General features: G+C 50.3%; 51 protein-coding genes and 3 tRNA genes (2 of these 54 only partly in view). 5 read left to right on the top strand and 49 right to left on the bottom strand.

The genetic code is table 11. The features are described 5' to 3' along the window. The 4 genes from hcp to secG all read right to left on the bottom strand — a co-directional run. Positions 1-17, bottom strand: partial view of a hydroxylamine reductase gene (gene hcp / locus DXD12_RS01505; protein ID WP_182457001.1) — the start only. 1576 nt of this gene lie to the left of the window's left edge; 17 of the gene's 1593 nt are visible here — the first part of the coding sequence; it begins with the start codon at positions 15-17; its stop codon lies off the left edge, out of view. 285 nt (positions 18-302) lie between these two features. Next, positions 303-767 (bottom strand): SsrA-binding protein SmpB, encoded by a 465-nt coding sequence (gene smpB, locus DXD12_RS01500; protein ID WP_022358767.1) that lies wholly within the window; start codon positions 765-767, stop codon positions 303-305. 49 nt (positions 768-816) lie between these two features. Beyond that, the gene (gene rnr / locus DXD12_RS01495; RefSeq protein WP_118637502.1) at positions 817-2922 is read right to left on the bottom strand and encodes a ribonuclease R; all 2106 of its coding nucleotides are present in this window, start codon (positions 2920-2922) and stop codon (positions 817-819) included. Positions 2923-3643: 721 nt separating this feature from the next. Then, positions 3644-3880, bottom strand: a complete 237-nt coding sequence (gene secG / locus DXD12_RS01490) for a preprotein translocase subunit SecG (protein WP_107000428.1) — start codon at positions 3878-3880, stop codon at positions 3644-3646. Positions 3881-4130: 250 nt separating this feature from the next. Here secG and DXD12_RS01485 point away from each other — a divergent pair, with 250 nt between their 5' ends. Further along, positions 4131-5846 carry a CvpA family protein gene (locus tag DXD12_RS01485; protein WP_243105323.1) on the top strand — a complete coding sequence of 572 codons (1716 nt, stop codon included), beginning with the start codon at positions 4131-4133 and terminating at the stop codon, positions 5844-5846. Positions 5847-5853: 7 nt separating this feature from the next. Further along, on the top strand, positions 5854-6864 hold the full coding sequence (locus DXD12_RS01480; RefSeq protein ID WP_118637104.1) for a nucleoid-associated protein: 1011 nt from the start codon (positions 5854-5856) through the stop codon (positions 6862-6864). A 67-nt stretch (positions 6865-6931) separates the two neighbouring features. Here the strand turns inward: DXD12_RS01480 and DXD12_RS01475 are convergent, their stop codons facing one another. The 43 genes from DXD12_RS01475 to DXD12_RS01265 all read right to left on the bottom strand — a co-directional run bounded on the left by DXD12_RS01475 (position 6932) and on the right by DXD12_RS01265 (position 51461). Then, positions 6932-7660 (bottom strand): histidine phosphatase family protein, encoded by a 729-nt coding sequence (locus DXD12_RS01475; RefSeq protein ID WP_118524054.1) that lies wholly within the window; start codon positions 7658-7660, stop codon positions 6932-6934. Between the two features lie 85 nt (positions 7661-7745). Further along, positions 7746-8558: a hypothetical protein gene (locus tag DXD12_RS01470; protein WP_118637102.1), complete on the bottom strand. Its 813-nt coding sequence runs from the start codon at positions 8556-8558 to the stop codon at positions 7746-7748. Next, positions 8555-9775, bottom strand: coding sequence for a DUF5716 family protein (locus DXD12_RS01465; RefSeq protein ID WP_118637100.1), 1221 nt, complete (start codon positions 9773-9775; stop codon positions 8555-8557). The genes DXD12_RS01470 and DXD12_RS01465 overlap by 4 nt, the downstream gene beginning before the upstream one ends. A 27-nt stretch (positions 9776-9802) precedes the next feature. Next, positions 9803-13381: a DUF5717 family protein gene (locus DXD12_RS01460; RefSeq protein WP_118637500.1), complete on the bottom strand. Its 3579-nt coding sequence runs from the start codon at positions 13379-13381 to the stop codon at positions 9803-9805. Positions 13382-13637: 256 nt separating this feature from the next. Continuing rightward, on the bottom strand, positions 13638-18521 hold the full coding sequence (locus DXD12_RS01455) for a prepilin-type N-terminal cleavage/methylation domain-containing protein (RefSeq protein ID WP_118637098.1): 4884 nt from the start codon (positions 18519-18521) through the stop codon (positions 13638-13640). 81 nt (positions 18522-18602) lie between these two features. Then, positions 18603-19274: a type II secretion system protein gene (locus DXD12_RS01450; protein ID WP_117795685.1), complete on the bottom strand. Its 672-nt coding sequence runs from the start codon at positions 19272-19274 to the stop codon at positions 18603-18605. Positions 19275-19285: 11 nt separating this feature from the next. Then, complete coding sequence (locus DXD12_RS01445) at positions 19286-19711, bottom strand: hypothetical protein (protein WP_147341923.1); 426 nt, start codon at positions 19709-19711, stop codon at positions 19286-19288. Then, positions 19701-20564: a hypothetical protein gene (locus DXD12_RS01440; RefSeq protein ID WP_117795689.1), complete on the bottom strand. Its 864-nt coding sequence runs from the start codon at positions 20562-20564 to the stop codon at positions 19701-19703. The genes DXD12_RS01445 and DXD12_RS01440 overlap by 11 nt, the downstream gene beginning before the upstream one ends. 3 nt (positions 20565-20567) lie before the next feature. Next, positions 20568-21263, bottom strand: coding sequence for a hypothetical protein (locus tag DXD12_RS01435; RefSeq protein WP_118472854.1), 696 nt, complete (start codon positions 21261-21263; stop codon positions 20568-20570). Continuing rightward, positions 21260-21889 (bottom strand): hypothetical protein, encoded by a 630-nt coding sequence (locus DXD12_RS01430; protein WP_118637096.1) that lies wholly within the window; start codon positions 21887-21889, stop codon positions 21260-21262. Before DXD12_RS01430 ends, DXD12_RS01435 begins: the two co-directional genes overlap by 4 nt. Positions 21890-21901: 12 nt before the next feature. Further along, positions 21902-22963, bottom strand: a complete 1062-nt coding sequence (locus DXD12_RS01425; protein ID WP_182457000.1) for a pilus assembly protein PilM — start codon at positions 22961-22963, stop codon at positions 21902-21904. A 13-nt stretch (positions 22964-22976) separates the two neighbouring features. Beyond that, complete coding sequence (locus DXD12_RS01420; RefSeq protein ID WP_107000047.1) at positions 22977-23753, bottom strand: A24 family peptidase; 777 nt, start codon at positions 23751-23753, stop codon at positions 22977-22979. A 118-nt stretch (positions 23754-23871) separates the two neighbouring features. Beyond that, on the bottom strand, positions 23872-24405 hold the full coding sequence (locus tag DXD12_RS01415) for a type II secretion system protein (protein WP_118637092.1): 534 nt from the start codon (positions 24403-24405) through the stop codon (positions 23872-23874). Between the two features lie 403 nt (positions 24406-24808). Continuing rightward, positions 24809-25228: a prepilin-type N-terminal cleavage/methylation domain-containing protein gene (locus DXD12_RS01410; RefSeq protein WP_118637090.1), complete on the bottom strand. Its 420-nt coding sequence runs from the start codon at positions 25226-25228 to the stop codon at positions 24809-24811. Between the two features lie 107 nt (positions 25229-25335). Then, positions 25336-26559: a type II secretion system F family protein gene (locus DXD12_RS01405; protein WP_118637088.1), complete on the bottom strand. Its 1224-nt coding sequence runs from the start codon at positions 26557-26559 to the stop codon at positions 25336-25338. A gap of 345 nt (positions 26560-26904) precedes the next feature. After that, positions 26905-27339, bottom strand: coding sequence for a Fe-S cluster assembly sulfur transfer protein SufU (gene sufU, locus DXD12_RS01400; RefSeq protein WP_107000051.1), 435 nt, complete (start codon positions 27337-27339; stop codon positions 26905-26907). After that, complete coding sequence (locus DXD12_RS01395) at positions 27329-28540, bottom strand: SufS family cysteine desulfurase (RefSeq protein ID WP_107000052.1); 1212 nt, start codon at positions 28538-28540, stop codon at positions 27329-27331. Before DXD12_RS01395 ends, sufU begins: the two co-directional genes overlap by 11 nt. A gap of 79 nt (positions 28541-28619) precedes the next feature. Next, positions 28620-29762 (bottom strand): SufD family Fe-S cluster assembly protein, encoded by a 1143-nt coding sequence (locus tag DXD12_RS01390; protein WP_118637086.1) that lies wholly within the window; start codon positions 29760-29762, stop codon positions 28620-28622. A gap of 91 nt (positions 29763-29853) precedes the next feature. Next, positions 29854-31260 carry a Fe-S cluster assembly protein SufB gene (gene sufB / locus DXD12_RS01385; protein WP_118490616.1) on the bottom strand — a complete coding sequence of 469 codons (1407 nt, stop codon included), beginning with the start codon at positions 31258-31260 and terminating at the stop codon, positions 29854-29856. 99 nt (positions 31261-31359) lie between these two features. After that, positions 31360-32130, bottom strand: coding sequence for a Fe-S cluster assembly ATPase SufC (gene sufC, locus DXD12_RS01380; protein WP_107000429.1), 771 nt, complete (start codon positions 32128-32130; stop codon positions 31360-31362). 259 nt (positions 32131-32389) lie between these two features. Then, positions 32390-32839, bottom strand: coding sequence for a SpoVA/SpoVAEb family sporulation membrane protein (locus tag DXD12_RS01375; RefSeq protein WP_118637084.1), 450 nt, complete (start codon positions 32837-32839; stop codon positions 32390-32392). 15 nt (positions 32840-32854) lie between these two features. Further along, complete coding sequence (locus DXD12_RS15495; RefSeq protein ID WP_243105118.1) at positions 32855-33418, bottom strand: stage V sporulation protein AB; 564 nt, start codon at positions 33416-33418, stop codon at positions 32855-32857. Beyond that, on the bottom strand, positions 33408-34043 hold the full coding sequence (locus tag DXD12_RS01360; RefSeq protein WP_118637082.1) for a stage V sporulation protein AA: 636 nt from the start codon (positions 34041-34043) through the stop codon (positions 33408-33410). The genes DXD12_RS15495 and DXD12_RS01360 overlap by 11 nt, the downstream gene beginning before the upstream one ends. Beyond that, complete coding sequence (locus tag DXD12_RS01355) at positions 34040-34252, bottom strand: hypothetical protein (RefSeq protein ID WP_022358678.1); 213 nt, start codon at positions 34250-34252, stop codon at positions 34040-34042. Before DXD12_RS01355 ends, DXD12_RS01360 begins: the two co-directional genes overlap by 4 nt. A 121-nt stretch (positions 34253-34373) precedes the next feature. Next, the gene (locus DXD12_RS01350) at positions 34374-35096 is read right to left on the bottom strand and encodes a SigB/SigF/SigG family RNA polymerase sigma factor (protein WP_118468787.1); all 723 of its coding nucleotides are present in this window, start codon (positions 35094-35096) and stop codon (positions 34374-34376) included. Continuing rightward, positions 35089-35547 (bottom strand): anti-sigma F factor, encoded by a 459-nt coding sequence (gene spoIIAB / locus DXD12_RS01345; RefSeq protein ID WP_118637498.1) that lies wholly within the window; start codon positions 35545-35547, stop codon positions 35089-35091. Before spoIIAB ends, DXD12_RS01350 begins: the two co-directional genes overlap by 8 nt. A 142-nt stretch (positions 35548-35689) precedes the next feature. Further along, positions 35690-36037, bottom strand: a complete 348-nt coding sequence (locus tag DXD12_RS01340; protein ID WP_022358681.1) for an anti-sigma factor antagonist — start codon at positions 36035-36037, stop codon at positions 35690-35692. A gap of 247 nt (positions 36038-36284) precedes the next feature. Then, complete coding sequence (locus tag DXD12_RS01335) at positions 36285-37706, bottom strand: tetratricopeptide repeat protein (protein ID WP_233430161.1); 1422 nt, start codon at positions 37704-37706, stop codon at positions 36285-36287. Between the two features lie 6 nt (positions 37707-37712). Beyond that, positions 37713-37868, bottom strand: a complete 156-nt coding sequence (locus DXD12_RS15180; RefSeq protein WP_022358683.1) for a hypothetical protein — start codon at positions 37866-37868, stop codon at positions 37713-37715. A 54-nt stretch (positions 37869-37922) separates the two neighbouring features. Then, positions 37923-39266, bottom strand: a complete 1344-nt coding sequence (locus DXD12_RS01330; protein ID WP_118637080.1) for a Mur ligase family protein — start codon at positions 39264-39266, stop codon at positions 37923-37925. Positions 39267-39503: 237 nt separating this feature from the next. Continuing rightward, positions 39504-39576 (bottom strand) — tRNA-Thr (locus tag DXD12_RS01325). Positions 39577-39621: 45 nt separating this feature from the next. After that, positions 39622-39693 (bottom strand) — tRNA-Glu (locus tag DXD12_RS01320). Between the two features lie 18 nt (positions 39694-39711). Beyond that, a tRNA-Pro gene (locus tag DXD12_RS01315) sits at positions 39712-39785 on the bottom strand. 130 nt (positions 39786-39915) lie between these two features. Beyond that, complete coding sequence (locus tag DXD12_RS01310) at positions 39916-40251, bottom strand: metal-sensing transcriptional repressor (RefSeq protein ID WP_022358560.1); 336 nt, start codon at positions 40249-40251, stop codon at positions 39916-39918. A gap of 73 nt (positions 40252-40324) precedes the next feature. Next, positions 40325-42997: a heavy metal translocating P-type ATPase gene (locus DXD12_RS01305; protein ID WP_118637078.1), complete on the bottom strand. Its 2673-nt coding sequence runs from the start codon at positions 42995-42997 to the stop codon at positions 40325-40327. Between the two features lie 211 nt (positions 42998-43208). After that, the gene (locus DXD12_RS01300; protein ID WP_022358562.1) at positions 43209-43715 is read right to left on the bottom strand and encodes a small multi-drug export protein; all 507 of its coding nucleotides are present in this window, start codon (positions 43713-43715) and stop codon (positions 43209-43211) included. A 3-nt stretch (positions 43716-43718) separates the two neighbouring features. Next, positions 43719-44294: a zinc ribbon domain-containing protein gene (locus DXD12_RS01295; protein ID WP_118628581.1), complete on the bottom strand. Its 576-nt coding sequence runs from the start codon at positions 44292-44294 to the stop codon at positions 43719-43721. Positions 44295-44543: 249 nt separating this feature from the next. Then, on the bottom strand, positions 44544-46961 hold the full coding sequence (locus DXD12_RS01290) for a DUF6449 domain-containing protein (RefSeq protein WP_118637076.1): 2418 nt from the start codon (positions 46959-46961) through the stop codon (positions 44544-44546). Then, positions 46936-47835, bottom strand: coding sequence for an ABC transporter ATP-binding protein (locus DXD12_RS01285; protein WP_118637074.1), 900 nt, complete (start codon positions 47833-47835; stop codon positions 46936-46938). Before DXD12_RS01285 ends, DXD12_RS01290 begins: the two co-directional genes overlap by 26 nt. Continuing rightward, on the bottom strand, positions 47822-48214 hold the full coding sequence (locus DXD12_RS01280) for a GntR family transcriptional regulator (RefSeq protein ID WP_118637496.1): 393 nt from the start codon (positions 48212-48214) through the stop codon (positions 47822-47824). The genes DXD12_RS01285 and DXD12_RS01280 overlap by 14 nt, the downstream gene beginning before the upstream one ends. Positions 48215-48397: 183 nt before the next feature. Next, positions 48398-48691, bottom strand: coding sequence for a hypothetical protein (locus DXD12_RS01275; RefSeq protein ID WP_107000077.1), 294 nt, complete (start codon positions 48689-48691; stop codon positions 48398-48400). Positions 48692-49020: 329 nt separating this feature from the next. Then, positions 49021-49818 (bottom strand): TIGR03915 family putative DNA repair protein, encoded by a 798-nt coding sequence (locus DXD12_RS01270; RefSeq protein ID WP_118637072.1) that lies wholly within the window; start codon positions 49816-49818, stop codon positions 49021-49023. 20 nt (positions 49819-49838) lie between these two features. Beyond that, positions 49839-51461: a putative DNA modification/repair radical SAM protein gene (locus DXD12_RS01265; protein ID WP_118637070.1), complete on the bottom strand. Its 1623-nt coding sequence runs from the start codon at positions 51459-51461 to the stop codon at positions 49839-49841. A gap of 287 nt (positions 51462-51748) precedes the next feature. Between DXD12_RS01265 and galE the strand changes: the two genes are divergently transcribed. Beyond that, positions 51749-52774, top strand: a complete 1026-nt coding sequence (gene galE / locus DXD12_RS01260) for a UDP-glucose 4-epimerase GalE (RefSeq protein ID WP_118570440.1) — start codon at positions 51749-51751, stop codon at positions 52772-52774. A gap of 117 nt (positions 52775-52891) precedes the next feature. Here galE and sigK read toward each other — a convergent pair whose 3' ends face one another. Beyond that, complete coding sequence (sigK, locus tag DXD12_RS01255) at positions 52892-53521, bottom strand: RNA polymerase sporulation sigma factor SigK (protein ID WP_022358454.1); 630 nt, start codon at positions 53519-53521, stop codon at positions 52892-52894. A gap of 133 nt (positions 53522-53654) precedes the next feature. Further along, the gene (locus DXD12_RS01250; RefSeq protein WP_118637068.1) at positions 53655-54992 is read right to left on the bottom strand and encodes an MATE family efflux transporter; all 1338 of its coding nucleotides are present in this window, start codon (positions 54990-54992) and stop codon (positions 53655-53657) included. A 340-nt stretch (positions 54993-55332) separates the two neighbouring features. Here DXD12_RS01250 and nhaC point away from each other — a divergent pair, with 340 nt between their 5' ends. Beyond that, positions 55333-56721 (top strand): Na+/H+ antiporter NhaC, encoded by a 1389-nt coding sequence (nhaC, locus tag DXD12_RS01245; RefSeq protein WP_107000099.1) that lies wholly within the window; start codon positions 55333-55335, stop codon positions 56719-56721. A gap of 155 nt (positions 56722-56876) precedes the next feature. Next, positions 56877-57671, top strand: partial view of an MBL fold metallo-hydrolase gene (locus DXD12_RS01240; protein WP_022358555.1) — the 5' portion only. Its footprint extends 84 nt past the window's final position; the window shows 795 of its 879 coding nt (coding positions 1-795); the start codon lies at positions 56877-56879; its stop codon lies off the right edge, out of view.

Raw genomic sequence — 57671 nt, 5'->3', positions numbered from 1 at the left:
AACATTTTCCGCTCCATACTTTATAACTCCTTTTCGTTGTTCTGCAATCAACTGCCATTATTTCTAACCTGCGGCACCCTCACGTTCAAGAACACATTCGCGCACTTCCAGGCTACCGGCTTTTTGTCTTTCTTAGCTTTACAAGCGTATTATAAAAAAACACCGGCAGAAATTCAGTTGTTTTTACAACGAAACAGAAATTTAAGTTCAAAAGAATATTTAGCCGTAAAAATACCGACCTCCAATCGTTAGATTTTTAGGTCTAACATTTGGAAGTCGGTACATAGATGGAATCTTTTCTTTTATTTTTGTCTCGCCTTAAACGCCCGGTCAATCTCCCGCTTCGCGTCCTTTTTCGCCAGATCGTCTCTCTTATCATACAACTTCTTACCGCGTGCCAGACCAATCTCCACTTTTACGAGACTTCCCTTAAAATACACCTGCAGCGGCACCAGCGTATATCCTTTTTCTTTGATCTTTGACATCAGGCGGCGGATCTCCAGTTTGTGGAGAAGGAGTTTCCGCACACGCAGCGGATCTTTGTTAAAAATGTTTCCCTTCTCATACGGGCTGATATGCATGCCGAATACATACACCTGACCATCGCTCTCGATCTTGATAAATGCTTCCTTGATGCTGCATTTACCCATACGGATCGATTTGACCTCGGTACCGAATAACTCGATCCCGGCTTCGAATTTATCATCGATAAAATAATCATGGTAGGCTTTCTTATTGTTCGCCACCATCTTGATTCCTGCTCCCATTTTAATTCCTCTTTCCCTCTCTACTTTTTACATCTTATTTTACAATCTCCTACTTCCAATACACCGCCGGCATAAAATCAATCGTCCTCGCATACCGGTCGCAGGCCGTCACGCGGACGCGGATGGTCTGACCGAGCTTGTACGTCTTTCTAGTCATCTCTCCGACCAGCTCATAGTGTGCTTCGTCAAATACGAAATAGTCGCCGCGCAGTTCATTGACATGAACTAATCCTTCAACCGTGTTCGGCAGCTCAACATAGAAGCCCCAGTTGGTGACACCGGAAATGACTCCCTCGAATTCTTCTCCGATGTAATGTTCCATGTACTGGACTTTCTTCATCTTATCGGTTTCGCGCTCGGCTTCGTCAGCGCGGCGCTCCAGGGCCGAGGTCTGGACTGCCACTTCCGGCAGGATTTTCTCAAAATGGGCGGTTTTTCGCGCATCCATATTGCCGTGCAAGCACTCTTTGATGATCCGGTGGATCTGCAGATCCGGGTAACGACGGATAGGGGAAGTGAAATGGGTATAATATTTCGCCGCCAATCCAAAATGACCGGAGTTCAAGGTCGAATATTTCGCCTGTTTCATGGAGCGCAGCGTCAGACGGCTGAGCAATGCCTCCTCCGGCGTGCCCTCGATCTTTTCAAGCAGCTTTTGCAGCTCTTTCGGGTGGACTTCGCCGCCCGGCATCCGCAATGTATATCCAAAGTTGTTGATGAACGTGCCGAGTTTCGCCATCTTCTCCTCATCCGGTTTCTCATGGATTCGGTAGAGGAACGGCATTTCCTGCCAATAATAGTCCTCGGCTACCGTCTCATTTGCCATCAGCATGAAATCCTCGATAAGCTTCGTCGCCGCGTTGCGCTCATACGGCTTGATCTCGATCGGGCGTCCTTTGGCGTCGAGTAAAATCTTGCTCTCTGGAAAGTCGAAGTCGATCGCACCGCGCTCCTGGCGTCTCTTTCGGAGAAGCTGCGAAAGTTCTTTCATTTGCAGGAATAAATCCACAAATTCCTTATATTTCTCCTTTGTCTCTGCATCATCATCCGTGATGATCGCATTGACCGCCGTATACGTCATCCGGCGATCGACGCGGATCAATGTCTCTGCAATCTCATGTCCGATCACGACGCCTTTGTCATTGATTTCCATGATACAGCTCAGCGCCAGGCGATCCTCGCCCTGATTCAGGGAACAGATACCGTTTGAAAGTTTATGCGGCAGCATCGGAATGACGCGATCGGTCAGATACACGCTCGTTCCGCGCTTTAATGCCTCGCGGTCAAGCGGGCTGCCCTCGCGGACATAATGGGTCACATCCGCAATGTGTACACCGAGCCGGTAGCCCTGCTCCGTCTTTTCCAGCGTGATCGCATCATCGAGATCCTTCGCTTCCTCACCATCGATCGTGACTGTCGGCAGCTCACGCAGATCCTTGCGTCCCGCCTTGTCCTCCTCGCGGACGGCATCCGGGATCTCTTCAAGCTGTGCCATGACCTCCGGCGAAAATTCTTCCGGCAGACCGTATGCTTTCACGATGGATAAAATATCGACTCCCGGATCGTTCATATGTCCGAGAATGCTGGTGATCACGCCCTCCGGCTTCTTATCCGGGCTGTTTCCGTAATCCTTGATCTTCACGATGACCTTATGACCGGTCACTGCGCCCGCGTCACACCCCTGCGGGATGAAAATGTCGCGTGAAATCCGTGGATTGTCCGGGATCACAAAGCCGAAACCGCCGTTTTTCTCATACAGACCGACCAGCTCCTGATTAGCGTGCTCCAGGATCCGCACGATACTTCCCTCAGCTCTGCGTCCGCCGTCGCTCTCCTGCTCAATCACAACCAGCACCTTATCGCCGTGCATCGCGCCCTTTGTTTTTTCACGCGGAACGAACACATCCTGCTCACGTCCCTCGATTGTCACGAAACCGAAGCCCTTCGGGTGTCCCGAATAAATACCTGCCTCTGAAAATGTCTCCGGGCGTCCCAGCTTGCCCTTGCGGGACATGCTGATTTTTCCCTCTTCCAGCAGATGATCGATAACCCGCTGCAGCTCCCGGCGCTGTTCCTTCGGAATATTTAAAAGAAGTGCCAGCTCCTTCAGCTTCATCGGCACGTATGCCGGTTCATTCATGACATCCTGAATCATCTTGCAGCGGCGGGTAAACTCCTCCTCGGAAGCGCCAATATCCTCACACTTCTTCTCGCCGCGCTTTTCGCGCTTCTTATCCATCTCACGCTCAAACTTCCGATCACGGTCTTTCTTTCCCGCTTTATCCTTTTTCCGGCGCACCGATTCCTCTTTCGGACCTTTCGCACGCTCCGGCTTTTTCTTCTTTTTTCCGTACCTCTCTTCCCACTCGCCGATCAACCCATCCCCGTCAATCTGGCGCTGTACGCTGCTCTCCCGGCTTTCTCCGGACATTTTCTCTTCCCGCGCTTCTTCTTTCCGCATCGCAAACCGCTGTTCTGCATTCTTCCGGATCCTCTCCAGCATCTCGTCCGAGAGCTTCATCTCCGTCTGCTGACGTTTTTCAAACGCCTCTCTTTCTCTCCTGCGATTTTCCGGCATTTTCTGTCCTTCCTCTTTCTGTGAAGCTGCCGCACTCTGCATCTGCGCCTGGCGCTTCTGCTGTTTTGCGTATTTCTGAGCCTCGCTTCTCTTTATTTTTCCCATGATTTTATCAAATATGTTCAAATCTATCTCACTTCTCTTTCTTAATTCACATTCTCGCGCCATTTCCTATGAAAAAAAGCTGCCACGTCCAGCGCTCTCTGCCTCTCACCCCTGCATCTGCTCGGAAACCACCGGCAAATATCAGATTCAGGAAACAGATCCCGCTGCCACGCGACAGCCTCTTAAAGGTTCCTTACAGGAATTTCAAATTCAAAACTAATGCAAGGATCAGCCACAGAATTGCAGCATATTTGGTCAGCTTCTCCAGCTTTCCTTCCATAGAACGGCTTTTATTTCTGCCCCAGTAGCTGTCAGCCATACCGCCGATGGAACCGGACAGACCTGCCGATTTGCCCTCCTGCAGTAGGATTACCGCCGACAGGAATACACAGATAATAATAAATATGATCGTAAGGATCGTCTTGATCATCTTCGCACCTCCTGAATAAACATAGTAATCATAGCATATTTTCGGCGGAAGGACAACTGTTTTTTTCCCGACTTCAACCCGGGAATTTGCCGTATTTAAATGCGAAGCCACGGCAAATTCCGTTACCGGGCTTGATTTTATCTCCCGTCGTGCGATACAATAGAGTTCTATCACATTTACAATCAGCGAAATCCTTTTTTTCATGGGAACAGCTATTTTTTATCATAAAACGAGTCAGGAGGGTTCTATTTTGAAAAAATTCACTTCGGCGTTTGGGCGTCTGTTTCTCTCTGCCGTCCTTATTTTTCTGGTGTTCTACACCATGATGCCCGCCATCAATCTACACGATCAGGATTTCATCGTATTCCTGATTATCTGCATTCTGATTGTACTGGCAGTCAACTTTATGGAAAGCATTCTCATATTCCTGAAAACAGTGCAGCAAAACCGCGGCGTCGAGGTCGTGCGCGATCCTGTGACCGGACGGATGGTTCTGCGGCGCAAGTACGCCAACGTCTCCGGCAGTCCGTTTGCCGGTTTTAAGGCGATGGGACGCCCGTGCAAATATGGCATGATCGCGATCGCTGTCCTGATCTTCTTTTCCCTGATCGCCTCGGCGGCGGGCATCCAGCTTTTTAATGCGTCCCGCTACCGCGATCTGATCACCGTTACCGAGGGCGATTTTGCCTCAGATGTCGCAGAGCTTGGCATGTCGCAGATCCCGGTCGTTGATAAGGATACCGCCTCCCGGCTCGGAAGCAAAAAGCTCGGTGAGATGACCGACCTGGTCTCCCAGTTTGAGATTCAGGAAAATTACACACAGATCAACTACAAGGGGACACCGTACCGCGTGACGCCTTTGCGCTATGCCGACCCGATCAAATGGCTTTACAACCAGAAGAAGGGACTTCCGGCATACATTGCTGTCAATATGGTCGATCAGAATACCGATCTCGTCTGGCTGTCCTCCGGCATGAAGTATTCCACCAGTGAATATTTCTTCCGCAATATCAACCGCTACATCCGTTTCTGCTACCCGACACGGATGTTTGAGACGGTCTCCTTCGAGATCGACGACGATGGAAACCCCTACTGGGTGGCGCCGACCATCGCCTACCGGATCGGCTGGTGGAACGGCAAGGACATCGACGGCGCGATCCTCGTCAATGCTGAGACCGGCGAATCTAAGTGGTACGCCAAAGCGGATGTCCCGCAGTGGATCGACCAGCTCTATGATTCGAACCTCATCATGGAACAGCTCGACGACAACGGCAGATTCCAGAATGGTTATTTAAACTCTATCTTCGGTCAGCGCGGCGTGCGTCGGACGACCTACGGCTACAACTATCTCGCCATCGACGACGATGTGTGGCTGTACACCGGCATGAGCTCTGTAACCTCAGATGAGTCGAACATTGGCTTCGTCCTCGTCAACCTGCGGACGAAAGAAACGAAATTTTACACCGTTCCGGGCGCCACCGAGCTCGCCGCAATGGATTCCGCGCGCGGACAGGTGCAGCACTTAAATTACAGTGCGACCTTCCCGCTTCTCTTAAATATTTCCGGACGACCGGCATATTTCATTTCCCTGAAAGATGATGCAGGGCTTGTGAAAATGTATGCGTTCGTCGATGTCGCGCAGTACCAGATCGTCGGCACCGGACAGACGATCGATGAGGCAAAGCGCAATTACCGTGAGACGCTGGGACAGGAGGAAATCGAAGATCCAACTGCCAAGGAACCGGCGGCAAGCGAAACTGTCTCCGGCACGGTCGAGGCGATCGAGAATGTCGTCGTTTCCGGTAACACCTACTACTATTTCACGCTGACCGATGACCGCACCGACAGCGTCTACACCGCTGCGATCACCGTTTCCGAGCGGCTTCCGTTCGTGCAGGCGGGCGACTCCGTTTCCTTTGAGTGCGTCGAGAATGGTTCTACAAAAGAAGTTATAACCTGGAGGTAAGATAACATTGAAAAGTGAAGATATGATTTTAAAGGCAGCCATCGTACACATCCTCGATTCTTCGGTGGGAATCCCGGTTCTCTCCGACCAGAGCATGGAGGTCGGACCCGATTTTTCCGACTTCCTGAAAGCGCATATCGAGAAAATAACGGAAAGTGACGATGTCAAGCACTGTACATTTGCAGAAGAATCCGAGGTCAAAGAGCTGCTGCAAAACTGCACCCCGGACAATTTCGTCGAGACGAGCAAACAGCTCGCCGAGCGCCTCTACGACATCATGAATGCGAATATTGACATTCCAGCCGCCGATGTGGCGATGACCGTGTTCGGCTGCAAGGGCAAGGATTATCTGGCATTCTTAAAGATGAACTACAAGACCTCCTACACGCATCAGACCAGGGAAACGGACGGCGGCAACAGCAACGAGATCATTTTACAGCGCGCACTGCTTCCGGGACAGGGACAGCGCCTCTCCGAGGCGTTTGTCCTCGATCTCTCCGACGGCTCCCTGATTCTGGCTGAGAAAAAATATGAGGTCAACGGCGAAAAATGCTTCTATTTCTCCGAGCTCTTCCTCGAATGCCGCGCCCCGCTCTCCCAGAAATCCAAGCTCGACATCGTCACCCGCGCCGTCGATCAGGTTGCCAAAAAATATTACGGCGACGAGGATGCACAGAAAAAGATGGAAATCAAAGACATTATCTGTAATGAATTAGAGGAACAGGGCGAAATCAAGGTGTCCGAACTGCGCGAAAAAGTATTTCCCGGCAGCCCGGAGATGCTCGAGGAGCTGGATGAAAAACTCGACCGCTACAACCTCTCCTACGAGACGGTCGCGCCGAAAAATGAGCAGACGATCAAGAAATTCCAGAAACAGAAGCTGTACACTGACACCGGCATCGAGATCACGATCCCGATGAAAGAATACAGAAATCCCGACCATGTGGAGTTTATTACCAACATGGACGGGACAATCTCGGTGTTGATTAAAAATATTGGGATGCTGAGCAGTAAATAGCCTCTCACACAAAATCTATTTATCGGCTGATTCAAACGATTGCGATACATAATAACAGAAACATCCATCAGTCATGCCGTTGATCAAACCGTGTATACACCTCACAGAACCGCGCCGCAAACGACGGCTCGCGTCCACCCGCATACAGATGGGAAACATCCCCAAAACGGCTCATGCGGAAGGATGCAACGCCGGAGCGGCGCTCTTCTGTATAGAGCACCGTCACCGACGACGGTGCCGCACAGGTTCCGTGCCAGAGCTGCATCGGAGAGATATTTAAGAGATGGGAAAGCAGGACGCACTCGACGCCAAAATGACAGAATAACACAATCGTGTCCTCATTCGGTGCCACGGCTCGGTAAAACAATCCGTTTCTCTCATATCCGTGCTGGCTGAGCAGCCGGTCAAGCTCTCCAGTCACCCAGTCGTACTCTTCCTTTACATGGGCGTTCCGAAAGACTTCTGTTTCATGCCAGTGATCCTTATCAAAATACTTCGGCTCCGCCATCCACGCATCCGGCAGCCAGTCCCAGACACAATGCCCGGAATCCTTTCCCGGATGTACCGCCTGCGGGGCAAATTCACGCAGCCAGCTGCAGGTTTCTGCCGTGCGGCAGGCTTTTTTTAAGGTCAGGGACGCCGTGTCCTTCGCACGCCCCAGCGGCGATACATAATAAGCCGCCACCGGAATCGGCGCCAGACGGTCTGCCAGAAGCTTTGCTTCCTCCCAGCCAGCCGGGGTCAGGGAATCAATTGAGTAATCAGGATCCGCATGGCGGACAATCAGAAGGCGCATAGGAAAACTCCTTTCGTAAAGAAATGTTACAAAACCCAAAAGCGCGGTGCTCATGACCAAGGGATGTATCTGGGCGCGGGAAAAATTAGAGCATCTTCCGATACTCCTGCTTCCACCCATTTAAAAGTTCTCCCGCACTCTCCATCCGCCGGACCGGATTGCGGTCAAACATCGTCTCGACCATGCGGACATTCCCGCACTTCTCCGCAGTCTGATTCGCCTCGTCGAGTTCCCGTTTCCAGATCTCCTTCTGTTCCGGCGTCATCGCAGCCGCATGCCGCTCCTTAAGCTCCAGCTTCGGGTCAATCAAGGCAAGCTGGTACAGATGCTTCAGCATCTCTGGGCTCTTGTCGAAATTGTACGCCATTTCATAAGCGGTAAACGCTTTCTCAAACCAGAAAATCCCGGCATACGCCGCCCCGATATTGTTCCAGATCTTCGCGGTAAATTCGTCCGTCAGCGATTTGACCCGCCAGTCCTCCAGAATCCGGTTGTAGTAATAGATCGCCGTCCCAAACTGCCGCAGGCGGAAATAGTAATCCGCCATCTCCTTCCGGAACTCCGCCGCATTCATTTTGCGAAATGCCGCCAATTTCTGGCGGTATGCCGCAATCTCCTTTGCCGTATAATAACAGCACTCCTGCAGAATCACGATCGGCAGCTCGTCCTGGCTCTCGCCGCTCCGCTGCCATGCCTCCAGTTTGCCTGCCAGAAACGAAAGTCCCAGCTCCGAACGGATAAACTCAATCAGGCGGTCATCCACAAATCCATCCAGCACCAGAAGCGGATTCTGATAAATGACATAACACAGCTCCTGCGACGATGCGATATGGACGCCCAGCCGTTCTATGTAAAAAGGATGTAGAACCGGCTCCTGCCGGCAAAGTATCAGACTCATAATGAAACCTCTTGTTTAATCATCCGGTTTGTCGCCGGAAATAATTCTCCAAATCCCAAATCACGTATCATGACGATCATCCTGTCTTCCCCGGTAAATCCAAATGCCATCTCGATCCGGGTCGTCCGGTCCGGGCGTTTCGGGAATCCCTCAAGCGGAATCTTCACCGTCTTCTTTTTGCGCGGTTCCAGCGGCTGGAGTGAAAATTCCACCTCCGGCGTGCCCGACACAATAAATTCCGCCGTCATTTTCGTCTCATACCAGCTGTCCCCGGCGGATGCCAGCACCAGCTGTCCCTCTTTTTCACGCTCCTGAATCTTTAAGGAAACCGTTGTTTTCAGCCGCCCCTCACAGATACAGGTAAAATGGTACGCACTATGTGCCTCACAGAGATCTTCCGAGCGGATCAGCGCCCCTCGGGTAAATACATCCATCTCCGCAAATACACGGCGCCGTTTGCAGATCTGCTGCATAAAATCTGACGCCCAGTCCGTCTGTGCAAATCCCCTGCCTGTCAGGATGATCGCTGAAAACAGGCGCTTCTGCAGCAGCCGTTCCGCACAGGAGGAAAGAATCCGGTCTGCCATCTGGATGCCCGCGTCGCTGTCCAGCACATTTAAGTGAAACGACTCCTCCAGTTCCTCCTGATCCGCGACCACCTGCATCTGGCGCAGCCCGCGCTGCACTCTCAATTCATAATAATGAAGACCATTCTCCGAAAGTTCAAACATTCCCACCTGGTTGCTCCAGACTTCCCGTTTCTGGCTCATCACGTAATATACAAAGCTCTCCGCGTGACTGATCACATGCACCCGGCTCCGGTCGATTTCCAGAAAATCGGCACAATACATCAGGCAGTCCAGCAGCTTTACCTCAAGCTTTGGCACCGTGATCACCAGGTTTTCTATCTCTTCTTTTCCGGACGCCTGTCTGGGAATCGCAAGCACCTGTTTCAGGAACATTTTCAGCAGATATAAGCCCTCGTAGCGGACGCCGTCGATCGTAGCGGTGCCGTCCTTCATCGCCAGGGAAAGCAGCTTATCTTCCACCACCATGCCCTCTAACGCGCCCCCGGCACTCTCCTCTGCCACCCGCCAGACGTCCGAATCCGGTTCTTTTCCGATCCGGGTCGGAACCGACCAGATCGTCTCCTGACCCTGACAGGATATATGTGTGCATGAATCACACAGATCCATGCCAATTATAAGTCCATTCATCTATCGTTTGTCCGTCTGTCCCTTTCCTCAGGCGATCGGGAAAAGTGCGCTTACCGCCGCATCTCTCTTCTGGTACTCCCGCATCTTTTCCCGAAGCGCCGTCTCGTTATTTACTTTTAAAGAAAGACTCATCTCATTGAGCGCCGCAAACCGGCTTTCCCGGCTGCGCCCCGGAATCTCCCGGCAGGAAATCTCTCCCTTTTCTTTCGTCTTCCGGACGCCGTCCTCTTCCTCTTCGATCTGATATTCCAGCGTCTCGCCCTCAAAAATCACCTTTTCACGGATGTAAATATCCCGGTAAACGAGACGCATTTCCTCATAGTGGAACTCTTCCTCCTGCGGCAGAATCCGCAGCCGCAGATACGGGCGCACCGCCCGGTTTCCGTGATACTCGATGATTTCTTTATCTAAAATATTGCCCGGGATATGGATAAACCGCGCCAGATCCTTAAAATAGGCAAAAATCATGCCCGCATCTAAAAGCACATCCACCACCGACTGGCACAGGCGCCGCTGTTCCTCCGAAAGCTCCGGCAGCGTCGCATAATACTTTGTCAGCGCCAGCAGATAAATATCCGGGATCCGCTCCCGATCAGAGCTTCCCTGCACAGCACCCTCCAAAAATGCGAACACCTTGTCGTCCGTCGGACGGTTTTCCAGAAAATATTCCACGCTCTTGACCGTGAAATACGCGCGCACGATATTTTCCCCTGTTTTCTTGCGTGACGCATAAAGCTCGAACACCCGGTCTAACTTTGCTGTATTGCCGGTAAAGAGCATCTGCGCTACCAGCCGTTCCTCCAGATCGTACGTCTCCACCCGGAGCCGCAGCCCCTGCATCAGGACGCGGTACATCTGATCCACCGTACCGTTGAAATGTTCGCAGAGATAATCGAGAATCACACTGTCCGGCTTCTCGTGTTCAAAGACATACCAGGTCAGATAAAGCAGGTGGTCATCCCGGTCAAAGAGATTTTGAAGCAGCATTCTCCCGCAAAGCCGCAGCAGCAGATTGACCGGCAGACCTTCCAGACCATACCGGCACACCATCTCATACGCCTCGCTGAAATGCCCGCACCGGATCAGCGTCCCGCAGACGCCGTTTCTCTCATCCCGCGTCAGCTGATCCTTGTCAAGGCTCAGAAGGTAGGAAACACTTCCATCCTTTTTCGCATCCTCAATCCCATCCGCCATCCTCTTATAATACCGCACGATCGCTGACAGCACCTTTGCCCTAAACAGCGGGTGCAGCTCCATCTTCTGATCCGCGTGCTCCAAAAGGATCGCATCGTCCCCGGTCAGCACCTCCTTGCGGCAGGCTTTTGCACACGCATTCATAAAGAGGAACGGATGCATCGGATTCATTTCAAAACAGGTCTGTAAAAGTTCCTCCATATCCGTAAATACCGGCTGGATGGCGCAATTTACCCGCGCATACCGCGTCTCATTTTCATCCTGGAATAGGACCAGATCGCGCTCCGAAAACAGCGGCACATACGCCGTACCCTCGTTCAGCACATACGCGTCCTCCGTCATCTGCTCCTCATGGCGCACCACCACGTATTTCATCGCCGGTTCCCGGCATTCTACCCGGCAGGATTTCAAAATCCCCGGCAGGACACGCGCCATCTGCGTATCGATCAGTTCCGGATAGATCAATTTCCGGTACAGGACCGCCAGGGCACCGTCTATCCGTTCCTTGAAAAGCTGATCCACCGCAAACTCTTCCATCGCCCGCTCGTACATCCGGTAAATATCCGAATCCGGCGTTCCATATGTAAGAAGGTTCGCATAAAGCTTCGCCAGTGACCCCGCATCCAAATTTGCCGAATACGAAAAGTATAAAAATACCTCACGCGACATCAGGCGGTCATAATTCTCCGGCATCGCATATAAATAATATTCATACAGGCGCGTCAGACTCAAATCTGCCTCCAGCGCCCGGCTATACCATTCAAAACAGGCTGTCTCCCGGCAGTCTCCCCGGATCAGCATTGCACAGAGCGCCTCCAGAATCTCCGTCTCCGGATACAGCCCGTAAAGTTCCGTCAAAAGGCGTCTGTAAAACTCCCGGTACGAACGGGACGCACGCATCACCCGGACCGCCGCCAGTGCCAGCTCGCGGCTGATAATTTTCCGGCGTGCCCCATAGTACAGGGCATGAAGCTCAAAATTGCCCGCATTGTCTAAAAGGATCGGATCACTCTCCAGAAGTTTCAGTCCCGCCGCATAGAGGAATGGGCTGTGACAGCCATCCTTAAACTCCTGCTCCATGCTGATCAGCACCGTAACCGGATTTTTCTGCAATTCCTCATCCAGACGCAGAAGCATCAGATAATAAAACAGGCTGCTGCCCGTCTCCTCCGACGCATACTGCTGCAACAGGCGGATCAAAGTGTCCTTCTGCTCGGCATTGCCGGTCAGCGTCACGTACAGATAGCGGTACAGGCAGTTAAGCTTCCGGTCGCCCGATATTTTAAGCGCCGCTGAATCCTGCAGCTCCTTTAAAATCGTCTGCGCTTTCTCGCGCCGATCAGTCAAAAGGTATAATTCCGCCTGCAAAAGCCGCAGTCCCGCGTCATAGTGCGTCATTTTCATCAGATCCAGCTCCCGCTGCATCTGGTGAACCGCCTCCGTGCCGCCGATCCCATTTTCATACGCCAGACGGGCAGTCAGATAATTTCCAAGCTCTTTCTGGAATGACATATGTGCCCGGTCACATCCGCCCGCATCGGCAGCCGATGCCTCGATCGGGATCCGCACGGTTTCTCTGGCAGTGTGAATCAGGACGGCACCGAAATTCTTTCCGGCATGCAGCCGTTCCGCCAGAATCCGTACCGGAAGACGGAGCAGACCATCTTCAAAATCCGCCCGCGTCGCACTCTTCTTTGGCAAATGGAGGAACTCGCCGTCTGCCGTCACCTCCAGGTACACACTGCCCCAGTTATCCATCCGGATCTCGATCGTGTCCTCGGCATTCTCAGCCAGCTCGGCATATACGCGCGCCCTGCCCGGAATCGTCAGACCGACCGGCTTTTTCACGCCCAGTCCAACCAGAAATTCTTCCATAAAATTTGCACGGCTGCCGTGCCCCTTCAGGCCGTCATAGAGTGCCCGCACATGCAGATCCTGCATAAACGGCACTTCCACAAAATCCGGGTACTCCAAAAGCCGGAGCGCCGTCTCCATATCATTTTCCGCGACGTGCAGAAAATCTTCCGCCGTTTTCAGATCACCCAAAGTCTTCCCGGCGTCTGCCACCTCGACGTGAAACTCATACGGAATCTCCTCTTCCCCGCAGTTTGTCACCAGATAAAAAGAACCCGTGATCGTGTCGCCTGCCGTCAGGAACGAGGTGTCCACTTCATATACGATCCGGCACCGGAGTCCGCCAAACGAATTGTTATCCCCTGGAATCCGCACCCGCAGGTTCGAGGAATACACAAATCCCTTCACACTTAATCCATTTTCGCTCCCGATCCATAAATTTCTCTGCATCAGGGTATTCATCCGCAGCGTCTCGTCTATCTTTTCAGGCGACCAGGTCATCTTCGGCTGTTCCGAATCGATGATTCCCTTCGCCAGCCGGTTAATTCTCTCTTTCATTCCTACCACCTGCCGTTTCATTATCCTGTCCCGGTAACTGCTTCCTCTTTCCACAGCTCCGTCGGTTCGAAATCTCGTATCTTATATCATACCATATTTTGTCTGCATTTACATCAGGGAATTGGAGAATTTCGCTGATTGCCCATCCGGCATTTTTATAAAAACAAGCGCTATCCTGCCTGCCGGACAAAAATTTGATGGTTCCGCCCGATATGTAGAATAGCGCCTGTTTCCAGTTTTAATCGTTTTCTATTTTTTATTCTTCCCAGTCGCCTACATACAGGCGTGCAGCGGTCTGCCCGGCTGCTGGTTCGTAGATCGTCCAAATTGGATATGGATATGCTTTCCCTTGCAGAGAATCATCTATTACAATCGTCTGATCAACGCCATTTGTGCCTGTTTTGGAGGACAGGTCAGCGGCACTCGTCCTAGTAATACTGGAATAGCTGCCCTTTACAGAGCTGCCGTCCACATAAGGTACACCGATGATTGCGTCGCTTAGCTTTGGCAGATACCAGCATTCTTCCGGGACCGAAAGAATGTGGGCGTCCGGCCACCACCACCAGATATCGTTCAACAGGCCAATATAGTGTCCAAGGAACATTGAGGTTCCAGCCGCTTTCACACTTCCTGTTGTGTAGCAGTTCGATAGAACCAGTTTTGCAGAATCATATTTTCCAAATAAACCACCTGCGATGGCATTAGATGTATTCGTTACACACACGTCCGCTGCACTGAAACTCTGTATTACCGAAATCGGACCATTCATCCATCCCACGAGGCCTCCGGCACACCAGCTGCCTGACACATTCTTTCTATCTGACAGCACTTCCGCACCACTTTCTGTATAACCGTAAGAGCAGTTCCGTCCGCCGACATAACTGTTTTTAATGCTGAATTCTTTCCCGGCAGTTCCGCCATTCTGGTTGTTTTTCAGATATCCATACAAACCTCCGGCGGTTCCAGTTGTATCCACATACCCAGAGAAGAAGCTGTTTTCCAACTTCATCTGACCAGAGCTCTCGGCAAAGCCGACCAGACCTCCACTAGCATCGGTTCCCTGTATCCGTGCATTTTTTCCTGAAACATATACGTGATTCATCACTAAATCACTTACTTTTGCTTCCCCGATCAAGCCTCCGGTTTTTCCTCCACTTATTTGCAGCGTCGGTGCATCTACAACTACATGTTCGAGTGTCAGATTGCCATTATTCGTGCTTCCAACCACCGCGCCTGTTGCCATAGTTCCAGAAATCCGGGACTTTTCTCCATATATATGGATATTTTTAATCGTTAAATAGCTGTCCGCCGAAGTGCCTGCCTGTGCCACCAGCCCTGCTGTATTCTGCCCCCAACAGGAAATGTCCGGATCCTTCAGATTCAGGTTTGATATCGTCAGATGATCCGTCTTCTGAAACAAAGCTGCACCATTCCAGGCAACAGGAGTTATCTTTAACCCTGCAATCGTATAGCATTCACCCAGTTTTGCTTTTTCTTTCTCATCCACTTCCGCATTATAAGAGATAATATCCGGGTTGTTAATCGGCCAGAAACTTCCACCTTCATACTTGGAATTTCCCGGACTGTAGATCGTCATATTTCCGTACGCAGCTTCCACCTCTTTGCAATACGCTTCCGTCTGTGAGGTAATCGAATCATCCTCCTGCCAGAGAATATTATCAGTCTGGATAACCCGTGTAATCTTTAATCCCCCATAGTCTTTTCCGCAGAAATTCAGATTCTGCAGATGACGCCCATTGGCAACCTTAACCGTATAGGTATCCGTTCCATCACCATTGGGTTCAATTACATCGGCAAAACAACTGTTGAACTTGTATGAGAGACTTGTATTTTCTGTCGGTGGATAGCCATCCTCGCTCAATTTTACGATAACATTTTCTCCATTTATGTAACCGCCCGGCTGATAACCTCCCCAGGTACCCAGACTACAGAAATTTCCACCCTCGCGTGATAAATCATCCAGATAGAAACGCAATTTCAACTTTTTCTCTTCCGTTATGCCTATTTCAAAACGATTTACCCTGTTTTTGTCGGCAAATCTCGTCCAACTGCCATTTGCCTCATTTTCTACACAGCTGGCAGCTTTCTCTTCCGTATCTACAAAGCAAAATTTTGATCCCATTCTCAGAGTATTTTCCTGCAAATCACCCGTATTGACTTGGAGAACATACCACATCGTTTTACCGCTCAATTCGCCGGTAATCGAAAATATCAGATGTATTCTCTGATTTTCTTCAAGGGGAGCCGGAGAGACATAATCGATATACAGCCTGTTTCCAGTATGCAGCGCCTCTTCGTTCTCTTCCTTGTCCCAGTCCCCGACATGGTTATTCAGAAACCAGGAAAATCCCTTTGAAGCGTTCTGCGCAGCAAGTTTTTCCGCTACTTTCTGGATCGTCGGCATGGGATAAATCGGTATCTCTGCTTTCTTTAATTCTGGATCATAGGGATATGTATTCTCGCTGTCTGCACCCGTTCCCTCAGCACCAAACAGTTCTGAAAGTTCTTCTGCGTATGCGAGCACATATTTCTCATTCACCTTACTGCACACATAACAGCCCGGATAAACTGATTTTTTGTTTGTTCCCGTACCGCTCGTCTCCGACGGCAGCATTCCATCCGTTCTATTTGCATAATCATAGAACGCAACAAACGCAGGTGCTTTCAGCGCCGGATTCTCTGTTTCATTCGCTGCCGTTCCGCTTCCATCCTCCGTTTCATCCGATTTTTCCTCAGCCGTCGGCGAATACACCGACGCCGACACATATGTATTCGCTATCTGACTGTCTGCCGGAAGCTGTGCGGCGAGACCTCCTGCGAATCCGCCGGTATATGCCGCTACATTATAACGTCCGGTAAGATTCTCAAAGGCTGCATTGGCATTTGCCCCATTCCCCGGTTTCTGGGATGTGTCAAACTTCTTGTTTGCTGTATGACCGCCGACATAACAGCTCTGAATCTGCACCGTGGGACCGCTTGCGGCGGCTGCAGTTGATGCTTTCTCAACAGTTCCGACCAGACCGCCGGCGTACATGCCTTCCACATAGAGTGCCGCTGCGCTGTCGGTCAGAGAAATTTCCCCCTTTGCCGTGCCGATCAGGCTGCCCGCCGTTCCCTTTAAAGCGCGGATCCGGTATTTGCTTTCTTCCTCCTGCTTCAGATCTGCCGCTTTTTCTGTGCTGCTTCCCAGCTTATCACGGAAATGGTTCTCCGCCAGCGCATCCTGGACGGTCAGAGTGACGCCCTCAAATGTGCCCACCAACGCACCGGCAGAAGCGCCGGTCTGCTCTGCCTGTACCTGCGGATATTCAATCTGCACATTTTTAATTTTCACCGTTGCCAGATTCGTAGTTCCCCGGGAATCCGTTCCCGGCGTCACCGCACCAATCAAAGCGCCTGCACTCGCCTTCGTCCGGACCACCGGCTGGCAGATCAGCAGGTTTTTAACACTCATATCCTGTGTTACCGTTCCAAACAGTCCGCCCGTCCCATCTACTGCTGTGATTGAACTTGCCGCCGTTTTTCCTACCTGCAGACCATCGATCCGGTATGTATTTCCCTGATAGTCCAGTGGATACGGCAGACTAAGCGGAAGATAGCTTCCCGCCTCCGTGGTATATGCCTGTGCCGTCGGGTTCGTCCGATCTGCATTCATTTGATCCGTCACCCGGTAGGCAATCGAGATGGTTTCCGCATTCTGATTCAAAAAATTCGAGCCAAATGCCGTATGCAGCTTCGCCACATGTCCGCAGTAACCGCTCTCGTCCGCAATGTTTTCTCCCGCTTTCCAGGTCAGATCACTATTCTGCATCGCCGTAACCGTTTTGGATGTAGTCACCGCCCCAGTGTACAGCTGATCCGGATCCCAGCCTGAAACCCGCTCATCCAGATTTTCCAGATGGCGGAAGCTGCCAATCTCCGCGCTTCGGTCCGTACTGATCGATGCAAAGAGGCTGCTGCCGGATTCTATATTGCTCGTCTTAACCTGCGAAAGCGCTTCATTGTTGAAAACCTGCGCGTACACAAAGATATTTTCGCCCGGAATAAAGGAGGCAAAACCTCTTTCATCCTGCTGAAATATCATATCCGTCTGTGCCGGCTGGTTGAAATCCATAAATTTGAATCCTGTACTTGTGCCCGTGCCGGCTGGTGCCGCTATGTCATCCAGAATGACCTGATACGTTCCATCCGAATTGCCCGAAGCTCCGGACACCTTCGCCACACGCGCCGAGCGGCTGGTTCCCGGGGGATTGATCTCGATGTATCCGGTTGTACCGCTCTTTTCTCCCTTTACAAACAGACTCAGTGAATGTTCATTTTTATTCGGATCCTCAATTTCCGCATATAAAATATCATCATTCACCAGTTTCACTGTCGGCGCCTCGAATTCCTCCACCGGCAGTTCCGGGACTTCCAGATTTCCTGATGCGTAATATCCGATCGGCAGTTTCTGATCCTTATAATTGGAGTTAGCTCCCGTAAACCGCTCCCGTTTTCCGGCATCAGACGCCGCCGCCAGAAGTGCCTCGCTTCCGATATCCGTCTGCACAAACTGATAATGATCCGAATACCACACCTCGCGGACCAATCCTGCCTCCGGGTCATAGAAAATAAGATAGCTCCCGTCTGCACGGACGGTCTCATCAATCGATCCAAACGGAAGAAGGCGCTGTCGGATCTCCTCGGTCACATTCGCAGACACCAGCGCTGCCTCACCGCCAGACTCTTCTTGTTCCGATTCAGGCTGCCCTGCCTGTTTTTCCGGCACATAGAGAACCGCGTAGATATTTCCCTCTTTCTCCTCCGCCAGCACTGTATTTTCTACCGAAATTCCCAGCTTTGCCTGCTTTTGATCGTCTGAAAATTCCCCCTGTGCCTCCATATGGAGCAGACGCGGAATCGTTCCACTGGAGACCTCCAGTGTCAGATGATTCTGCGCCGCCAGAAAGATCTCCTTCGCCGTCTGATCCATCTCCAGACGGCGGAGCTTTCTTTGGTAATGAATCACCGCAACAAAAGAAAGACTGGCAAGAATACCGACAATCGCAATCACCGTCAAAAATTCCGCCAGCGTAAACGCCGCCCTTCTCTTCTGTTTGTTCTGTCTCTTCTGCTCCATCTGTCCTCGTTCCTCTTTTTATTGTAACTGTTCAGTACCTTCACAGTCACGCGCAGACCTGCTGAACAGTTAGTTTTTATTTTATTTCTGATCCAGGTTGACTGCACGCACGGTCAGGTTAATCGGCTTTACCACCGCTTTCCGGGAAGTTCCCATCGTATCTTTTTTCCGGTAGATCGCCAGATTTTGAACCGTAAAGCATGCTGTCTCCTCCGAATAGGTATAGCCGTCAAATGCCGTATAGTATTCATCCGAAATCGCCGCCTGCGTCAGCAAAGATATCTTATTATACGCATCATCGTAAGTATAATCCCCATACCATTTTTCAATGCCCGTGCCAGACCAGTCTGTCGCACTGAAGTGCAGCCACAGGTGGCTGTTTCCACTCCGCAAAAGAGGTGTTACCAATTCTCCTGTTGCGGAAGTCCCGGCAGAATTTTTCACTTCCAGCGCATTCGCAAATTCATCGGTCATCAGCTGCGCCGTGAGCGACAGCGCCTGCTCTGCATCTGCCTGTTCCTGCGTCCTCTGGTAAACATTTTTTACCATCATCACGCCGCCTCCAAGCACCGTGCCGATCATACCGAGAATCACAATCGCCGCCAGAAGCTCCGTCAGCGTCATACCGTTCTGTGACCGGAGTTTTTTCTGACATACTGAAAAGAGCTTCCGGTGACCCTTGGATGCCGTCTGTTTCTGCTGCCTGCAATGCCTATTTCTGCATCTGCGGCATTCACATCTCTCCTGTCCCATCTCTGTCTCCTCTATCGGTATCTGTAAAGCAGCTCTTGTAAGTTTACCTCTTCCTCTTCTGCATCCGAATCAGCCTGGCTCACATACAGCACGATGGGATACTGTCCCGTCCGGTAATTCGTCTGTGTGCCTGTCTGGTAGGCATTTGACGCCAGGCTTTTCTTCATGCCGCCGGTTCCAGATGCCTCCAGCTCCAGAACATATCTGCCCGACGCCTGTTTCGCTGTCCGGTTGTTCTCCAGCTGATTGCGGCTGTCATAATAGCTCGCCATCTGCTCTTCGCCCTGCCGCAGCATCCTGCCGGACGCCAGAAATGCACTCAGAAACATCGTCATTCCCAGAGCAATCACAAGAACCGATATCAGTACCTCTGTCAGTGTCTCGCCCGTATTGGCACGCAGCTTTCTTCCAGCTGCCCATTTCATTCTACTTATCATTCTGCAGCAGCTCCTTCTCTATTGTTCCGTTCTGCCAGCGGATCGTCGTAATGATGGTCGTCGTCGTGATCGTGTAGGAATCGTCGTCGTCCGATTCGTCGTCATCGCCCCGTACTGTGACCGTCTTATGCTCGGAGCTATGTGCTGCTTCCAGCTCCAGCCGTTTCTCGCACCGCTCTTCCTTCCTGTCATCCGCCGTTACTGTATCTGAGATAACCGCCTTGATTTTATAATCATCCGCCATCCACAGACGTACACTGGTCTTTAACGGGTCAATCGTGTCCCCGGTCGTTCCGTCTTTCTTCACTGACAGGGTAAAATCTTTGTACGCCATTTCTTCCTCCGACGCATCGTCCCCGTCTGCCAGCTTCCGATACTCATTATTTCTATAAATATCCACGATCAGTGAATCGAGAATCGCGCTATTCCCACTCTCTGGGCTTGACAAACCCGAATCCGTTCCATAGAACTTCTGCCACGACGCCTCATTATCCGTGTTTTTCCAGCTGCCGACGTAGTAGCAGTAAAAATCATCCTTATCGTTTTCCTCGTCTTCCCGGCTGTCATGCACGATCACTTCCTTGATCTTGACTATATTTTCCGTCTTCTGCAGTTCATCCCGCAGAAATACCGCCGCCGAGTCCACCGCATACCGCTTCTGATCTTCTCCCGGAAGATTCCGGATCTTACCAGCCGATGCAGAGGCGGACGCCAGAATGATCGACGCGCCCACCCCGCAAAACACAAAAAACAGGAGCGCCGCCATCAAGCTGGCGCCATCCTGATTTTTCATACAGCTGAAAACCCGCTTCCAGATTTCCGGGTGTTTTTCACTGTTCTCTGCTTTTTTCATGCTTTATTCTCCCAGCGCCGCCTCTGCCGCTGTCTCAAGGTCCGAACGCTGCAGGTTCGACACATCCGCATTCGCCAGTCCCGACGGTGCCTGCGTTTCCTCCGGTTCCAGATCCAGACCTTCTTCTGATTCCGCATCGTATCGGGTCTCAAAATAAGTCAGCTGGAACGTCACTGCTACCGGGTGGATGCGGATATCCTTTAACTCTTCATCTTCCAGATCTTCATCATCTTGAATGCTCAGATCCTCGATCAGGCAGCGGTATGATCCTTCCACTACCTCATGAAGCATCGAAACAGCGTGATCAAACGAATCTGCCGTAAAAGAAATATTCATCGCACGCCGGATCTGCATCCCATCCACCTTCGGTTCCGAATACTGGAAGCTGAAATTATACGCATCTGCAAAAATGCGGTTCAGCTCTTCCGTCTCTTCCTTAAAATGATTGTAAGCCGGAACCATCGGCGCATTGGATGCCTTATTTTCCTCTATCTCCTTCTTCATCTGCTGGATCTGCTTCGACTTCACCTGCTCCATCTGGATCTGTGCCTCCAGATCCGTCGTATCCGCCGCCTGGATCCGCCTCTGCACCGGAAGATAGAATCCGGCATAGTAGCCCGCCGCGATCAATATGATTACAAACAGAAGCAGTACAATCTTCTGCGTTCTTGATAAGATATATTTCTTTAACGAATTCATTGTTTTTCTCCGTCCTCTTCTGGTACGTTAAAAAATACAGTCATCGACACGCCCACCGGTTTGGAAGCCGCAAGAACCCGCTCCTCCCCCTCTTTCTGAACCGTCTCTTCCAGAGACGCCGTCACATAGCGTGCATCCGGATCCGCCTCCGCATCGCGAACCAGCTCCGGAAAGGAGGAACCATTGGGAATTCTTCCCTCTAATGCCATCTGATCGGAGGTGATCGAAACCGTCGAAACGGCCGTCAGCGGGAAAATCTGTGATTTCAGCGAATCCAACATCTTTCTCCGGTCTGGAAGCTGTCTCTCTTCCTCATTCAGGTACCCATTTCCATAATGTGCGTATTCCGCCTGAACCTCACTGTACACCTCGTTGGACTTCTGAAGCGCCGAAAGCTGCTGCTCAGTCGCCGCATAGACTGCCTCCGCCTGGTCTGCCTTTCTCAGAAGACGCACCACGCCAAACTGCGAAAACCCATAAACTAGTCCCATAAATACGACAAACACACCCAGTTCTGCCGCTATCTTTCCTTTTTTAACCTGCTTCTGATACAGATTGATCCGTCGTTTTTTCGGATATTTCGAACCGCCAATCTGCATATTCGCGATTGATTTTAAATCAGCCACCGCTCTCCCTCCTTATGCAAGTAATACACCGTATGTCTGCGGGCTGTCGATCCACTCGTCTTCCTCATCCAAAGAGACCTCCGGCAGAAGCTCCGCCACACTCCGCACCGGCAGATCCAGCGTTTCTTTCAGCGCATCAATCAATTCCCCGTATCGTGCGCCTCCGCCGCAATAATAGAGGCTGTCGATCGTATTATTCACATTGTTGAAGCTATAAAAGTTCAAAACTCGCATGACCTGGACGGCGCGGGTCCGGTACTGCTCCTCCAGCACAGCCGCCATCTTTTCTTTGTCGGTCTCCTCGCGGTTTTCTTCCTCCACCTCAATTCCCAGTTCCTGCATCTTGTTCTTATCTCCCAAACGGATCTGCTCGATCTCCTCACAGCCCGGCTCCATGGTACGGGTAATATCATAGATCCCCTGGCGAAAGAAATGGATCCGCAATGCTTGGGTTCCCAGATCGAGAATCACATAGTCTTTCACAGTTTCCGATTTTTCTGCCCCCTCTGCGTTCTCTTTTTCTTCCTTTTTATGAGGTTCTGCATTCAGCTTTGTCTCCAAAGCCTTCTTCTCATCCGCCATTCTCTCTTCTGCATATTCCAGAATCCATTCCAGTCCCAGCACGGCCGGAACCAGACCGACCAATTTCAAGTGTGCCATCTTGGCCAGTTTTTCAAATTGCTGCGACAGCTCTTTCGTACACGCCGCACCAATCAAATCCATTTTTTCCTTATCCGCATGAATCATCGCATAATCAAAGACGTACTTATCCATCTCGTTTCCGATATAATCATGGAACTCATATGGAAGATTCAGCCGGAGCTGCTCCTCCGTCATCAGCGGCAGCTCAAAGCGCCGCACATACGCATCCTCCTGCCGGATGACAAACACGACGTTCCGGCAGCGGATCGCATACTCCTTCAACAAATCCTTTATTAAATCCGCATATTGACGCATATCGTTCCGGTCGATCCCCTCGACCCGCTCGCTGATAAATTCGCGAAGCTCGCCTTTTTCCGCATATGCAATCTTGATACGGTAATGTCCAATCTCAATTCCTAAACAATTCTTCATCTCTGCACTCCCTTTAAAAGAGCCCTGTATACCATTGTGTCCATATATCTCCATACAGCAGCATACAAAAACATGCCGCCGCAATCGCCGGTCCGAACGGAATTTTTTCCCTCCGACCGATGACAGAACCTGCAATTCCCAGCACACAGCTGAGAATCAGGAAAAATAATACCTCCCAGGCGGAACGCATATACAGTCCCGTCACAAAAAAAAGTTTTACATCGCCGCCCCCCAGGCTTTCTTTTCCGGTCAGGCGGTCAAACAGCAGGGAAAGTGCCAGCATACTGACAGCCAGTCCGGCACCGGTCAGAACTCCCCGCAGCATCTGTCTTCCCGGTTCCGGTAAGCCCAGCGCCGTGCCGAAAAAGATCAGGATTCCGGCTATCTGAAGCCGGTCCGGTATGATCCACGCGTGCAGATCTGTGAGTGTCAGACATAAAAGCACCATCCAGAGCAGAATTCCCCGCAGTGCCAGCACCGAGACATCGTACCGGTACATAATCAGACAGCATGCAATTCCTGAAACAAGTTCCGTCCAGAATGCCTCCGCCGGGATCTTCGCTCCGCAATAACGGCACCTGCCCCGCAGGCACAGCCGTGAAAAAAGCGGTACCAAATCCAGTACTCCCAGCACATGACCGCAGGCATCACAGTGGGATCTCCCTTTCAAAACGGACGTTCCGTTTAACATCCGCCCTGCCAGACAGTCTGTAAAACTTCCGAGCGCACAGCCCAGAATAAAAGTAATCATCAAAATGTAAATTGTTAAAAATGTGGTTTGATGCAGCATCAATGGAATATCTCCTGTCCGTACCCATGTTCTGTCTGTTTGTAAATCCCCAATATTTTATATCTTCCAAGATATGTAAAACGCTATCTTTATCTTAAAACGCCCAATTTCATTTCTTTTATTTGGCGCCAAATCCCGGCTTTGGACCAAATGGATTCTGGCTGGTTCCCCCTACTTCATTTCCCTCATAGAAAGGAGCGGTCTGAAGCGGAGACGTATTCGCATATGGATTAGCCGCCGGATTTCCGATGTAAACCAGAATATCTGTACACGGTGTCTTGGCTTCCATCGCCGTCTTCCGGTATTCCTGCCCCAGGTCATTTACCTTCTTTGTTCCACTTCCCTGTGCGTACTCAATGTGCGCGTTCTCTCCCTCTGCCTGACAGACAATCTTTCCCTCTTTTACATTGTATCGGTAATAGCGGTATTGCTTCTGCGGCTGGTTCTCGTAGCGTTCCAAGCTTTCCTTGCTTCCATACAGCATCGCCACGGCCGCTGCCTTCGCCGCACGGACATTCGCCTGATTGGCTGCGATGACCGCTTTTTTCCGCTGTGCCGTAAAAATCGGAATACTGATCGCCACCAGAATCCCTACGATCGCTATCACCACCAGAAGTTCTGCCAGTGTGAAACCGTGTTGGTTCTTTTTCATTTGCTCACCCACTTTTTATCAAAATGACCTGCTGACTTTGTTTTGATTCGTGCGTTGCAGGTCACGCTTATGTATCTGACAATGAATGGATTTTTCAATCCTGAAAAATTTCTGATGTGAACATCACTTTCATTCTAAACCTTCATGCGCCTGGCAGTCAGGTGTACCACCACAAATGAAAGCTCTGGCAGGCGCATTTAGCAAAAATGGATGGGAAACCCCATCCATTTTGCCACGTATGTGGTTTTTACTTATACTCGTAACTGTTTCATCACCTTCACAGTCACGCGCAAAAATCCATTAAAAATTTCCTACGGCAATGGGATTTTAGACTGCTGATCCATGTTTTCGTACGGTCAGCGCAGTAAATGCGCGAACCTGCTGAACAGTTACTTATACTCTATTATTTCGCATATAATGTAATTTCTGCACCATTAATTGTACCCGATGCTCCGGATTTCTTTTCTACTTTTACATTAATTGTTTTATACTGTACACTGCCGTCTTCAGTATCTATTACTGCCACAGTTACACCGTCCGTTGTAGTATTAATTTTCTCAACAGTACCTGTCGCTAAATCATAATTATAAATAACGTCATTTGCATTTGTCTCCATCTCATCTGTCATATACTGAGCAACCGCTGCCGCCTTCGCAGCTCTCAGGTTCGCCTGATTCGTAGCCTTTCTAGCCTTGCTCAGCTGTGCCGTAAATACCGGAATCGAGATTGCAACCAGGATGCCCACGATTGCAACAACCACCAGCAGCTCAGCCAGTGTGAAACCTTTTTTGTTCTCACGAACTTTCTTGATTAAGCCTTTCATAAAATCAATCTCCTTATTGTATAGTATTATATTAATGAACAGAGAATTATCTCTGCGCCATCCATCCTCTGCTGTATCACATTTCACATGTGTGCAGTCAATTACGCTTACATCAGATCGTACATCGTAAAGATAGGCAGATAAATCGACACTACGATGATACCCGCAAAAATCGCAAGCACCACCAGCATCGTCGGTTCCAGCAGTGCCAGAAGCCGCTGAATTCGATAATCCGCCTCGTTGGCATAATAATCGGCAACATTGTCCAGTGTCTCCTCGAGCTCACCGGTTTCTTCTCCGACGGAACACATATCGACCATCGTCGGCGGGAAATATTTCTTTCCCTGCAGACATTCCACCAGACTGCGTCCCCGCTCGATTCCTTCGCGCATGGAGCGGACATCCTCGCTCAGAAGTGCATTGTCCATGACCTTCGCCGTCGTGTCAACCGCCTGATTGATCGTGATACCCGCTGCCAGAAGCACCGACATTGTATTGGCAAACTGCGCTGCGCCGTTCATCTGGTTGATCGCGCCCACAAGTGGAAGGGATAACATGATCTTTGCTTTCTCAATCCGTCCCTGCGGCGTATTGCCGTAGACCTGCGAACCAATCTTCAAAAACGCCAGCACCGCCAGCATCAGCAGCCACCACTTCGCAAAGAAATGGGAAGTCGCGATCAGCATCCGCGTCATCAGCGGCAGCGTACCGCCCAGATCGGCAAATACATCTGCCAGTGTCGGGATAACCTTCGCCATAACGATAATCAGGACAACCACCGCAACCGCAACGACAAACAAAGGATAGGTCATCGCTCCCTTGATCTTCTCCGTCGTCTTGTAGGACTTTTCGTAAAACTTCTGAAGCCGGTCAAAGGATCGTTCCAGCGTACCAGACTGCTCGCCTGCCCGGATCGTCTCGATAAATGTGAGCGGAAAACGGTCGCTATACTTTTCCAGCGCCGACGCAACGGTACTTCCGGCAGCTACTTCCTCTGCCGCAGCCCCCATGATCTTCCGGATCCGCTTGTCCTCATTCTGATCTGCCAGCATACGCATCGCGCGTGCCACTGTCATGCCCGAATGAAGCGTGATCGCAAACTGTGAACACAGGATCGCCAGCTTCTTCGTCTTGATCCGCCTGCTTCCGATCTCCATCTCCAGGAGACTGCCGTCATCAGGTCTTTTCTTCTCTTTCTTCTGACTGATGCTCAGAAGAATCGGATAGTTTTCCCGGATTCTGGAAGCGGCTGCCGCTTCACTCTCAGCCTGGAGCACTCCCCGGACTTCTTTTCCATCCCGTCCCAGCGCTTTATATGAAAAATTTGGCATCTCTCATACCTCCAGCCACAGGATTCAGCTGTACGCCATCCGTATGTACATCGCCATCTGCATCCTTTTTATCATTATTTTAACATCTTTGTTTGTTTTTGTAAATATGCCGTCAATCTTTTGGATATTTTATACGAAACACGCATCTAGATCGGCTTTTTTTTGCTATTTTCTCTATACGTGCTTTGTTTTTGCCAATCTATTTTTGTATATATTTTCACCAACACATCTGACTTTTCTTTCTTTTCCAGACTATTTCAGGTATATAGATCATCAGAGCGGAAATGGTACGTCCCGCCCTGACACTCCCAAAAGAATAGCTCCCGTTTCTTTTTATCTTCTCTCTTATTTCTCGTTTTCCTTATCCAGCATCTCTTCCATCGTATGCCATCCCAGCACCGCGCATTTGACACGCGCCGGCATATGGGAAACATCGACCAGGGCACCGGCTTCCTCGAGTTCTTCGATCTCGTTCTCGCCTGCCTCGCCCTTGATCATCCGCAGGAACAGATCCGCCAGATGGCGTGCTTCCTCTTCGGATTTTCCGATGATCAGATCCAGCATGATATCAGCGGATGCCTGGGAGATTGCGCAGCCGCTTCCCTCAAAAGCACCGTCTACCACCTGTCCATCTTCGACCTTCAGCTGAAGAATGATGTCATCTCCACAGCTCGGATTGACGCCCTCTAATACCAGATTGGCATCCGGCAGCTTTTCTTTATGTAACGGATGCAGATTGTGATCCGTCAGTATTTCATTGTAAAAGGTTCTATTCTCCATATCCCATTTTCCTCCGGATTTCTTTCAGGTTCTGGACAAAACGGTCGATGTCCTCCTCCGTATTGTAGAACGCAAAGCTGGCACGCGCTGTTGCAAACACACCCAGATGTTTTAAAAGCGGCTGGGCGCAATGGTGGCCTGCGCGCACATTGACATTTGCGGCATCCAGAATCGACGCGATATCGTGCGGATGTACGCCGTCCACGGTAAAGCTGATAATTCCGTTGTGCTCTTCCGGCTTATCACTTCCCTGGATATGAACGCCCGGAATCTGCTGCATCGCCGTCATTGCCCGTGTTGTCAGCAGCTCCTCACGCTTCCGCACCTCGTCAAATCCGACGTTCATCAGATAATCGATCGCCGCCTGTAAGCCGACCGCACCGCCGCCATTGACGGTACCGGCTTCGAATTTGTGCGGCAGTTCGGCAAAGACTGCGGATTCCCGGCTGACCGAATCGATCATCTCGCCGCCCGTCAGGAACGGCGGCATCGCATCCAGAAGGGTCTCTTTTCCGTACAGGACGCCGATTCCCATCGGTGCCATCAGCTTGTGACCGGAAAATACAAGGAAATCTGCATCCAGTGCCTGCACATCCACCGGAATATGCGGGGCGCTCTGTGCCGCATCGATGACGATGACACCGCCTTTTTCATGCACCAGTTTCGTCAGCTTCTCTACCGGATTTCTGCGGCCAAGGACATTGGAAATCTGCGGCATCGCTGCGATCTTTGTCTTTTCTGTCACCAGGGCTTCCATATCCTCATCCCGGTAGGAACCATCCGGCTGACATTCCAGATAAACGAGCTTCGCGCCTGTCTGTCTGGATACCATCTGCCACGGCAGGATATTGCTGTGGTGGTTATCAATGCTGATTAAGATCTCATCGCCTGCTTTCAGACTAGTTAAACCATAACTGTACGCGATCAAATTCAGGCTCTCGGTGCTGTTGCGTGTAAACACGACCTCGCTCGTCTTTCCAGCATTGATAAATTCCCGCACGCGCTCTCTTGCCGCTTCATATGCCTCCGTCGCCTCGATTCCCAGCTCATAGAGCCCGCGGAGCGGATTGGCATTTTTCTTTGTATAGAAATCTTCCACTGCCTTTAATACCGCCTCCGGGCGCTGTGCCGTTGCCGCATTGTCCAGATATGCGATATCCGAACCCGCAAGCAGGGGAAAATCTTTCTTGTAATCTGTCATGTTCTGTTCCTTCTTATATATTTGTTTGTATACTTGCTGCAAAAACAAACCGCAGCCAACTTACAGTTTTTTCATTTTATTATCGCTTCTGGTTCATGAACTCCTGAACCTGCTTCTGTACTGCCTCGTCAGCTACCAGCTCATTCAGCGCGTCGATTCTCGCCCGCGCTACCATGCGCTCAGCTTCCTCTCTCGACAGTCCGCGGGAGCACAGATAAAACAGCGTTGCATCGTCCAGATCGCCCATCGAAGCGCCGTGATTTCCTTCGACATCTTCTTCCGCACACAGAATCAGCGGAATCGTCTGGTTTACGATGTCATCGCCGAGCAGCAGCACATCCTCGCGCTCAGTTCCCTTTGCCCCGGCGCATCCCGGCACGAAATCGATCGTTCCGCGGAACAGCTTGGAGGAACCGTCCTGCAAAACGCCAGAGACTTCCATCATACTCTCTGTCTTTTTGCCGCGGTGGCGTACTGTATAGTTCATATCCAGCTTCTGGTTTACACTGGTGTAATAGCCGATCTTCGCGTCAAATGCGCTCTTTTTTCCTTCCAGCTCGGTCAGGCAGCCCGCGTAGACCTTGCCTGCGCCCAGCTCCAGTTTCAAAAGCTCAAATGTGGCATTTTCTCCGCAGGACGCACCGATATCACTCAGGCAGGTATATCCGGCGCCGAGAAGCTGCACTTCCTGAAGCTGTACCTTTGCATTCTTTTCCGCATGAACCTTTACCTGGAACGAGGATGTTCCCTGTGCGTCCTCCCCGGAGCGGAATACGATCAGCACGTTTAAGCGGCTGTTTTCCTTTGCATCCAGGCAGAGGCGGTTCTGGTAACTGCCGTTTTTGTAATCGACGCAGAGAACCGTCCATTCTGTATTTTCATTCTGCAGCACAGCTGCCGCTTCCGCTGTCAGCCGGTAGATACTTCCCGCACCGGCATTTTCTTCTGCAACAGCCGTTCCATTTACAGTGTCCGTTCTATTTGCGCCAGCCGTTCCGCATTCCGCCGCCATTGCATCGTACTCGCGTCCCATGCCGGTCTGGATCTCGTCCCACTCTTTTCCGGAGATTTCTTTTTCCCAGGTCACACCTGCTGCCAGGCGCTCCGGTTTTATCAAAACACTTTCCTCCGGCCACTCAATCTGTATCTGGCTTTCGTTCATTCCCAGCCGGTTCCAGGTTCGGGTCGGAAGAATGTTTACTATCATTTCTTTCTGTCCCATTGTTTCCTCCTGTCGTTACCATTCATGCACTTGCATGCCCCGCAGCAGAATCTGTTATTTCAAAATCCCCGCTGCAAACAGTAACCATCTATTATCCGATACTGCCTTTCATCTCAAGCTGAATCAGGTTATTCATCTCAACCGCATACTCAAGCGGCAGCTCCTTCGATACATCATCCGCAAATCCGCTGACGATCATTGCGCGCGCGTCCTCCTCGCTGATGCCGCGTGACATCAGATAGAAAACAGCCTCGTCGCTGATCCGTCCAATCTTTGCCTCATGGCCGACGTTCGCATCGCGGGTCCGGATATCCATCGCCGGGACCGTATCGGAACGTGAAATATCATCCAGCATCAGGGACTGGCAGGAAACCGATGCCTTAGAACCGGATGCCTGTTTTCCAATCTGCACACTGCTTCGGAACGTACTGATACCGCCGTCCTTGGAAATAGATTTCGTATTAATATAGGAAGAAGTCCGTTTGCCCGTGTGGACTACCTTCGCACCGGTATCGAGGTTCTGACCTTCTCCGGCAAAAGTAATGCCGGTAAATTCCATCTTTGAATCGTCACCCTTTAAAATACTCATCGGGTACAGATACGATACATGGGAACCAAAGGAACCCGATACCCACTCGATCGTGCCACCCTCTTCCACAATCGCGCGCTTGGTGTTCAAATTGTACATATTTTTCGACCAGTTCTCGATCGTCGAATAGCGGAGTTTCGCATTTTTGCCGACGTACAGCTCAACACAGCCCGCATGCAGGTTTGCTACGTTATATTTCGGCGCAGAACAGCCCTCGATGAAATGCAGATATGCCCCCTCATCAACGATGATCAGAGTATGTTCAAACTGTCCGGCTCCCGGTGCATTGAGTCGAAAATAGGACTGAAGCGGGATCGTAACCGACACGCCCTTTGGCACGTACACAAAAGATCCGCCGGACCAGACCGCCCCGTGCAGCGCTGCAAATTTATGTTCCTGCGGTTTGACCAGATGCATAAAATGCGTCCGGATCATTTCCGCATATTCGCCGTGCATTGCGCTCTCCAGATCGGTGTAGACAACGCCCTGCGCCGCTACCTCCGCACGCACGTTATGATATACTAACTCCGAGTCATACTGGGCGCCCACGCCTGCCAGTGATTTCTGCTCCGCCTGCGGGATTCCCAGACGCTCAAAGGTATCTTTGATGTCCTTCGGAACCTCCGACCATTTAGCGCTCATCTTGGATTTCGGACGGACATAGGTTACGATGTTGTCCATGTCCAGATCCTCGATATCCGGTCCCCAGTTCGGAACCTGCAGGGAATTGTAAATCTGTAAGGACTGCAGACGGAACTGCTGCATCCATGCCGGGTCATTTTTCTCCTTAGAAATCTTCTCAACGATCTCCGGGGTCAGACCCGCTTTTACTTTATATGCGTCATTTTCTTTGTCTTTTATATCGTAGACGCTGCGATCAATGTCATCTACATACGTTTTTTCTTTCATGTTTGATGCCTCCATATTACCCGTGCTGATTCGTTATTACTGTCGCGTTATCCTGCAGCACCTTCGATTCCAAAAATGCCTGCCTGCGAACAGTAACGATTAGTTCCGGGCGTCTGCCACACCCGCCTCACGGATAAAGGATTCGTAGCCTTCCTGGTTGATCTTATCAACTAGGGAGCCGTCACCGGTTGCCACGATCTTTCCATCTACCATGATGTGCGTATAGTCAACATGCAGTGCATCGAGAATCCGGGTGCTGTGCGTGATAATAAGAAGCGCGCCGTTCTGGTTCTTCTGGTACTCTTCCACACCCTTAGAAACCAGACGGACTGCATCAACATCCAGACCAGAGTCTGTCTCATCGAGGATTGCCAGGCTCGGATTTAAGAGCATCAGCTGTAAAATCTCAGATTTTTTCTTCTCACCACCAGAAAAGCCCACGTTTAAGCTTCTCTGTGCATACGATTCATCCATCTGGAGAATGTCCATCGCCTTTTTGAGCTGTTTATGAAATTCCCAGATCTTTAAGTTCTTGCCAGTCTGCTGGCGCATCGCGCTCCGCAGGAAACTTTCCAACGAAAGTCCCGGTACCTCCAGCGGCTCCTGGAAGGACAGGAACATACCGGCTTTGGAACGCTTGTCCGTGGACTCATGTGTGATGTCCTCGCCCTTAAATAAGATCTGACCGCCCGTGATCTGATATCGCGGGTTTCCCATCAGGACGTTTCCGAGCGTCGATTTGCCCGCGCCGTTCGGTCCCATCAGGACATGTACCTCTCCTGCGCCGACGCTCAAATCAACGCCGTGCAGGATCTCTTTTTCTTCTATATTTGCTTTTATCTGATTTACTTCTAACACTTTTTCTGCCATAAAGCACTCCATTTCCGGGACCGGCTGAGACATTCATGCTCGGTCTGTCTGAACTGTGACAGCCGCCTCGTCACGAAAGCGGTTATCCTTCTTAGCAAACGTCCATCTCTCTGGTTCCTTTTTTCTATAATGAATCTGGCTGTTCAGACGGTCAGATTACCCTATGGCTATTATAGGTATTTATTTCCGGATTGTAAACCCTCATTTTTCACAAAACAAGAAAGATTCTTATTATATTATTGAGACTTTTTCTCGTTTATTATTGAGTCAGCATCATCCACCCCCAATACACAACCCCTAATCCCCACGAACTCAGAATCCCATACAGGATCACCGGACCCGCGATTGTAAATATTTTGCATCCGACACCAAACACCTGTCCTTCCGCCTTGTATTCCAGCGCCGGGGATGCAACTGAATTGGCGAATCCGGTGATCGGAACCAGCACACCAGCCCCAAAAACACGCGCCAGCCTCTGGAATACATTTGCCCCTGTCAGGATAACGCTGAGCAGAATCAGTCCCAGCATCGTCCAGAGCGCCGCCACTTTCTCCTCCATGCCTGTCTGAACCAGACAATTTGTGCTGATCTGCGCCGCCAGGCAGATCAGCCCGCCGGAAATGCCCGCCATCAACACATTTTTCCATGTACTGTGGACGGGCGTAACCGATTTGACATATGCTTCATATTGATCTTTTCTGGCTTCCATGGTTTCTCCTCTCTTCTACTGTCTTCCAATTCCATGTAAGAAATAATACAGCGAACCCGCACATTTCCCCGCCGCAATCGCGAGAAGGAGATATGGCAGCCCCACTGCCAGACGCAGGCGGCGGCTCAGCACCGGCAGGGCTTTCAATGTCTCTGCCAGCGACATGACGAGGCAGCCTACAAAAATACCACAGGAAAGTCCCGCAGCTGCTAGAAGCAGCTGTCCGGAAACATTTCCAAGCATCACCAGAAATCCAGCACCAGCTCCCGTTCTGCCACCGCCTTCTGCTGCCTTCTGCCACAACTCTGCCTCCGGCATTGCCGCTGACCACGCTATTCTCAGGAAACTCGCGGTCAGCTGTTTCACCTTCTCTGTAAATAAATCCACCACATTTCCAAACAATCCTCCCAGCGCGATAATCGTCTCATACAAGAAGATTTTCCCCTTCGACGCCGTCGCCGTCTTTCCAATCAGGCGCGGATAAACGCCGATGACCACCAGAAAGGCGTAGACTCCCGCTGCCACCGTGCTTCCCGCCGCCAGCCCCGCCAGCAAAAGCAGCGCTTCTTTAAGAAACATCGATGTCATCCTCCTTCCGCTCCTCGTTCTGAATCAGCGTTTTATTGACATTTTCCTCATACAGGCGCATTTCTACCTCCAGCGGCGTCGGATCGAGACTGAATTTCCAAGAAGTAAAATGGTTAAAAAACAGCAAAATCCCCACCGGAAGCCCGATCGAATAACCGACCTCCAACGCCGTTGTTCCGTCCGACGCCTGCCCCGTCGTGATCTCATATATTTTCCTGAATACATCCAGCACGTTTGCATCGTTGTTGAATGTCATGATCGCAAATGCCGCCCCGAAAAAGCAAATCAGGCAGACGAACAGCGTCTTGCACCATTCCCAGACAAGCGCCTGACGGCGCGGCGGCTGATAATGAATGACATAGTCCGTCTCCCCCAGATTCTGCACCGATGTCCCCGGAATTTCCCGTTCAATCTGCTGGATAATCTCCATGACGTTTCCAACCAGACGGCTTTCGCGCTGTTTCCCGCCGCCGCGGATCCTCTTCACGATCATCGCACGACAGCGGCTTTCCACGCTTTTTTCACTGCAATAAACTTCTCCCAGGCTTGCAAGCGGTACATTTTTCTCATGTACCTGCGTGATCTGGCTGAGTTTCAGATAGACCGTCTGTGTCATAATGCTGCCTTCTCCGTCTGTGCCTCCGGTCTCAAAAATGCCTCCGCGCTGTCCCCGGAATGCTGTACGAAGGTTCCGTCAATGTAGACGCTGTCCCGCCCCACTGCCATCAGACAGAGACAGAGCGCTGCCACAATCAGAATCATGCATCCGACCCAGATACAGATTCCCATCTTTTTTTTCATTGTCACTTTCACATTTCCCGTCATTTTTTTCCATCCTTCCTGTGTATTCTGGAAACTCCAAAAGTTCCTGTATCCAGTAGTATGGCTGTCTTTCAATGGAGTATGCACATTCATATATTCTGAATTATGAGCCTGTCTTTTTTTCTCATGTTTCTTCCAGCTTTGCGCGCATCTGCCCTAATATTTTCCGCTCGATCCGCGACACCTGTACTTGTGAAATGCCGAGCTGCGCCGCGATCTGAGTCTGTGTCTGATCATAAAAATAGTGCCGCACAATGATCTCCCGCTGCCGTCCATTGAGCATTTTCAGCAAATCTCCCAAAAGCATCCGGTCAAGCAGGACCTCATTCTCCGCTGTCTCCCCAGCAATCCGGTCCTGAAGCAGAAGACCAGTTTCTTCCCCGGCGCTGGCTGGTGCAGAGAGCGATTCAACCGGACTGTCCGCCGCCATCGATGCGGCAGCTTCCTCACAGCTCACTCCAATCTGCGCCGCCAGCTCTTCCAGCGTCGGCTCCCGCCCAAGCGCCGTGCAGAGCGCTTCCCGCGCTGCCCGGAGCCGCTGGTTTTGCTCTTTGATGGAACGGCTGACCTTGATGATCCCGTCATCCCGGAGAAAACGTTTGATCTCCCCCGCAATCATCGGCACCGCATACGTCGAAAAACGCACCTCATATGATAGGTCAAACTTATCAATCGCCTTCAACAGCCCGATACTTCCGATCTGAAATAAGTCCTCCGTCTCACACCCCCGCCCCGCAAAGCGGCGGACGATGCTCCATACAAGCCCCAGATTGTCTTTTACCAGCGCCTCCCGCGCCGTTTTATCGCCCTGGTGTGCCCGTTTGATCTGCTCGATGGTTTTATCCATAGAACTCCGCCGTTTCTTTTTCTTCCTGTTCTTTATTCATATATTCCCTTCCAATTCGCTTTTTCATCGTCACACACGTTCCGCAGCCCACCTTGGACTCCACCTCGACCTCATCCATAAACGCTTCCATAAACGAAAAGCCCATCCCTGAGCGCTCGCCGGTCGTGTCTGTCGTATACATCGGCTCCATCGCCTTTTCCACATCCAGGATTCCTTTTCCCTCATCCCGGACCGAAATTATCAGTTCTTCTCCCTCAATCCGCGCTTCTATGTAAATAATTCCGATTTCATCGCTATACCCATGAATCACCGCATTTGTCACTGCCTCCGAGACCGCCGTTTTCACATCCTCCAGCTCCTCCATCGTCGGATTCATCCGGCTCATAAAGACTGCCGCTGTGACACGGGCAAACTCCTCGTTCGATGAATGGCTGTCTATCTCCAGGTGCATCCACGTGCCATTCTTCTCTGCTTGTCTCTGTTCCTTCTGTTTAAATTTTCTGTATTCTTCTGAATCTTTTATTTTTTTAAGTTTTCCTTTCACTTCCGTTTCTGATACAGATATATCATCCGCATACATATTCATCTCTCCTTTAATGTCTCCCATCCAGTGCCTCCTCTCTCGTCCGGTACGACTGCACCAAACGATACACGCCGCCGATCCGCAAAATCCGGCGCATCCGCTCGCCTGCCCCGTACACCGCCACCGTGCCGCTGCTACCCTCCATCTGCTTATACCGGTTGAGAATTACACCGATCCCGGAACTATCCATAAATTCCGTCCCTGAAAAATCAAAAATAATCCGGTTAATATAATTTTCCGCCAGAAGCAGGTCTGTTTCATATTTGAGTGTCAGGCAGTTATGATGATCTACCTCCTTCGGCAGATGAATCACCAGCGCCGAATCGATCGCTTCGTATGTAAACATATTTCGTTCCATATCAGGATTCCCCCTTTTTCGATTTTTTATGCAGCCTTTTCCTATATACCTAAAAAGAATGTGCTTTGGCACATTCGGGCGTCTCGCGCGGTCGCTTGCGACATGTTTCTGCTTCGCGCGAGTGCGCATCCTCGCGGAGCGTTTTTTGTTTCATAGGACGCAATTTCCTATGAAACAAAAAAGCACCGTAAAGTTTTTATCTTTACAGTGCTTTTCTTCTTAATTATCTGCCGTATTATATTTGTACTTACTGCGCCGCTTGCGTCTCCGCTCCGCTGCCTGCTGCCGTTTCGTCCGCCGCAGTCTCTCCCTGACTGATGATGGACTGACCTGGAACTGCAGCCTGCTGGTTATCCGGCGCAAGCTCGGCGAGCTGCTGTCTTGCCTTGTCCGCCTGCTCGGAATCCGCATACTGGGTCACAATCTGCGTAAACATTTCGACCGCCTTGTCTGTCTCGCCCTGTGCCCGGTAAATCATACCCATGCTGAAGATAACCTTCGGGTTTGCCGGACGGATCGCCAGACAGGTCTGGTAATCTGCCAGTGCTTCCGCCATACGGCCTGCCGACCACATCGTGTATGCCAGATCCTCCAGCGTCTGGTAGCCGTTTGTCTCGATGTCCTGCTTTACCCCGTTGGCAATGGAAACGACCGTCTCGTCCGTAAATAACGACGGATCAAAGCCCTCATAATAGGTAACCGCCTCTGCCAGGTTATTGTTGCGGTATGCCTGCAGCATTTTGACGAGCTTCGCATACTGGTTCAGAACGCTGTCATTGCTGTTGAGCATCGTATCCAGCTTGTTCTCCGCCTCTTCTTTGTCCTTTTTCGAGGTCTCAATGCTCTCATTTAAACTGTCAATCTCTTCATTTTTCTGATTGAGCTGCTCGTTGTACTGGAGCATTTCCTGCGTATGTGCATTATTTGCCTGCTTAATCTTGGCTGGCATCACCAGGAAAAAGATAACTGCCGCGCCCAAAAGCAGTCCAGCGCCGATATTGAGCACTGACTGCAGTCCCGTATTCTCCTTGTACGTCGGCGGCATAATGACATCATCATCCTGCATCTGGCGGTGGGAAAATGCGTTTTTCAACTTTCTCCGCTCGATATCCGCCTTGCCGGTATGTTCCTTAACAATCTCCATATACCAGTTCGCCTTGGGATTGTTTTTATCAATCTTGAGTACCTTATACAGGGATTTGCCCGCTTTCGTATAATCCTCATGACTAATATGCAAAAGAGCCAATAGAAGATGTGCTTTTACAAATCTTGGATTAGCTTCTACAACTCTTGTAAGCTGTAAGGTCGCCAGATCGTCGCTTCCGGTCTGCGCCTGCAGAAGCGCCTGATTATATTTCTGAATCGTCGCGCTCGCCTGATCCAGACGATCCTGCTTGCGCTGAATCTGGTCTAAATAATAATCAGCCCGGTTATCCTGCTCCTTAAAGTTCATGCTGATAACCCACTGCACCAGCGCCTCCGACACCTCACCCATCTCATAATAGATAAGTCCGAGAAGATTTCTGGCATCAATATGATACTTGTTCAGGTTCAGGCATTTTTTCAGATACTCGACCGCCCCTGTTAAATCCCGTCTCTTTGCCCGTTCCAGCCCGGCATTGTAAAAGCTGTTGGAAATCAGGCGAATTTTTCTTGTTCGATCCATCATGTCCGCCTATTCCTTCATATGTTTTAAAAGTTCCATCATAATATCCGACATATCTGTCAGGTCACTCTTCACGATCGCCTCGCCGACCTCCTCGACCTCCAGACTCGGTTTAAAATGTTCGATTTCTTCTTCGAAATTGATTGTCATTCCTTCGCCACTCATGTTTTTCCTCCAGAGTTTCTTCCTTTATTACATGGATATACATTCCCGCTAATCTTACACCATTCTGGCGGTGCTGTCAAATCCAGTTCGGGAAATCTTTTTCTCCAGCTCTCCGATTAAATACAAAGAACCCACACAGAAGCAGGTATCCTCCGGACGTTTTTCCTGAACCAGTGTCTGATAAGCTGTTTTTACATCTGGTATACTTTGAACCTCACAGCCATCTGCCACCCGGTGTGCTGCTTTTTCCATCGCCTCCATCGAAAGTGCCCGCGATGTATATAAATGAGTCAGCACCAATCGATCCGGCTTCAGTTTCCGCATCAGTGTTTCCAGCATCGATTCATAATTTTTATCTGAAACGGCTGCAAACAGCAGAAAAATCCGACCATCTTTCCCGGACTCTTCTCTTCTGCGCGCTGCCACCTCTGCCGACGCGCCCACAAACGCACGGATTCCGCCCTCATTGTGAGCGCCATCCAGATAAACTCCGTCCTCGATCTCCTCCATGCGTCCGCGCCATACCGCATTCCGGATGCCCGCTGCCGCTGTCTCCCCATCCACTGCAAGAAGCTGCGCCGCCTGGTAAGCGATGCAGGCGTTGACTGCCTGATATTCCGCTTCGAAGGGAATAAACAGACGCTGGCTTTTCTCTTTTATCATCAGGCTCATCCCGCCATGTTCCCGCCGAAGATCCGTATACACTTCCGGGCTGATCGGATATGCCGGACAGGAAAGTTGCGACGCCCGATTTCTGATAACTGCTGAAGCCTCCGCATCCGTATCATCGTACACCACCGGCACATTTTTTTTCAAGATTCCCGCCTTTTCGCCCGCGATCTGTGTCACCGTGCCGCCCAGGTATTCCATATGGTCAAGGCTGATCGAAGTGATAACCGTAAGCGCTGGATGCTCGATGCAGTTCGTTGCATCCAGCCGTCCGCCAAGCCCCGTTTCCAGAATGACATACTCCGGCTTTTTCCGGCGCACCATCCACATGAACATCAAAAACAGATATTCAAAATACGTCGGACGCCCCAGTCCTTCCTGCTCAAAATGAACATATGATGCCTTAACCGCCTCAAATGCCTCCAGGAACAGTGCATCGTCTGCTTCCTGTCCATCAAAGGAAAAACGCTCCGTCACGCGTACCAGATGAGGAGACGTAAACCGCGCCGTCTGCTTCCCGGCTTTCTGCAAAATCGCATCGAGAAACGAGCAGACCGACCCTTTTCCATTCGTTCCGGCCACATGTACGATTCTTTCCTCCTGCGGCAATGCATTCAGATATGAAAGCATCCTGCGAAGTCCCTCCGCTGTATGTTTTTCACTGGTAAATTTCGGTATCTCATTCAGATATGCATCTGCCGCTTCTACCGTCCATTCTTCTTGTCTCATGGCGTGAAATATCCTTTCCTGGAAAACGGAAGCGGCAGTACGAACTCTGCCGTCTGCCGCCTTGTCTTTTGTATGTTATTATTTTATATCATTTGCGGAGATCGTGCAAGTGGTTATATGGAATAAAGGCCGTACCTTCTTGTGTAATAGTAACTGTTCACAGGCAATGGAGAATTCCAAGGTATTTCCTATTATGCAAGAAACCCCTCTTGATAATCAAGAGGGGTTCCACTCATCAGCTCCCTGCCGGACTTGAACCGGCGACCTACGCATTACGAATGCGTCGCTCTACCAACTGAGCCAAGGAAGCATTTTAATTTGAAAAATGCTCTGGAAAACCCAAAGCAACTTTCGATGACCTGTCCGGGAATCGAACCCGGGTTTACGCCGTGAGAGGGCGTCGTCTTGACCGCTTGACCAACAGGCCGTATGTTTTATAATAGAATCGAGGCGACGTGATTCGAACACGCGACCTCTGCGTCCCGAACGCAGCGCTCTACCAAACTGAGCCACGCCTCGATTACATGACGTAGTATAATATAAATCCAGGAAAATGTCAACACCTTTTTTGAAGAATTTTTAAAAATATTTATTATGTTTAATATTTCGCTATAGTTGCTTGTGTTTGCTCAATTCAATAAATTTATATTTACTTCATCAGCTTCTGAATCGTCTTGCACAGCTCCTCAACCGCTTCTTCCCCATTTCCCGCCTCTATATCATCGACCACACAGGTTTTGATATGGTTGGACAGCAGGACTTTGGAAAAACTGTTCAGCGCCGCCTGAACCGCTGATACCTGGTTTAATATATCGACGCAGTATCGCTCGTCTTCCACCATCGCCTTCACACCGCGCACCTGTCCCTCGATCCGGTTTAAACGTTTCAGCAGATCTTTTTCTTCGGTCAGGTTTCTGTGTTTGTGGCGTTCCGTCTCTCCTCCCTGACAGACCTGCGCTTGTGATTCACATTTACAACAGCCCATGCTTTTCTCCTATCTTTTATCAAAATGCTGCGAAATGGCATATTAATTCCACCATTTCGCAGCTTTTTTCATCCTACTGAATCGAGTCCACCTTATAATCCTGTGCCTCAACCGCCTCTTTCAACGTATCGTCCGCCACATCCGCACTCATGCTTACGACCGCGGTTCCTTTCTCATGGCTGACCTCTGCGCTCTCCACGCCTGCCAGTGCCTCCAACGCCTTCTTTACGCGTGCCTCACAGTGTCCACACATCATTCCTTCGATATTCATTGTCTTTGTCATCGTTATTCCCTCCATATTTATATTATTTTTTTGATTCTCACTTTTTTGCATTTCTTTTGAAACAGTTTCATTTCCATTTGCTGTTTGCCCAATTGACCGGGTGTCTTCTGCCCCCATCCTAACTGCACCTGCGTTTTCTGCTTTATCTCCACCTTTATTAGCAGTCTTCTCAGCCCTCTTCCGCATCGGATGATCCTTCGATGCATCGTGCATCTTAAACAAATTCAGCCGCAGCGCGTTCGTCACTACGCAGAAGCTGGATAAGCTCATCGCTGCAGCGCCGAACATCGGATTTAATTTCCATCCAAAGATAGGATACCACAAACCGGCGGCAAGTGGAATACCCACAACATTGTAAAAGAATGCCCAGAACAGGTTTTCGTGAATATTTCGAAGCGTCGCACGGCTTAGACGGATTGCCGCCGGAACATCGCTCAAACGGCTCTTCATCAGCACCACATCCGCGGCATCAATCGCGATATCTGTACCGGCTCCGATCGCGATACCTATATCGGCACGCGTGAGCGCCGGGGCATCATTGATGCCATCACCGACCATTGCCACCTTGCCCTGTTCTTTCAGGCTGCGGATGACACTCTCTTTCCCATCCGGAAGTACTCCGGCAATGACTTCATCCACACCAGCCTGTGCCCCAATCGCACGGGCAGTCCGCTCATTATCTCCGGTCAGCATGACCACACGGATTCCCATGTTCTGCAGTTCCTTGACCGCCTGCGGGCTGTCTTCCTTGATGACATCTGCCACGGCAATCATACCAGCCAGACGACCATTTTTCATAAAGCACAGCGGCGTCTTGCCTTCCGATGCCAGACGCTCAAAGGATGCCTGTTCCTGTGCGGACACCGTCGTATGTCCGCTGATATAGGAAAAACTTCCGCCTGCCAGTGAAGCGCCGTCTAACGTACCGGAAAGTCCATTACCCGGCAGCGCCTGGAAATCAGCCGCCTCCGGCGCATCAATCTGCTGTTCTTTTGCATAGAGAAGAACAGCTTTCGCCAATGGGTGCTCACTCTTCTTTTCCAGGGAAAGCGCCAGGCTTACCAGCTCCTTCTCAGTCACACCTCCAGACGGGATGACGTCGGTCACACGCGGCTCGCCGCTGGTGATCGTACCCGTCTTATCAAGCGCTACAATGTCCATTTTTCCGGTTTCTTCCAGCGAAACAGCTGTCTTGAACAAGATTCCGTTTTTCGCGCCCATGCCGTTGCCGACCATAATCGCAACCGGCGTAGCCAGTCCCAGTGCACACGGGCAGCTGATAACCAGTACGGAAATACCTCGCGCCAGTGCGAATCCAAACGTCTGTCCTGCCAACAGCCAGATAATCGTTGTCACCACTGCGATCGTGATAACCGCCGGGACAAACACGCCGGAAACCCGATCTGCAATCTTGGCGATCGGCGCTTTCGTCGCCGCCGCGTCGCTGACCATGCGGATGATCTGCGACAGGGAGGTATCTTCACCGACTCTGGTCGCCTCACAGCGCAGATAACCAGACTGGTTGACCGTTGCCGCCGAAACCGGGTCACCCTGTGCCTTATCCACCGGAATACTCTCGCCGGTCAGTGCTGCCTCGTTGACCGCGCTTGTTCCTTCCAGGACCACACCGTCCACCGGGATATTTTCACCTGGGCGTACAACAAATACATTACCCTTCTTTACCTCGTCAATCGGAACCTTTGTTTCCACTCCATCCCGGATGATAACAGCTGTCTTCGGTGCCAGTTTCATCAGTCCCTTTAAGGCATCCGTCGTTTTTCCCTTGGAACGCGCCTCCAGCATTTTTCCGACTGTGATCAGCGCCAGAATCATTGCCGCCGACTCAAAGTAAAATTCATGCATGTAGGACATGACTGCCGTGTCGTTGCCCTTTAACTGGGCGTCCGTCATCGCAAACAACGCATATGTGCTGTAGATAAACGACGCGCCGGAACCAAGTGCTACCAACGTGTCCATGTTCGGGGCGCGGTGTAAAAGTCCCTTGAAACCGCTGATAAAGAATTTCTGGTTAATCACCATGATAATTCCGGCCAAAAGGAGCTGCAAAAGTCCCATCGCCACATGGTTGCCATCCATAAAGTGCGGCAGCGGCCAGCCCCACATCATATGTCCCATCGACATATACATAAGGACTGCTAAGAATCCCAGCGATGCGATCAGACGGTGTTTTAAGACCGGCGTCTCCCGATCTTTTAAGGCGTCCTCTGCCTCCGACGCGCTCTGCGCCTGCGCTGCAGTGCCCTGTCCTTTCAGGGATGCGCCATATCCGGCATCTTCCACCGCATGAATCACGGTCTCCGGGGGCACATCGCCCTCGACGCCCATCGAATTTGTCAGCAGGCTGACCGAGCATGCCGTGACACCCGGCACTTTCGATACTGCCTTTTCAACCCGGCTGCTGCATGCCGCGCAGCTCATGCCGGTTACTGTATATTGCTTCATGGTCTCCTCCTATCTCTTAACTGCCTTTATAATATACCCCCATAGGGTATATGTCAACCCCAATTTCATTTATGATCTCTTTTTCTCAACAAAATAATAATGGACGCAAAAAGACTCTGTCCGGAGAATTTCCCCTTACAGAGTCTTTTATACATTCGCATCCATGCCGCCCTTTTGCGGGCATAGACATTATTCCATTTTTATCTGCGCATCATCCAAACAGCACGCCCAGCACGCCGTAGGACAGAATCGACATAATCACCGTCGCCAGCGCGATACCGACTAAAATCGCGCCAAATGCCTTGCCAAATTTCATGTGGAGCAGGGATGCCACCAGCGCGCCTGTCCATGCGCCGGTTCCCGGAAGCGGGATGCCGACAAAGAGCATCAGCCCCCAGAACTCATATTTCTCGATCTGCCCCTTTTTGCTCATCGCTTTGCGTTCCAGCCAGAGCGCAATACCACGGAAACACGGAACCTTCTTCATCCACTCCAGCACATGGCGGATCAGAAGCAGGATAAACGGGATCGGCAGGATATTTCCCACGATACAGATCGGGATCGCCCGCAGGATCGGCACGTTTAAGAGTGCCGGTGACGCAGCCAGAAGCCCGCCTCGAAGTTCCAGAATCGGAATCATCGAGATAATGAAGATAATTGCCTCCTTCGATATGACTCCGGATAAATTAGCTGTAAACCATTGTACCAGTGAATCCATAAATTATGCCTGCTCCCCGCTGTTATTTTCATTCTGTGCCGCAGTATCGGTGGTGTTCTCCGAAACAGCGTCCGAAGCATCCGCGGAATCCGCGTCTGGGCCAGCCGCGCCTTCTGTTTCTGCGTTGTCAACCGCCTTATCTGCTGCAGCTTCATCCTTCTCTTCAAAGATAGTCTCCTGCATCTCCTCCGGTTCTTCCGGCTCATGCACATCTGCAGATGTCGTCGAATCCATCGGCGCACCGCACCGGCTGCAGAATGCCGCATTTTTCTCCACCTTTGCGCCGCACTCCGCGCAGACTCTTGTGCCCTCTAACTCGGCAATCTCATCCTCCAGGGACGCAATCTTCACAAGCCCTGCCTGGATAGTGTGGAACTCATCTGCAAATTTCCCTTCCAGCTCGCCCTCATGTCTGTCATAGTATGCTTTTCCCAGTGTGATATATGCCTTATTAATCTTATCTTTCTCGGCGGACAACTTCGATTTCAGCTGTAATACGCCTGTAATGTCCTTTACCCGGTTCGCAGCTTCCTTGCTCTTATCGCTGATCACCTTTCCAAGTTCATCGAAAAATGCCATATTTCTTCCTCCTCTGCGGGATATGTACGCCTCAAATTTCGTTCTGCCTGATGTGACAGCGCATCGCTGTTCTAAATCTAACGGCAGGTTCATGCAAAACCAAGGCATCTGATATTTTCTCATAACGATTCAGCCGGTTTTTGCATCAAATACATAAACCGGCTGAACCGCTACGTTTCCCCCTATTTTAGCCCCTACAGGGGAGAAAGTCAATCTTTTGCATCCCTAAATCAACTCTAGGCAACTTTTTTAATACGCAAACACCCGGTTCAGCCGCATCAATTCCGGTGTCAGGCCGAAGGTCGATTTCACAAACTCCGGAACCTTGCCATAGCGGAACGAGCGCTGGTAGATGCCATACTGACCCGATTCATCCATTTCATAGTCCGCCGCATATTCCCCATCATACAGGACATTCTGACCGGCATCCACCGTATATGTCTGACCTATCTCATTTTCCTCCATTGAATTTACCGAATCCCTCAAATCATCCTCTGAAACTGCCCCTGTGTCCTCTGTACCGGACACATATACTGCAATATTGATCCCCTGATATGCCTCCGCCATTTGATTGATCTGCACCATATCATCCGAAGCGGAGTTTGCAAGAATTTCTGCAATCTGTTCCGGATCTGTAATCGTTACCTCACGTCTGCTGTTATTCTGAAGATACTCCCGCTGGCGTTTTCCAAGCTCTGTATCTGCCGGTGCCAGCTGATCCTCCGGAATCTTGCCGCCCTGATACTGAAGCACGATTTTTTCTGTATTTTCCGGCGTCACCTTGCTGCCGACCTCGGTACCACACTGTTTCAGAATCGCGATCGTCTCCTGGAAGGACGGATAAATCGGGTAATAATCAAACTGGTTAAATGTGTCATAATAGCCGCCATTTTTACGAATCACATCAATCATCGCCTGCATCTCATTTGTCTTAAACTGAATCTCCGCGATCGGCATCTCCTCCCGGCGCATATCCGGCGTCAGAGCCATCAGCTCTTTCTGGTATGCAGCAAGAAGCGCCGCCTTCGTCTGCTCATCCGGAAGCTTCACATGGCTGCAGTCCTCTTCCTCTTTGTAATTGATGCCTGCGGCATCGTCTGCCTGTAGGGACAGCACCGGGTACATTCCCAGTTTATAGCTCTGATTTTCATAAATGGAATCTAGCTGTTCCCGCAGCTCCGATACATTGATCGTGCGGTAATTACGGTAAACGGTTTTTCCATTGTTTAGATGCCAGGACAGCACGATCGAATCATAGCGTGAATCCAGATCCGCCTCACTCATCCAATCCTGTCCGCCGTTCAAATGCTTCCGCTGTCTGGAAGCTGTCTCGATGCCCTGCGCGCCAATTTCCCGCAGGACACGGATTCCATCCTCATCCGAGATCTGCATTTTATCTGCCACATCTCCCTGGGACGCCCATTCCATTCCAACACTGTAGCCATCCCTATACATTCTCGGAGTCACATGGTAAGCCCCTGCCGCATTGTTGTCCAGCGCATCACAGTAAATACCCGCGTATGCAACCTTGTCAGCATTCGGCAGATAGCTGTCATATCCTGCCACATCCAGGCGGAACCCCAAGAAAATGGCTGCCACTGCCACCGCACTGATGGCAAGCTGTCTCTTATGCGCAAACAAGCTCTTAAAATCGAAATGATAGATAATTTCGATCAGGCAGCTGGTGATGAGCAGTCCGCAGATCAAGCCAAACACGGTCCAGATATCATCATTCAGGATTGATCGGAAAATCATTCCGGAAAACAGCGTGATCGGCACAACCAGAAGGAAACGGATCACCGGCTCACTTACCTTAAATGCCATCGCTCTTCCAGCCGCCTCAGACGGGCGTTTCCGGTACAGGAACATTCCCAGGCCAAAGAGCAGGGCTGCCACTGCCAATGCAATGACTGCCATCCGGGTGGGATGATCAGAACCAGTTGCCGTGCCGTACCAGAAAACCGGTGAGGTACGCTCGCACCAGCGCAGCAGGAAATTGCCATTGTCATAAAACGTCATGAAGTATTCGGAAAAATACGTCGATATCACTGCAGCCACGCCCGGTCCCCAGCTAAAAAATACGCCGGTTCCAAGTAATCCTACGATCAGATTGCCTGTCAGAATCACTGCCAGCACAACCGTCATGTACACCAGGGTAAAAAAGCACATATGCTGTACATACCCAATCAGCAGGGTTCCCCATAAAAATGGCGCGCCCTTCACCTGCAGCATCACACCTGCCACCAGCAAAAATACCAGATACGGAACCGCCAGATACAGGATACCGTCCAGACAGGTTACGGTATAAAGCATTTCACGGCTGATCGGGAGGCTGTGAAAAAAATCCGTTTTCTTTTTCGAATGGAGATACGAAAAACCGGACGCTGCCAGCACCACCGCCGTCACAATCAGGATAAATACCAGCATTGCATTCTGGATCGAATACATATGCAGCATCTCATTGGTCAGCTTTAATTTTGCTTCTGCTAACGCCGCTTCGACGCTCAGATCTTTAGACAAGTTATCCGGACGCAGCATTATGCTGGTTTCCAGCGCTGTCAGGACTGGAAACAGAAAGAAGCACAAAAGTGCGGTAAGCGCCACGCTCCAGAGACGCTGCTTCGTATTTTCTCTCATATATTTAAAAAACAAGCCTTTTGATGTCATAACCAGCCACCTCCGTTTCACTGATAAAGATCTCTTCTAGGGAAAGCGGTATCATTTCAAAAAACACCGGATGATACGCCTGTAAAATTGTCTGAATCTCTTCCCGTTTTCCGCGCACAGTAAGCGTCAGGAGACTTCCCCTCTGTTCCGTCTTTATAATATCGATTCCCTGCAAATCGCTGCTCCCCACTCCCGCCGGAAGCACACACTGAATCTTGTGAATATTTAACTTCATATCGTCCAGATCCTTTGAGAGAAGCATTCCCCCCTTGTGAAGCAGACCTACATGGTCGCAGATATCTTCCAGCTCCCGCAGATTATGGGAGGCGATGACCGGCGTGAGGTTCCGCTCCTCGATATCATTGGCAAAAAGACTCTTGACCGTCTGCCGCATGACCGGATCCAGCCCGTCAAACGTCTCGTCGCAGAACAGATAATCGGTTCCCGCGCAGACGCCCAGCAGCACGGCGAGCTGTTTTTTCATCCCCTTCGAAAAGGTCTGCACCTTCCGTCGCCCTTCCAGCTCAAAATTCTTTAGCAGTTTATCAAACCGGGCTGCATCAAACTTCGGATAAATCCCCTGATAAAATACTTTCATATCTTCCGCCGTTCCATTGCTTAAGAAATACGGCTCATCCGGGATATAAAAGCACCGTGCCTTTACCTTTGTATTCTCAAATACCGTCTCATCATCAACCGTAATGCTCCCTTCGTCCGGCTTTAAAATACCGGCTGCCATCCGCAAAAAGGTACTTTTTCCAGCGCCGTTAGTTCCGATCAGACCAAAGACACTTCCATTGTGAATCTCCGCATGGATATGATCGACTGCCACTGTATCATAAAAACGCTTCGTCAGATTCTCAGCCTTTATCATTCCTGTTTCCTCCTTCCTCACTTCCATAGTTCTGGATGACCTGCTCCTGGAACTCCAGCATCGTGATACCGGTTCCTTTTGCATCCCGGATCAGAAGTTCCAGCTGATCCCAGATCTCCTGCCGCTTCCTCTCCCGAATCTGCCGGTTATCCGCCACAAAACTGCCCCTGCCCTTAACCGAATAAATATATCCCTGGCGTTCCAGCTCTGCATACGCCCGCTGGATCGTATTCGGATTCATCGACAGCTCCGTTGCCAGACTCCGCACGGATGGAAGCTGACTGTCCTGCTCCAAAATCCCCCGGACCATCAGATCCGACAGCTTCTCAACAATCTGCTCATAGAGAGGTCGTCGATCTTTATAATCAATCAGAATCACGCTCACATTCTCCTTTCCTCCATTCTGCCCTGTATCAAAAATCATAAGTGTATTAGTTCATTTAATACAGTTATAGTATACAAAAAGGGCAGCCGATTGTCAACCGACTGCCCTCTTACGATTTTCTTAACAACCTTTTCGGTTATATCCGAATAGAAACAAACTTCTGCAATCAAAGATTGATTACTGAGCCTGTGTCTCCTCAGCTGCCTCAGTCTCTTCTGCTTCAGCCTCAGTCTCCTCAGCTGCCTCAGTCTCTTCCTCAGATGCCTCTTCGGTCTCTTCCTCGGAAACTTCCTCAGTCTCTTCTGTTTCAGCCTCGGTCTCCTCAGCTGCCTCAGTCTCTTCTGCCTCTACAGTCTCCTCTGCTGCTGCAGTTGTCTCCTCTGCTTTGCTGCCGCAAGCGGTCAGAGCAGATGCTGCTACCATTGCACTCATAACTAAGATTGCTGCTGTTTTTGTAAGATTCTTTCTCATAATTATTCTCTCCTCTTTAAAACATACGATTTATGTTTTCTTGTACCTCATCGGTACGTGACCTATAATAAAAACAAATTATGTCCAAAATATGAACAGATAATTAACATTCACTAAATAAATCCCGTATTTCTTACAAAAATCGAAAGTTTTCGTAAGAAAAGTCCTTGTTTCTGTTGACTTTACATTATTTTTTAAGGTCTTTAAATCTTAATATATATGCAGCAGTTTTCTCGTTTCAATGCTGTTTTTTCCCGATTTCCGGCTTATTTTTATTCTTTTTTCGTTTCTTTATGAACAAGGTTCTCGATTTTGTGTTTACGATTTGTTCACAATTTAGCCAAATTTGAACGGTTGGAACCGGACTGAAATTCCGTCATATATTTCCGGTAGCGAAGCGGCAGATGCATCCGCTGACAGGCTGGATTTTCCCGCTCCTTAATTCCTATCTGATGAAAAAATGCACTCCAGAGCGCCGCATATTCGCTCTGATCGGTTCTCCCGGAAAACGCCTGCAGGGGTTCTGTCTCAGCCCCACGCATCATATACCACCGCCCCTTTCCTGTCCAGACTCCCGCTTCCTGGTGATTTTTATCATAGATAATAAATGGTTCCGAGGGCAGGCGATCTGTAAAATACGGCATCAGCAATGCCGTCACCCGGTTTTTCGGACCAATCTCAGAAAATAGTACATGATCGGAATATTCTGCAAACCGCAGAAATTCTGTCTGCAAATGCGCTTCATTGGCAACCGCACGGTTGATCTGAAAGACTGTCTGCACCGCCGGTATCTGTAAATTTTCCGTGATACGTCTCCCTGCTGCCCCTGCGCTAAACCCACAGACCAGAAAGCGGTAGACCGCCTCTGCCCGATCCTCCCGCTCACTCAGCGCCGTGCGGTAAATCCAGCTGTACGCCAGTTCTGACAGGGATCGACGCACCGAGCGCACGACTTTCTGTGCCTTGAGCCGATCCACCGCCACCTCTCGGTACTCCGAAAACAGGCTGTAATTATATTCGCCCTGTACTTCCAGCCGCACATTCTCATGCCCTAAGCGGCTGTTCCAGGCATCATATACTCCTGTGAATATACCTTCCGGACTGTCTTCGCATACAAATACAACCATTTTTCTCTCCTCCGTCTGCTTCATGCCTGCGCCATATGAAAATCATCAAACAGCGACATCTGACGGTACAGCCCGCTCTGTGACAACTGCCACTGCTTCCGCTTCTCTTCACTGATTAGCTGTGCCGCGATCGCATCCTCATGGATCTGCACCGGGTACATCATCCGCCCTGAACAGGTAATGAAGTATACTGCCCGCTTCAGCACAACTCCCATCTTCTTCAAATCTTCAAACCGAAGCGCCACCTGTTTTCTCGTTGCGACAATCCGCATCGCAGACTTTACCCCGATGCCCGGAACACGCAGAAGTGTCTCATACGGTGCCCGGTTTATCTCCACCGGAAACTCACCCAGATTCTGCAGCGCCCAGTCGCACTTCGGATCCAGAAACACATTAAAATTAGGGTGCTTTTCACTCAGAAGTTCCGATGCCCGGAAGCCGTAGTAGCGCATCAGCCAGTCCGCCTGGTACAGACGGTGTTCCCGCAGAAGCGGCGGTCCGTCCGGAAGATCCGGAAGCAGGCTGTCCTCATTCACCTTGATAAACGCCAAATAAAAGACCCTCTTTAATCCAAAATTCCGATACAGCGCTTCCGCGACCGCAACCATCTGATAATCACTCTCCAGAGTCGCCCCGACAATGAGCTGTGTGCTCTGACCGCCGGGGACGAAATAATTCTTGCGGTTTGAGATATTTCCCAGTCCGAAACTGCCATAGATCGATCGTCCTGGGATGACACGGGGGATCTCCGGTGTATGTGTCCTTCCAACCCTTTCATCCATTTCCCCCGGCTCTTTCGACCTCATAAATCCTTTTACCTTGTCTCCATTCCGCCCCCAATCCATCTTTGTCTCTGTCTGATTCGGACTCAGAATTCCCTTATCAGCCTGCAGACATTCCCTTTCCCCTTTTCCTATCGCTTTACCACCAATTCCATATCTCCCGTCTCCCGGAATCTGAATTTCTCCGCGCTCTTTCTGCGGAAGCCATGCCCCTCTGCTCTCCAGACGCCCTTCCTGCTCCAGCTGTCTCGCGATCCCAGTCTGGATCTGGCGCATCGGGCGCAGTATCTTGTCCCGCGTCTTTCCCGGTGCCAGGCGCGCCAGACCATCAGCCGTCGGAAGCTCCAGATTCACACTCATCCGGTCCGCCAGAAAGCCCACTCTCTCAATCAGCTCCGGATCTGCCCCCGGAATTGCTTTCACATGGATGTAACCGTTAAATCGATGGACGCGCCGAAGGCGGTACAAGGTCTGATACAGCAGTTCCATCGTGTGATCCGGTGTCTCCAGCACACCGGAACTTAAAAACAATCCCTCTATATAGTTGCGCCGGTAAAATTCCATCGTCAGACGGCAGACCTCCTCCGGCGTAAAGGAGGTACGGACCGTGTCATTGCTCCGACGGTTGACACAGTAATGACAGTCATAGATGCACTGGTTCGTAAATAAAATTTTCAGCAGGGAGATACAGCGCCCATCCGAGGCAAAACTGTGGCAGATGCCGTCCACCCGGCTGTTTCCAAGAAAGCCTTCCTTTCCCTTTCTACCCACGCCGCTGGATGTGCAGGCGGCGTCATACTTCGCCGCATCCGATAAAATACTTAACTTTTCTTCGATTGAAAGATTTTCCTGTATCAGCATGAGGTTCTGCCTCCTCCCATTTATCGAACATCCGTTCTGTATTTATCATATCACACCCTCTTTTTAAATGCAAGCTGTTTTTCGAACGCACATTCTATCATCACGCACACTGTACCCGAGTCTTTCCAATCTACGCAAAGCGTTGTTAAACTTCCTCTTAAAATATAATTTCGATAACACATGACAGTATTTCCGATTGTTTTCCTCGCAAGCCACGTTTATAATAAAGAAAGATTGAAGGTTTAGAATAAATTATTCTTATAGGTAGGATGAAGGAGGAGTTTACAATGGCTATTTTAGTTACTGGAGGCGCCGGTTACATCGGCAGTCATACCTGCATCGAACTTTTAAACGCCGGATATGAGGTCGTTGTCATGGACAACCTTTACAATGCCAGTGAGGAAGCGCTGCGCCGCGTGGAGAAAATCACCGGCAAGCATGTAACCTTTTACAAGGCAGATATGCTGGATCGCGAGGCAGTCAATGAGATTTTTGAGAAAGAATCCATCGATTCGGTCATTCATTTTGCAGGCTTAAAGGCAGTCGGAGAATCTGTTGCGAAGCCACTGGAATATTACCACAACAATATCACCGGAACCCTGATTCTCTGCGACGTAATGCGCAATCATGGCGTCAAAAAAATCATTTTCAGCTCCTCCGCTACCGTATACGGAGATCCGGCATTCGTCCCGATCACCGAAGAATGCCCGAAAGGCAAAATCACAAACCCTTACGGTCAGACAAAGGGAATGCTTGAGCAGATTTTAACTGACCTGCACGTGGCAGATCCGGAATGGAATGTCGTTCTGCTCCGCTACTTCAACCCAATCGGCGCACACAAGAGCGGTCTGATCGGCGAGGATCCGAAGGGAATCCCGAACAACCTGGTTCCTTATATCGCACAGGTTGCTGTCGGCAAGCTGAAATGTCTCGGCGTCTTCGGCAATGATTATCCGACTCCGGACGGAACCGGTGTGCGCGATTACATCCACGTAGTTGACCTTGCAGTCGGTCATGTAAAAGCACTCCAGAAATTTAACGATAAACCAGACGTATATATCTACAACCTCGGCACCGGCAAAGGCTACAGCGTACTCGATGTTGTCAAGGCTTACGAAAAAGCCTGCGGCAAAACAATTCCTTATGAAATCAAGCCGCGCCGCGCCGGCGATATCGCAACCTGCTACTCCGATGCTACCAAAGCGAAAAATGAACTCGGCTGGGAAGCTCAGTACGGCATTGAGGAGATGTGTGCTGACTCCTGGAAATGGCAGTCGATGAACCCGAACGGATATCGGGACTCTGAAGACTAAAAAAAATAAAGAATGTGCTTCTTTGTGTAATAGGGAATTCCAAGGAATTTCCTATTACATAACAAAAGCGGCTGACAGATGTCCACCCTAACATCTGCCAGCCGCTTTTTCTGTTCTTTATTTGTGTTCCGCAAATCCCCGCCGCATTTTTTCCAGCGCCCGCTTCTCGATCCGGCTTACATAAGAACGCGAAATCCCAAGTCTGGCGGCAATCTCCCGCTGCGTCTGTTCCTTTCCGCCAAACAGCCCGTACCGGCTGCGTAAGACGATTTTCTCTGTTTCTTTTAAACACGCTTCATAGGCGCGGTAAAGCTGTTCAATTTCCTGCTTTAAAATAATGGTTTCCAGAACTTCTTTTCCTTCTGCCTCCAGCACATCCATCCGGCTGACGGTTTCTCCGTCTTTATCTACCCCGATCGGGTCATATAACGAGATATCCTTTGCATATTTTTTACCAGCACGGAAGGTCATCAGAATCTCATTCTCGATACATTTCGCCGCATATGTCGCCAACCGCGATCCCCGCTCCGGATGAAACGTATTGACCGCTTTAATGAGCCCGATGGTGCCAATCGACAGGAGATCTTCCATTTCATAATCTGTACCCTGATATTTTCTGGTCACATGCGCCACCAGCCGTAAATTTCGCTCTATCAGAGTATTGCGTGCCTCATGGTCTCCCTCTTTCATGCGTTCCAGACAGGACCGTTCCTCTCCAGGTGTCAAAGGCTTTGGAAATGTATGCAAAGAAAAAGCCACCCTGAAGCTTACTTACTGATAGTTTATGCTTCGGTGGCTTTTCCAGTGCACCACTTGCTTTTCCGATTTTAGAAAGGGCGCTAAAAATCATACCATCCAGCCGGTTATAAATCCGCTGCATCTAAAAATATTGATACCTCCTTCTCTTCGCCGCCAAAAAGATAACTGACACCGTCACGGACATACATTCCGCCACGATAATTGCGCCCCAGATTCCGTTCAGGCCCAGGAGCAGTGGCAGAATGATAACCGATGCACTTTCAAACACAAGAGTACGCAAAAAAGCTATTAGCGCCGAGGTCAGTCCATCTCCCAGCGCCGTAAAAAAGGCGGAACTGAAAATGGAGAAACCGCAGAATAAGAACGAAACCGCATAAATGGAATACGCATGTACCGTCATGTCCAGAAGCCCGGCATCATATCCTACGAAAATAGCTGCCAACGGTGCCGCCATCACCTCGGACAGCAGCAGCATGCTCAGAGACGTTGCCGCGATCAGAACCACACTGCGCTTTAGCAGGTTATTTAACTCCTTTTTATTTCCTGCGCCGTAGTGATAGCTGATAACCGGAGCTACGCCGGTCGCATAACCGATGAAAATCGCAAGGAAAATAAAGTCCACATACATGATGGTTCCGTAAGCTGCGACTCCGTTTTCTCCCGCGTAGCGCATCAGCTGCGCGTTATACAGCATGCCGACAATGGACATGGAAATACTGCTCATCAATTCCGATACACCGTTGGTGCAGGCACGTCTGAGCGCTCCTCCATCCCACTTTGGTCTGCGAAGGCGGAGGCTGCTGCTGTTCTTCCGCAGGAAATAAACCAGCGGTATCGTTCCGCCTATGATCTGTCCCATCGCAGTCGCCATCGCCGCTCCGGCAATTCCCCAATGGAACACCCCCATGAACAGAACATCTCCCGTCATATTGAGCACACCCGAAATGATCGTTACAATCAGCCCCAGCTTCGGCTTCTCCGCCGTCACGGAAAGGCTGCCAAACGCATACTGCAGCATTAAAAACGGAAGCGCCACCAGAATGATCCGTCCATACCGGATGCAGTCCGCCAGCATCCCTCCCTTCGCGCCAAGAAAGGCAGCAATCTGCGGTAAAAACAGAATACTGATAACCGCAATTACCAGACCAGAAACAACGGTCGCAGCGATCAGAAGGGAAAAAATCTCCTGGGCCTTCTCACGCCTGCCCTCGCCCATAATCCGGGCAATCAGGGCACTTCCACCCGTGCCGAACATAAATCCCATGGCACCTACGACCATCAGAAACGGCATAATGAAATTGACCGCCGCAAACGGCGTTTTTCCTACAAAATTCGATACAAAATATCCATCTACCACTCCGTAAATGGAGGTAAAAATCATCATTAAAATAGATGGAATTGTAAACCGGATCAATCTCCCAAAACCGAAATGATCCGATAACTGAATCCTCTGTTCCATAACATTCTCCTGTCAAATTTTTAAGTAATTCTGCCATTATATCACGATTCGCATCTTCGATGCTTACCGCTGCTGACGCAGCTATCGTGATCGCCATTCGCCGTTCGCCATAAATCTGCAAGAAGCTTTCTGGCTCACTTGCGCTCATTATATCATAATTCTTCACATCACAGAACATCACCTGCACCTCTTCTCCCTTGAGCCAAATAAATATTATTCCTACGGTTGATTTTTTCGGAATTATTCTATATAATGAAAATAAATTTACAATTTAACGCGTTAAACCTCAACGCATTAAATTCAAAAAAGCACGACTTTCACATTAGGGAGGAACTATGTTATGAGCGAAGACAAAAAATTAAACATGCCTCAGTCGCTTCTGCTTCTGCTCCTGATCATCGGAGCGGTTGCAGTCTGCATCCGGCTGAAAACGGGCGGACCGATGATTGGACTATTTATGAGCTGGATCATCATCTATCTGTTTTGTAAGGTATTACGCATAAATTATGAGCATGTTGTAAACGGCGCTTACGACGCGATCCGGGTTGTCGTTCCTACCCTGTGCCTGCTCATGGCAATCGGCGTCATGATCGGTACCTGGCTGCAAAGCGGCACGATTGCAACCATCATTGTCGGCGGTTTAAAACTGATCAACCCGACCTGGCTGCTGCCTCTGACCCTGATTTTCTGTGCCGTATTAAGCCTTGTGACCGGAACCTCCTACGGTTCCGTCGGCAGTGCCGGTGTTGCCATGATGGCAATCGGCAACGCGATGGGCATCCATCCTGGCATGGTGGCAGGTGCTGTCATCTGCGGCGCGATGTTCGGTGACAAATTAAGCCCGCTTTCCGACACAACCAACCTGGCTCCAGCGGTTGCTGGCTCTAAATTAAACGACCACGTGCGTTCCATGCTCTGGACCACGCTTCCGACCTTTGTCATCAGCCTGGTTCTCTTTGTAATTCTTGGCATCAGCCAGACTTCAGGGAACTATGAAACTGGAAATCTTCTGACATACATCGATGCCCTGCAAGGTGAGTTTAAACTTGGCTTCATCACTCTGCTGCCAGCCATCGCAATCATTATTCTGCTTTTATGCAAAGTAAACGCGGTTGTCTCCCTTGGTCTTTCCGCCATCTGCGCCGGAGCTGTCTCTTTCTTCTATCAGGGCGCAACTCTGCAGAGTATCATCCGTGTTGCTTACAACGGATACAGTACCAGCATTGAGGAAGGTATTTTACAGACCATCTTAAACCGCGGCGGTATGAGCAGCATGCTTCAGTATGTGGCAATCATCTGCTTTGCAGTTGGTATGGGCGGTATGCTGGATCGCCTCGGCGTTCTCGGCAATCTCTTAAACGCCATCGTAAATCACATCAACAGCGATGGCAGCCTGATTGCAGCAAGCCTTTTAGTCGGCTATGTAACCAGCTTAATCAGCTGTTCCCAGCCGATGTCCCACGTCCTGACTGGAAATATGATGAAACCGCTGTTCAAATCCAGAAAAATCGCACCGGAAATCCTTTCCCGTACCCTTGAGGACGCAGGTACTTTATCCGGTCCGATGATTCCGTGGCACGGTTACTGTGTATACATGTCTGGAACCCTCGGCGTTGCCTGGTCAGTATTCTTCCCATACCTGTTCTTACTGTACTTAACACCTTTGTTCAGTATTTTCTATGGATTTACGGGAATCTCCATCCGGCATACAGACGACGCTCAAAATTAAACCTTTCACTTGATGAAAACAAAAGGATCGAAACATATATTCAGCCTTTGACACAGTGTTTACCTGTGCAAAGGCTGAACACATCTAATTTGCCCGAACTATTTTCATGATTTCGCGCAAAATATATTACATATGAATTTAGGAGATGAATATTTATGATGGAAACAAAGCTTGTACTTCTCGGAACCGGCACCCCGAACGCCTGCCCGAATGCCAGCGGTCCTTCTTCCGCAGTTGTCGTAGGTGACCGCGCTTATCTTGTAGATTTTGGTCCTGGCGTTGTCCGTCAGGCGGCGAAAGCATACCAACAGGGAATTGATGCTCTGCGCCCGGACCGGCTGATGATCGCATTCTGCACACATCTGCACACCGACCACACGGCCGGCTATCCGGATCTCATTTTTACCCCGTGGGTGCTGGAACGCCCGAAGCCGCTGAAAGTATTCGGTCCAAAAGGCATCCAGAACATGACCGAACATATTTTAAAAGCATATGAAACGGACATCGACTTCCGTATCCACGGCTTTGAAAAAGCCAACGAAAATGGCTACAAAGTCGAAACTACCGATATCCAGCCTGGTATCATTTATCAGGATGACCGCGTGACGGTTGAGGCATTTCCAGTCAGCCACGGTACGCTTGAAAGCTACGGATTTAAGTTTACAACGCCGGATAAGGTGATCGTGATCAGCGGTGACACGGCTCCGCTTGAGATCGTGGCGCAGAAAGCGGAAGGCTGCGATATTCTCCTCCATGAGGTCGAGTACACCGCCGGACTCTCCGCCAGAGAGCCAAAATGGCAGAAATACCACCAGGAAGTTCACACTCTCAGCGTTGATCTGGCAAAGATTGCCGCCAAAGCGCACCCGCGGCTTCTGGTTACCTACCACCGTATCTATCACATGGAAATCCAGGACAACACCCGCGATGTCGAGGCTGAGATGGCGCGC

The sequence above is a fragment of the Clostridium sp. TF11-13AC genome (assembly GCF_003481065.1).
GTDB classification, from domain to species: domain Bacteria; phylum Bacillota; class Clostridia; order Lachnospirales; family Lachnospiraceae; genus Otoolea; species Otoolea fessa.
The sequence above is the reverse complement of the archived record's forward strand: the minus strand, read 5'-3'. Positions and strand labels throughout refer to the sequence as shown.

What these genes read in the sequence shown, in the direction of transcription:
- DXD12_RS01460 (WP_118637500.1), bottom strand. Translation starts at nt 13,381, where the DNA reads ATGAAAGAGAGAATTAACCGGCTGGCGAAGGGAATCATCGATTCGGAA.
- DXD12_RS01265 (WP_118637070.1), bottom strand. Translation starts at nt 51,461, where the DNA reads ATGCTGATACAGGAAAATCTTTCAATCGAAGAAAAGTTAAGTATTTTA.
- DXD12_RS01435 (WP_118472854.1), bottom strand. Translation starts at nt 21,263, where the DNA reads ATGAATTCGTTAAAGAAATATATCTTATCAAGAACGCAGAAGATTGTA.
- DXD12_RS15180 (WP_022358683.1), bottom strand. Translation starts at nt 37,868, where the DNA reads ATGAGTGGCGAAGGAATGACAATCAATTTCGAAGAAGAAATCGAACAT.
- DXD12_RS01455 (WP_118637098.1), bottom strand. Translation starts at nt 18,521, where the DNA reads ATGGAGCAGAAGAGACAGAACAAACAGAAGAGAAGGGCGGCGTTTACG.
- DXD12_RS01250 (WP_118637068.1), bottom strand. Translation starts at nt 54,992, where the DNA reads ATGGAACAGAGGATTCAGTTATCGGATCATTTCGGTTTTGGGAGATTG.
- DXD12_RS01330 (WP_118637080.1), bottom strand. Translation starts at nt 39,266, where the DNA reads ATGAGACAAGAAGAATGGACGGTAGAAGCGGCAGATGCATATCTGAAT.
- DXD12_RS01295 (WP_118628581.1), bottom strand. Translation starts at nt 44,294, where the DNA reads ATGGCATTTTTCGATGAACTTGGAAAGGTGATCAGCGATAAGAGCAAG.
- DXD12_RS01275 (WP_107000077.1), bottom strand. Translation starts at nt 48,691, where the DNA reads ATGAGAAAGAATCTTACAAAAACAGCAGCAATCTTAGTTATGAGTGCA.
- sufC (WP_107000429.1), bottom strand. Translation starts at nt 32,130, where the DNA reads ATGGCAGAAAAAGTGTTAGAAGTAAATCAGATAAAAGCAAATATAGAA.
- DXD12_RS01355 (WP_022358678.1), bottom strand. Translation starts at nt 34,252, where the DNA reads ATGACGGGAAATGTGAAAGTGACAATGAAAAAAAAGATGGGAATCTGT.
- spoIIAB (WP_118637498.1), bottom strand. Translation starts at nt 35,547, where the DNA reads ATGCACCTGGAGATAGACAGCCATTCATCGAACGAGGAGTTTGCCCGT.
- galE (WP_118570440.1), top strand. Translation starts at nt 51,749, where the DNA reads ATGGCTATTTTAGTTACTGGAGGCGCCGGTTACATCGGCAGTCATACC.
- DXD12_RS01465 (WP_118637100.1), bottom strand. Translation starts at nt 9,775, where the DNA reads ATGAATGGACTTATAATTGGCATGGATCTGTGTGATTCATGCACACAT.
- rnr (WP_118637502.1), bottom strand. Translation starts at nt 2,922, where the DNA reads ATGATTCAGGATGTCATGAATGAACCGGCATACGTGCCGATGAAGCTG.
- DXD12_RS01395 (WP_107000052.1), bottom strand. Translation starts at nt 28,540, where the DNA reads ATGACAGATTACAAGAAAGATTTTCCCCTGCTTGCGGGTTCGGATATC.
- DXD12_RS01475 (WP_118524054.1), bottom strand. Translation starts at nt 7,660, where the DNA reads ATGCGCCTTCTGATTGTCCGCCATGCGGATCCTGATTACTCAATTGAT.
- DXD12_RS01425 (WP_182457000.1), bottom strand. Translation starts at nt 22,963, where the DNA reads ATGAAGAATTGTTTAGGAATTGAGATTGGACATTACCGTATCAAGATT.
- DXD12_RS01415 (WP_118637092.1), bottom strand. Translation starts at nt 24,405, where the DNA reads ATGAAAAAGAACCAACACGGTTTCACACTGGCAGAACTTCTGGTGGTG.
- nhaC (WP_107000099.1), top strand. Translation starts at nt 55,333, where the DNA reads ATGAGCGAAGACAAAAAATTAAACATGCCTCAGTCGCTTCTGCTTCTG.
- sufB (WP_118490616.1), bottom strand. Translation starts at nt 31,260, where the DNA reads ATGAAAGAAAAAACGTATGTAGATGACATTGATCGCAGCGTCTACGAT.
- sufU (WP_107000051.1), bottom strand. Translation starts at nt 27,339, where the DNA reads ATGGAGAATAGAACCTTTTACAATGAAATACTGACGGATCACAATCTG.
- DXD12_RS01305 (WP_118637078.1), bottom strand. Translation starts at nt 42,997, where the DNA reads ATGAAGCAATATACAGTAACCGGCATGAGCTGCGCGGCATGCAGCAGC.
- DXD12_RS01340 (WP_022358681.1), bottom strand. Translation starts at nt 36,037, where the DNA reads ATGGAACGAAATATGTTTACATACGAAGCGATCGATTCGGCGCTGGTG.
- DXD12_RS01310 (WP_022358560.1), bottom strand. Translation starts at nt 40,251, where the DNA reads ATGGGCTGTTGTAAATGTGAATCACAAGCGCAGGTCTGTCAGGGAGGA.
- DXD12_RS01350 (WP_118468787.1), bottom strand. Translation starts at nt 35,096, where the DNA reads ATGGATAAAACCATCGAGCAGATCAAACGGGCACACCAGGGCGATAAA.
- DXD12_RS01300 (WP_022358562.1), bottom strand. Translation starts at nt 43,715, where the DNA reads ATGGATTCACTGGTACAATGGTTTACAGCTAATTTATCCGGAGTCATA.
- DXD12_RS01360 (WP_118637082.1), bottom strand. Translation starts at nt 34,043, where the DNA reads ATGACACAGACGGTCTATCTGAAACTCAGCCAGATCACGCAGGTACAT.
- DXD12_RS01445 (WP_147341923.1), bottom strand. Translation starts at nt 19,711, where the DNA reads ATGATAAGTAGAATGAAATGGGCAGCTGGAAGAAAGCTGCGTGCCAAT.
- DXD12_RS01405 (WP_118637088.1), bottom strand. Translation starts at nt 26,559, where the DNA reads ATGCCAAATTTTTCATATAAAGCGCTGGGACGGGATGGAAAAGAAGTC.
- DXD12_RS01420 (WP_107000047.1), bottom strand. Translation starts at nt 23,753, where the DNA reads ATGCTGCATCAAACCACATTTTTAACAATTTACATTTTGATGATTACT.
- DXD12_RS01390 (WP_118637086.1), bottom strand. Translation starts at nt 29,762, where the DNA reads ATGGGACAGAAAGAAATGATAGTAAACATTCTTCCGACCCGAACCTGG.
- DXD12_RS01270 (WP_118637072.1), bottom strand. Translation starts at nt 49,818, where the DNA reads ATGGTTGTATTTGTATGCGAAGACAGTCCGGAAGGTATATTCACAGGA.
- DXD12_RS01450 (WP_117795685.1), bottom strand. Translation starts at nt 19,274, where the DNA reads ATGGGACAGGAGAGATGTGAATGCCGCAGATGCAGAAATAGGCATTGC.
- DXD12_RS01410 (WP_118637090.1), bottom strand. Translation starts at nt 25,228, where the DNA reads ATGAAAGGCTTAATCAAGAAAGTTCGTGAGAACAAAAAAGGTTTCACA.
- DXD12_RS15495 (WP_243105118.1), bottom strand. Translation starts at nt 33,418, where the DNA reads ATGTTTCTTAAAGAAGCGCTGCTTTTGCTGGCGGGGCTGGCGGCGGGA.
- DXD12_RS01290 (WP_118637076.1), bottom strand. Translation starts at nt 46,961, where the DNA reads ATGACATCAAAAGGCTTGTTTTTTAAATATATGAGAGAAAATACGAAG.
- DXD12_RS01285 (WP_118637074.1), bottom strand. Translation starts at nt 47,835, where the DNA reads ATGATAAAGGCTGAGAATCTGACGAAGCGTTTTTATGATACAGTGGCA.
- DXD12_RS01470 (WP_118637102.1), bottom strand. Translation starts at nt 8,558, where the DNA reads ATGAGTCTGATACTTTGCCGGCAGGAGCCGGTTCTACATCCTTTTTAC.
- secG (WP_107000428.1), bottom strand. Translation starts at nt 3,880, where the DNA reads ATGATCAAGACGATCCTTACGATCATATTTATTATTATCTGTGTATTC.
- smpB (WP_022358767.1), bottom strand. Translation starts at nt 767, where the DNA reads ATGGGAGCAGGAATCAAGATGGTGGCGAACAATAAGAAAGCCTACCAT.
- DXD12_RS01440 (WP_117795689.1), bottom strand. Translation starts at nt 20,564, where the DNA reads ATGAAAAAAGCAGAGAACAGTGAAAAACACCCGGAAATCTGGAAGCGG.
- DXD12_RS01335 (WP_233430161.1), bottom strand. Translation starts at nt 37,706, where the DNA reads ATGATGGATCGAACAAGAAAAATTCGCCTGATTTCCAACAGCTTTTAC.
- DXD12_RS01375 (WP_118637084.1), bottom strand. Translation starts at nt 32,839, where the DNA reads ATGGAAGCCAGAAAAGATCAATATGAAGCATATGTCAAATCGGTTACG.